This window comes from Paenibacillus pseudetheri (genome assembly GCF_924513355.1).
Classification (GTDB): domain Bacteria; phylum Bacillota; class Bacilli; order Paenibacillales; family Paenibacillaceae; genus Paenibacillus_AQ; species Paenibacillus_AQ pseudetheri.
The window spans coordinates 1-57,671 of record NZ_CAKMAB010000021.1 but is presented as its reverse complement, the minus strand read 5'-3'; the positions used below and the strand labels follow the sequence as shown (position 1 = coordinate 57,671).

67 protein-coding genes, 1 pseudogene and 1 riboswitch (1 of these 69 running past the window's edge) are annotated in these 57,671 nt (G+C 40.2%); of the genes and pseudogenes, 58 read left to right on the top strand and 10 right to left on the bottom strand.

Annotation, left to right across the window (positions count from 1 at the left end; translation table 11 throughout):
* From L1028_RS18530 to L1028_RS18510, 5 genes are all read left to right on the top strand, one after another.
* Window positions 1-791 carry the 3' portion of a cation diffusion facilitator family transporter gene (locus L1028_RS18530; protein ID WP_234536941.1) on the top strand. Its footprint begins 79 nt before the window's first position, so the window shows 791 of its 870 coding nt (coding positions 80-870); its start codon lies off the left edge, out of view; it ends in the stop codon at window positions 789-791.
* A 139-nt stretch (window positions 792-930) separates the two neighbouring features.
* Complete coding sequence (locus L1028_RS18525; protein WP_234536939.1) at window positions 931-1,341, top strand: bacteriohemerythrin; 411 nt, start codon at window positions 931-933, stop codon at window positions 1,339-1,341.
* Window positions 1,342-1,534: 193 nt separating this feature from the next.
* The gene (locus L1028_RS18520) at window positions 1,535-2,728 is read left to right on the top strand and encodes a metallophosphoesterase (RefSeq protein WP_234536922.1); all 1,194 of its coding nucleotides are present in this window, start codon (window positions 1,535-1,537) and stop codon (window positions 2,726-2,728) included.
* 147 nt (window positions 2,729-2,875) lie between these two features.
* On the top strand, window positions 2,876-3,322 hold the full coding sequence (locus L1028_RS18515; protein ID WP_234536920.1) for a MarR family winged helix-turn-helix transcriptional regulator: 447 nt from the start codon (window positions 2,876-2,878) through the stop codon (window positions 3,320-3,322).
* A 52-nt stretch (window positions 3,323-3,374) separates the two neighbouring features.
* Entirely contained in the window at window positions 3,375-4,187 is an 813-nt protein-coding gene (locus L1028_RS18510; RefSeq protein WP_234536917.1) for an SDR family oxidoreductase, read from the top strand.
* Window positions 4,188-4,209: 22 nt separating this feature from the next.
* Here the strand turns inward: L1028_RS18510 and L1028_RS18505 are convergent, their stop codons facing one another.
* Window positions 4,210-4,683: a ferritin-like domain-containing protein gene (locus L1028_RS18505; protein ID WP_234536914.1), complete on the bottom strand. Its 474-nt coding sequence runs from the start codon at window positions 4,681-4,683 to the stop codon at window positions 4,210-4,212.
* 144 nt (window positions 4,684-4,827) lie between these two features.
* Here L1028_RS18505 and L1028_RS18500 point away from each other — a divergent pair, with 144 nt between their 5' ends.
* From L1028_RS18500 to L1028_RS18485, 4 genes are all read left to right on the top strand, one after another.
* Complete coding sequence (locus L1028_RS18500) at window positions 4,828-5,505, top strand: response regulator transcription factor (RefSeq protein WP_234537200.1); 678 nt, start codon at window positions 4,828-4,830, stop codon at window positions 5,503-5,505.
* A 17-nt stretch (window positions 5,506-5,522) separates the two neighbouring features.
* Window positions 5,523-6,878, top strand: coding sequence for a sensor histidine kinase (locus tag L1028_RS18495; protein WP_234536911.1), 1,356 nt, complete (start codon window positions 5,523-5,525; stop codon window positions 6,876-6,878).
* A gap of 90 nt (window positions 6,879-6,968) precedes the next feature.
* Window positions 6,969-8,066, top strand: coding sequence for an ABC transporter permease (locus L1028_RS18490; protein ID WP_234536908.1), 1,098 nt, complete (start codon window positions 6,969-6,971; stop codon window positions 8,064-8,066).
* Entirely contained in the window at window positions 8,063-8,755 is a 693-nt protein-coding gene (locus L1028_RS18485; protein WP_234536906.1) for an ABC transporter ATP-binding protein, read from the top strand. The genes L1028_RS18490 and L1028_RS18485 overlap by 4 nt, the downstream gene beginning before the upstream one ends.
* 65 nt (window positions 8,756-8,820) lie before the next feature.
* Here L1028_RS18485 and L1028_RS18480 read toward each other — a convergent pair whose 3' ends face one another.
* From L1028_RS18480 to L1028_RS18470, 3 genes are all read right to left on the bottom strand, one after another.
* Window positions 8,821-9,012 (bottom strand): hypothetical protein, encoded by a 192-nt coding sequence (locus L1028_RS18480; RefSeq protein ID WP_234536903.1) that lies wholly within the window; start codon window positions 9,010-9,012, stop codon window positions 8,821-8,823.
* A 229-nt stretch (window positions 9,013-9,241) separates the two neighbouring features.
* The gene (locus L1028_RS18475; RefSeq protein WP_234536900.1) at window positions 9,242-10,132 is read right to left on the bottom strand and encodes a LysR family transcriptional regulator; all 891 of its coding nucleotides are present in this window, start codon (window positions 10,130-10,132) and stop codon (window positions 9,242-9,244) included.
* Between the two features lie 102 nt (window positions 10,133-10,234).
* Window positions 10,235-11,071 (bottom strand): helix-turn-helix domain-containing protein, encoded by an 837-nt coding sequence (locus L1028_RS18470; RefSeq protein ID WP_341482564.1) that lies wholly within the window; start codon window positions 11,069-11,071, stop codon window positions 10,235-10,237.
* Between the two features lie 155 nt (window positions 11,072-11,226).
* On the opposite strand from L1028_RS18470, the gene L1028_RS18465 reads away from it, so the two are divergent.
* From L1028_RS18465 to L1028_RS18355, 23 genes are all read left to right on the top strand, one after another.
* Window positions 11,227-12,390, top strand: a complete 1,164-nt coding sequence (locus L1028_RS18465) for a Gfo/Idh/MocA family protein (RefSeq protein ID WP_234536896.1) — start codon at window positions 11,227-11,229, stop codon at window positions 12,388-12,390.
* 24 nt (window positions 12,391-12,414) lie between these two features.
* Complete coding sequence (locus L1028_RS18460) at window positions 12,415-13,173, top strand: sugar phosphate isomerase/epimerase family protein (protein WP_234536893.1); 759 nt, start codon at window positions 12,415-12,417, stop codon at window positions 13,171-13,173.
* 33 nt (window positions 13,174-13,206) lie between these two features.
* Window positions 13,207-14,295, top strand: coding sequence for a Gfo/Idh/MocA family protein (locus L1028_RS18455; RefSeq protein WP_234536890.1), 1,089 nt, complete (start codon window positions 13,207-13,209; stop codon window positions 14,293-14,295).
* Between the two features lie 30 nt (window positions 14,296-14,325).
* Window positions 14,326-15,327, top strand: coding sequence for a Gfo/Idh/MocA family protein (locus tag L1028_RS18450; protein WP_234536885.1), 1,002 nt, complete (start codon window positions 14,326-14,328; stop codon window positions 15,325-15,327).
* Window positions 15,328-15,534: 207 nt separating this feature from the next.
* Entirely contained in the window at window positions 15,535-15,741 is a 207-nt protein-coding gene (locus tag L1028_RS18445; protein ID WP_234536880.1) for a hypothetical protein, read from the top strand.
* A gap of 247 nt (window positions 15,742-15,988) precedes the next feature.
* Window positions 15,989-17,485 (top strand): malate:quinone oxidoreductase, encoded by a 1,497-nt coding sequence (locus tag L1028_RS18440; RefSeq protein WP_234536876.1) that lies wholly within the window; start codon window positions 15,989-15,991, stop codon window positions 17,483-17,485.
* A gap of 63 nt (window positions 17,486-17,548) precedes the next feature.
* Entirely contained in the window at window positions 17,549-17,773 is a 225-nt protein-coding gene (locus tag L1028_RS18435) for a hypothetical protein (RefSeq protein ID WP_234536873.1), read from the top strand.
* A 204-nt stretch (window positions 17,774-17,977) separates the two neighbouring features.
* Window positions 17,978-18,394, top strand: coding sequence for a GntR family transcriptional regulator (locus L1028_RS18430; protein WP_234536869.1), 417 nt, complete (start codon window positions 17,978-17,980; stop codon window positions 18,392-18,394).
* The gene (locus tag L1028_RS18425; RefSeq protein ID WP_234536847.1) at window positions 18,381-18,872 is read left to right on the top strand and encodes a hypothetical protein; all 492 of its coding nucleotides are present in this window, start codon (window positions 18,381-18,383) and stop codon (window positions 18,870-18,872) included. Before L1028_RS18430 ends, L1028_RS18425 begins: the two co-directional genes overlap by 14 nt.
* 206 nt (window positions 18,873-19,078) lie before the next feature.
* Complete coding sequence (locus L1028_RS18420) at window positions 19,079-19,561, top strand: DUF2975 domain-containing protein (RefSeq protein WP_234536845.1); 483 nt, start codon at window positions 19,079-19,081, stop codon at window positions 19,559-19,561.
* Between the two features lie 10 nt (window positions 19,562-19,571).
* Window positions 19,572-19,793, top strand: coding sequence for a helix-turn-helix domain-containing protein (locus L1028_RS18415; RefSeq protein ID WP_234536824.1), 222 nt, complete (start codon window positions 19,572-19,574; stop codon window positions 19,791-19,793).
* 21 nt (window positions 19,794-19,814) lie between these two features.
* Window positions 19,815-20,591, top strand: coding sequence for a DUF817 domain-containing protein (locus tag L1028_RS18410; protein ID WP_234536821.1), 777 nt, complete (start codon window positions 19,815-19,817; stop codon window positions 20,589-20,591).
* A 161-nt stretch (window positions 20,592-20,752) separates the two neighbouring features.
* Window positions 20,753-21,409 carry a CatB-related O-acetyltransferase gene (locus tag L1028_RS18405; protein ID WP_234536818.1) on the top strand — a complete coding sequence of 219 codons (657 nt, stop codon included), beginning with the start codon at window positions 20,753-20,755 and terminating at the stop codon, window positions 21,407-21,409.
* 155 nt (window positions 21,410-21,564) lie between these two features.
* Window positions 21,565-21,801 (top strand): DUF3977 family protein, encoded by a 237-nt coding sequence (locus tag L1028_RS18400; protein WP_234536815.1) that lies wholly within the window; start codon window positions 21,565-21,567, stop codon window positions 21,799-21,801.
* Window positions 21,802-21,815: 14 nt separating this feature from the next.
* Entirely contained in the window at window positions 21,816-22,700 is an 885-nt protein-coding gene (locus tag L1028_RS18395) for a GNAT family N-acetyltransferase (RefSeq protein ID WP_234536812.1), read from the top strand.
* Between the two features lie 233 nt (window positions 22,701-22,933).
* On the top strand, window positions 22,934-23,623 hold the full coding sequence (locus L1028_RS18390; RefSeq protein ID WP_234536788.1) for a hypothetical protein: 690 nt from the start codon (window positions 22,934-22,936) through the stop codon (window positions 23,621-23,623).
* Window positions 23,624-23,661: 38 nt separating this feature from the next.
* Window positions 23,662-24,315, top strand: a complete 654-nt coding sequence (locus tag L1028_RS18385; RefSeq protein ID WP_234536785.1) for a uridine kinase family protein — start codon at window positions 23,662-23,664, stop codon at window positions 24,313-24,315.
* Between the two features lie 18 nt (window positions 24,316-24,333).
* The gene (locus L1028_RS31520; protein ID WP_341482566.1) at window positions 24,334-24,498 is read left to right on the top strand and encodes a CDP-alcohol phosphatidyltransferase family protein; all 165 of its coding nucleotides are present in this window, start codon (window positions 24,334-24,336) and stop codon (window positions 24,496-24,498) included.
* A 391-nt stretch (window positions 24,499-24,889) separates the two neighbouring features.
* A complete protein-coding gene (locus L1028_RS18375; protein WP_234536782.1) occupies window positions 24,890-25,894 on the top strand; it encodes a phosphotransferase enzyme family protein in 1,005 nt (334 codons plus the stop codon).
* A gap of 10 nt (window positions 25,895-25,904) precedes the next feature.
* Window positions 25,905-26,432 carry a GNAT family N-acetyltransferase gene (locus L1028_RS18370; RefSeq protein ID WP_234536762.1) on the top strand — a complete coding sequence of 176 codons (528 nt, stop codon included), beginning with the start codon at window positions 25,905-25,907 and terminating at the stop codon, window positions 26,430-26,432.
* 135 nt (window positions 26,433-26,567) lie between these two features.
* Window positions 26,568-26,966, top strand: a complete 399-nt coding sequence (locus tag L1028_RS18365; RefSeq protein WP_234536759.1) for an RrF2 family transcriptional regulator — start codon at window positions 26,568-26,570, stop codon at window positions 26,964-26,966.
* 74 nt (window positions 26,967-27,040) lie between these two features.
* Window positions 27,041-27,670 carry a class I SAM-dependent methyltransferase gene (locus L1028_RS18360; protein ID WP_234536756.1) on the top strand — a complete coding sequence of 210 codons (630 nt, stop codon included), beginning with the start codon at window positions 27,041-27,043 and terminating at the stop codon, window positions 27,668-27,670.
* Between the two features lie 55 nt (window positions 27,671-27,725).
* Window positions 27,726-28,532 (top strand): class I SAM-dependent methyltransferase, encoded by an 807-nt coding sequence (locus L1028_RS18355; RefSeq protein WP_234537190.1) that lies wholly within the window; start codon window positions 27,726-27,728, stop codon window positions 28,530-28,532.
* Window positions 28,533-28,588: 56 nt separating this feature from the next.
* Here the strand turns inward: L1028_RS18355 and L1028_RS18350 are convergent, their stop codons facing one another.
* Window positions 28,589-29,497 (bottom strand): aldo/keto reductase, encoded by a 909-nt coding sequence (locus tag L1028_RS18350; RefSeq protein ID WP_234536753.1) that lies wholly within the window; start codon window positions 29,495-29,497, stop codon window positions 28,589-28,591.
* A 163-nt stretch (window positions 29,498-29,660) separates the two neighbouring features.
* Between L1028_RS18350 and msrA the strand changes: the two genes are divergently transcribed.
* From msrA to L1028_RS18330, 4 genes are all read left to right on the top strand, one after another.
* Window positions 29,661-30,173, top strand: coding sequence for a peptide-methionine (S)-S-oxide reductase MsrA (gene msrA, locus L1028_RS18345; protein WP_234536750.1), 513 nt, complete (start codon window positions 29,661-29,663; stop codon window positions 30,171-30,173).
* 175 nt (window positions 30,174-30,348) lie between these two features.
* A complete protein-coding gene (locus L1028_RS18340; RefSeq protein WP_234536731.1) occupies window positions 30,349-31,539 on the top strand; it encodes a cell wall-binding repeat-containing protein in 1,191 nt (396 codons plus the stop codon).
* Between the two features lie 96 nt (window positions 31,540-31,635).
* A complete protein-coding gene (locus L1028_RS18335; protein WP_234536729.1) occupies window positions 31,636-32,343 on the top strand; it encodes a response regulator transcription factor in 708 nt (235 codons plus the stop codon).
* A complete protein-coding gene (locus L1028_RS18330) occupies window positions 32,340-33,746 on the top strand; it encodes a sensor histidine kinase (protein ID WP_234536727.1) in 1,407 nt (468 codons plus the stop codon). The genes L1028_RS18335 and L1028_RS18330 overlap by 4 nt, the downstream gene beginning before the upstream one ends.
* Before the next feature lie 60 nt (window positions 33,747-33,806).
* Here L1028_RS18330 and L1028_RS18325 read toward each other — a convergent pair whose 3' ends face one another.
* Window positions 33,807-34,355 (bottom strand): PadR family transcriptional regulator, encoded by a 549-nt coding sequence (locus tag L1028_RS18325; RefSeq protein WP_234536724.1) that lies wholly within the window; start codon window positions 34,353-34,355, stop codon window positions 33,807-33,809.
* 151 nt (window positions 34,356-34,506) lie between these two features.
* On the opposite strand from L1028_RS18325, the gene L1028_RS18320 reads away from it, so the two are divergent.
* On the top strand, window positions 34,507-35,955 hold the full coding sequence (locus tag L1028_RS18320) for an MDR family MFS transporter (protein WP_234536721.1): 1,449 nt from the start codon (window positions 34,507-34,509) through the stop codon (window positions 35,953-35,955).
* A 66-nt stretch (window positions 35,956-36,021) separates the two neighbouring features.
* On the opposite strand, the gene L1028_RS18315 is transcribed toward L1028_RS18320, so the two are convergent.
* Complete coding sequence (locus L1028_RS18315; protein WP_234536716.1) at window positions 36,022-36,516, bottom strand: DUF6803 family protein; 495 nt, start codon at window positions 36,514-36,516, stop codon at window positions 36,022-36,024.
* 128 nt (window positions 36,517-36,644) lie between these two features.
* Here L1028_RS18315 and L1028_RS18310 point away from each other — a divergent pair, with 128 nt between their 5' ends.
* Window positions 36,645-37,325 (top strand): HAD family hydrolase, encoded by a 681-nt coding sequence (locus L1028_RS18310; RefSeq protein WP_234536712.1) that lies wholly within the window; start codon window positions 36,645-36,647, stop codon window positions 37,323-37,325.
* A 20-nt stretch (window positions 37,326-37,345) separates the two neighbouring features.
* Entirely contained in the window at window positions 37,346-37,918 is a 573-nt protein-coding gene (locus L1028_RS18305; protein WP_234536710.1) for a GNAT family N-acetyltransferase, read from the top strand.
* Window positions 37,919-37,997: 79 nt separating this feature from the next.
* On the opposite strand, the gene L1028_RS18300 is transcribed toward L1028_RS18305, so the two are convergent.
* A complete protein-coding gene (locus L1028_RS18300; protein ID WP_234536707.1) occupies window positions 37,998-39,050 on the bottom strand; it encodes a 2,3-butanediol dehydrogenase in 1,053 nt (350 codons plus the stop codon).
* A gap of 326 nt (window positions 39,051-39,376) precedes the next feature.
* Here L1028_RS18300 and L1028_RS18295 point away from each other — a divergent pair, with 326 nt between their 5' ends.
* From L1028_RS18295 to L1028_RS18275, 5 genes are all read left to right on the top strand, one after another.
* The gene (locus tag L1028_RS18295) at window positions 39,377-40,402 is read left to right on the top strand and encodes a LacI family DNA-binding transcriptional regulator (protein ID WP_234536704.1); all 1,026 of its coding nucleotides are present in this window, start codon (window positions 39,377-39,379) and stop codon (window positions 40,400-40,402) included.
* A 70-nt stretch (window positions 40,403-40,472) separates the two neighbouring features.
* Window positions 40,473-41,411, top strand: coding sequence for a cysteine synthase A (gene cysK, locus L1028_RS18290; protein WP_234536701.1), 939 nt, complete (start codon window positions 40,473-40,475; stop codon window positions 41,409-41,411).
* Between the two features lie 164 nt (window positions 41,412-41,575).
* The gene (locus L1028_RS31325; RefSeq protein WP_341482563.1) at window positions 41,576-41,938 is read left to right on the top strand and encodes an acylphosphatase; all 363 of its coding nucleotides are present in this window, start codon (window positions 41,576-41,578) and stop codon (window positions 41,936-41,938) included.
* A 67-nt stretch (window positions 41,939-42,005) separates the two neighbouring features.
* Entirely contained in the window at window positions 42,006-42,518 is a 513-nt protein-coding gene (locus L1028_RS18280; protein ID WP_234536695.1) for a hypothetical protein, read from the top strand.
* A 129-nt stretch (window positions 42,519-42,647) separates the two neighbouring features.
* Window positions 42,648-44,198, top strand: a complete 1,551-nt coding sequence (locus L1028_RS18275; RefSeq protein ID WP_234536691.1) for a TPM domain-containing protein — start codon at window positions 42,648-42,650, stop codon at window positions 44,196-44,198.
* Between the two features lie 101 nt (window positions 44,199-44,299).
* Here L1028_RS18275 and L1028_RS18270 read toward each other — a convergent pair whose 3' ends face one another.
* Both L1028_RS18270 and L1028_RS18265 read right to left on the bottom strand, forming a co-directional pair.
* Window positions 44,300-44,746, bottom strand: a complete 447-nt coding sequence (locus L1028_RS18270) for a hypothetical protein (protein ID WP_234536686.1) — start codon at window positions 44,744-44,746, stop codon at window positions 44,300-44,302.
* Window positions 44,727-44,948: a helix-turn-helix transcriptional regulator gene (locus L1028_RS18265; protein ID WP_234536683.1), complete on the bottom strand. Its 222-nt coding sequence runs from the start codon at window positions 44,946-44,948 to the stop codon at window positions 44,727-44,729. The genes L1028_RS18270 and L1028_RS18265 overlap by 20 nt, the downstream gene beginning before the upstream one ends.
* A 186-nt stretch (window positions 44,949-45,134) precedes the next feature.
* Here L1028_RS18265 and L1028_RS18260 point away from each other — a divergent pair, with 186 nt between their 5' ends.
* The 14 genes and pseudogenes from L1028_RS18260 to L1028_RS18190 all read left to right on the top strand — a co-directional run.
* Complete coding sequence (locus L1028_RS18260) at window positions 45,135-46,079, top strand: ABC transporter ATP-binding protein (RefSeq protein ID WP_234536680.1); 945 nt, start codon at window positions 45,135-45,137, stop codon at window positions 46,077-46,079.
* Entirely contained in the window at window positions 46,072-46,752 is a 681-nt protein-coding gene (locus L1028_RS18255) for an ABC transporter permease subunit (RefSeq protein ID WP_234536677.1), read from the top strand. Before L1028_RS18260 ends, L1028_RS18255 begins: the two co-directional genes overlap by 8 nt.
* A gap of 9 nt (window positions 46,753-46,761) precedes the next feature.
* On the top strand, window positions 46,762-47,460 hold the full coding sequence (locus L1028_RS18250) for a hypothetical protein (RefSeq protein WP_234536673.1): 699 nt from the start codon (window positions 46,762-46,764) through the stop codon (window positions 47,458-47,460).
* A gap of 174 nt (window positions 47,461-47,634) precedes the next feature.
* Window positions 47,635-48,750 (top strand): phosphodiester glycosidase family protein, encoded by a 1,116-nt coding sequence (locus L1028_RS18245; protein WP_234536670.1) that lies wholly within the window; start codon window positions 47,635-47,637, stop codon window positions 48,748-48,750.
* A 122-nt stretch (window positions 48,751-48,872) separates the two neighbouring features.
* The gene (locus L1028_RS18240; RefSeq protein ID WP_234536667.1) at window positions 48,873-49,805 is read left to right on the top strand and encodes a LysR family transcriptional regulator; all 933 of its coding nucleotides are present in this window, start codon (window positions 48,873-48,875) and stop codon (window positions 49,803-49,805) included.
* Window positions 49,806-49,821: 16 nt separating this feature from the next.
* Window positions 49,822-50,931: a 5-methyltetrahydropteroyltriglutamate--homocysteine S-methyltransferase gene (locus L1028_RS18235; RefSeq protein ID WP_234536664.1), complete on the top strand. Its 1,110-nt coding sequence runs from the start codon at window positions 49,822-49,824 to the stop codon at window positions 50,929-50,931.
* 168 nt (window positions 50,932-51,099) lie between these two features.
* Window positions 51,100-51,819 (top strand): YebC/PmpR family DNA-binding transcriptional regulator, encoded by a 720-nt coding sequence (locus tag L1028_RS18230; protein ID WP_076285805.1) that lies wholly within the window; start codon window positions 51,100-51,102, stop codon window positions 51,817-51,819.
* 7 nt (window positions 51,820-51,826) lie between these two features.
* Window positions 51,827-51,888, top strand: a riboswitch (Fluoride riboswitch).
* A 67-nt stretch (window positions 51,889-51,955) separates the two neighbouring features.
* Window positions 51,956-53,266, top strand: coding sequence for a voltage-gated chloride channel family protein (locus L1028_RS18225; RefSeq protein ID WP_234536661.1), 1,311 nt, complete (start codon window positions 51,956-51,958; stop codon window positions 53,264-53,266).
* Between the two features lie 389 nt (window positions 53,267-53,655).
* Window positions 53,656-54,872 (top strand): annotated as a pseudogene (locus L1028_RS18220) (ABC-F family ATP-binding cassette domain-containing protein); the annotation flags it as partial.
* 32 nt (window positions 54,873-54,904) lie between these two features.
* Window positions 54,905-55,357 (top strand): hypothetical protein, encoded by a 453-nt coding sequence (locus tag L1028_RS18210; protein WP_234536633.1) that lies wholly within the window; start codon window positions 54,905-54,907, stop codon window positions 55,355-55,357.
* A gap of 144 nt (window positions 55,358-55,501) precedes the next feature.
* Window positions 55,502-55,885, top strand: coding sequence for a YhfM domain-containing protein (locus L1028_RS18205; RefSeq protein WP_234536630.1), 384 nt, complete (start codon window positions 55,502-55,504; stop codon window positions 55,883-55,885).
* Window positions 55,886-56,245: 360 nt separating this feature from the next.
* A complete protein-coding gene (locus tag L1028_RS18200; protein WP_234536628.1) occupies window positions 56,246-56,500 on the top strand; it encodes a hypothetical protein in 255 nt (84 codons plus the stop codon).
* Between the two features lie 335 nt (window positions 56,501-56,835).
* Window positions 56,836-57,324: a GNAT family N-acetyltransferase gene (locus L1028_RS18195; RefSeq protein ID WP_234536625.1), complete on the top strand. Its 489-nt coding sequence runs from the start codon at window positions 56,836-56,838 to the stop codon at window positions 57,322-57,324.
* 151 nt (window positions 57,325-57,475) lie between these two features.
* Window positions 57,476-57,671: transposase (locus L1028_RS18190; RefSeq protein WP_480248029.1), on the top strand; the 196-nt coding region annotated here is incomplete at its 3' end.

Here is a 57,671-nt window from a genome sequence, read left to right as displayed (position 1 = left end):
TCAAACTGTTTATTGGTACGGTCGCGGGATCTCAAGCGCTACTTGCAGATGGCCTGAACAACAGTACTGATATTATCGCTTCTATCGCCGTACTAATCGGTCTTAAGATCTCCAGGAGACCGCCGGATTCCAATCATAGCTACGGGCATTTCAGAGCAGAGACCGTGGCATCCTTAATAGCTTCATTTATTATGATTGTGGTAGGGCTTCAAGTGCTGTACCAGGGCGTGAACAAATTTATTCAACCAGAACTGGAAAGTCCAGATCTTATAGCAGCCTGGACGGCAGTTTTTTGTGCTGTGATAATGATGGGCGTGTATATGTATAACATTAGACTGGCCCGCTCTATTAATAGTAACGCTATGCGAGCAGTAGCACTAGATAATCGATCAGATGCTTTAGTTAGCATAGGTGCTTTTGTCGGAATTGTGGCTTCTGGATTTGGAATTCCATGGCTTGATCCGCTTACAGCGATTATTGTCGGCCTGATTATCTGCAAGACGGCATGGGATATCTTTAGTAAAGCTACACATGACTTAACGGACGGTTTTGATGCGGAAGAGCTTGAACTCATGAAAGAAACCGTCGCTGAAATTGACGGTGTGCAATCCATTAAAGATATCAAAGCTCGCATCCACGGGAATAACGTGCTGGTAGATACAACTGTATTAGTAGATTCCGAGCTTAGTGTGGTGCAGAGCCATGATATTACGGAAGAAATCGAAGAACAACTGAAAGACCGGCATCAAGTTTCAAATGTACTTGTCCACATAGAACCTGTAATGAAGTAGGAAAAGATATAGATGTAGCTTTCCTTGGGTGAATATGGGATTTTCCCTGTGATGTTGTTAATAGATCTTTTGTGCGGAGAGGTGGAGAATTAGTTGTATTTATCGATATGTTAATTTCAGGAAATGGAATGGTGATTTCGTGATTGAATGGAAAGATTCTTATGATATCGGTGTAGAGAAAATAGACTGTCAGCACAGACAGCTGCTAGCGAAATTGAACGAATTTTTTGAGGCTTGCAGTAAGCAGCAAGGGAAAGAGAAGATCGAAGAAACGCTGAAATTCTTGAAGGAATATACTATCGAGCATTTTAGCAATGAAGAGCAATTGATGGAAGAGATCGATTTTCCTGAATTGGCGGAACATCGTAAGACGCATGCTGATTTTGTAAAAGCCGTTCTTGATTTAGAAGAAACGATTAAAACCAAGGGAGTCTCCGTTCTCTCGACGATTAAGCTTAACCGTACGTTAACCGATTGGCTTCTGAATCACATTAATAAATGCGATAAGCTAATTGGCGAATGTATGGCCACGCGTGATAGAGCAGTATAACTGAATACCTCCAACGAAGATGCCGACGGGCATTTTCTTTTTTTTTATTTGTATGGGGAATGTGATAAAGAATTGTAATATGTTATTTGATCCGTTTTCCGAAGACAGCACCGTAATTTATACTGGGTTAACGGTTTGTGTTATGATTTGAGATAAGACGTATAGAGTTAGTATGGTAAAGGGGAGTGGAACGTTGAAAACATTACGAATGTTAGCGTCAGGGTTTGCTATGCTGCTTATTCTGGGCCTTGTTAATTTTTACATTGGGTATCACGGTTGGCTGCTTGTCCATGAATGGTTCTCAGGTGCTTCCGCTGTTCTGTTCTGGACATTATTCCTGCTTGTTGCCTTTGCGTATGTCGTTGGAATGATACCGTGGCCTACAATAGTGAAGCCGTTAGCCAGATTCTTTAAAGTGATTGGGTCGTATTATCTAGCTTGTATGGAATTCGCTATTATTATGTTGCCATTAGCTGATCTGTTGTATGTATTGCTGGGATGGATGGGTGTCGATCGAACGCACTACATCTCAGAAGCGGGTGGTACATTGCTAATATTACTGGTTGTTTTTCTAGTCTGGGGTTCGATCAACGCTTGGAGTACAGTAGTCCGTACACATCCTATTCCCATTGATAAATCCATCGGAACTAGTACGCCACTTACCATCGCGGTTGCATCCGATCTGCATTTAGGAAATATCGTCGGCAATCGGCATCTCAAGAAAATGGTTGCACAAATGAACGCTATGAAGCCTGATGTGATTTTGCTGGCTGGGGATGTACTTGACGATAGTATTGAGCCTTTTATTCGCAATAGTATGAGTGAACAGCTGAAGCAGCTAAAAGCACGCCATGGTGTCTACGCGGTACTGGGCAATCACGAATATTACGGTGGTTCGATTAAAGAATATACCGATTTAATGAGTAGCATAGGCATTAAAGTTCTACAGGATGAGGTTGAAGAAGTGGCGGGAACGTATATTGTAGGTCGAAAAGATAAGACTGCCGAGACGATGGAAGCCGGTGGTAGATTGAGCGTAAACTCCTTATTGAATGGCCTCGATCTGACGCGTCCTGTGATCATGATGGATCATCAGCCTACCGGATTTGATGTCGCTGCCCAGGAAGGAGTAGATATTCTGCTCTCAGGTCATACGCACCGTGGACAGATTGCTCCTAATCACTGGATCACCAAGCGGTTGTTCGAACTGGACTGGGGCTACCTCCGCAAGGATAAATTGCATGTCGTTGTTTCCTCTGGTTATGGGACCTGGGGACCTCCAATCCGTTTAGCCAGCCGTTCGGAGATCATTAAGCTTGAAGTGGTGTTAGAAGGGACTAAACAATACAGTGAAGAAGCCGTGTCTACAAAGACGGTGTTAATCTAAAAGAAGTCTTTAATGATATGAGGCTGCCCGAATCCGTAGAATTTTTCTGCGAGTTGAGGCAGTTTCTTTTTTTTGACAATTAGTAAAGCTTGTAGTATGGTTTAAAATAGTTAAGTACTTAACTAAAATGGAGTTGAAAAATCTAAGATGGATCATTTACAACCGTTCGTATTGAATCAGCCTTTACATACTCAGGCATTTTTCACTTTAGTTGATACTACTGCAAGCTTAGTTTCTGTCTCTGATAAATATTGGCTGTCTAAAGGATTAAATGGCGCAAGAGTTCGTATCTTGGTAGAAATAACTAAACAGGGCGGAACGATTTTACCTTCTACACTGGCTCACAATATCGGTGTTACCAAAGCTAATATTAGTCTGTTGCTGATACCCCTAGAGAAAGATGGTTGGATTACCCGCTCGAACCATACTAAGGATGGTAGAAAAAGCATTATTTCGATCACGGGTGAAGGACAGCGATTACTTCTAGAACATCTTCCCGGAAATCGTCAAGCGGTCGCTGAACGTATGCAGGGCCTGGATGAACAAGAGCTTCAGCAACTCATCGTTTTATTAGAAAAGCTTAGCAATGGCTAGCTATAAATAATGTTGCGGTCTCGAAAACAAGGAACAGAAAGGTTGGAGTGGTATGTCAATTATGGTTACTGGGGCTACTGGTCAATTAGGAAGTCTGATTATAGACAATCTTCTTCAGTTTGTGCCGGCAGGTGAAATTATCGCATGTGTTCGTGATCCGGAGAAAGCAAAAGATCTTTTGGAAAAAGGGGTTGAGATTCGCTTTGGCGATTATGATCAGCCTGATACCCTAATTCAAGCTTTTTCAGGTGTAGCAGAGCTATTATTCATCTCTAGTTCACATCCCGATGATAACGTCAGATTAAATCAACATTCCGAGGTTGTTCATGCAGCATTAAAGGCAGGGGTGAAGCATTTACTGTATACAAGCTTTGCATTTCCACCTAAAGGACAAATTCCAGCTAATCATGTTCACTTACTTACAGAGCAGATGATTCTTAAATCAGGTATAGACTATACCTTTCTACGCAACGCTTTGTATATGGATTTTGTAGATGTATTAGGTCTGAAAGAGGCGATCCAAAGCGGTGAGTTAATCACCTATCCTGGGAACTGGTTATTTAATTCGGTGACACGAAAGGATCTCGCTTTAGCTACGGCGGTCGTGCTTACAACTACAGGTCATCTTAATCAGATTTATGAATTATCCGCACCACACGCTTGGGATTTCAGCGAACTTGCGGAGGTATTATCTGAGCTATCGGGAACAAGAATTGTTCATCGGCAGGATTCAAGCATTCAGCACTGGATTTATTCTTTTCTCGCGAAGATAGATACAGCCTCTACTTCAAAAGATTTGGAGAGACTAATGGGACGGCCTGTTACCTCTCTGAAGAAAAGCATAATCACTTTCCTTCAGATTTAAATAATGATCCTGACTAATTCTACTATATAGTGGTTCGATCTAAAGTAAGTAAATAATTGTATTTACTGGCATGTTTTAATTCATCTAATATAATCCCATATACAGTATCGCGATATATTCCAACAGGCAGACCAAACCATATTTTGCGATACTTTTCGACTGCAGCAAGTTCACCTTGGAGTGCTTTTTCTAATCCTTCTTCATAGGAACTGATCCGTTGATATTGCTCGCTGCTAATCCCAGTGATATCTTGCCCTGTAATTTCTTTGAACATCCCCCGGAACATGAAGTTGTGACCCCGTTCGTCATCTCGTATTGAGGTGATAATGGAAGCTTGCTCGGAGGTTGGGGCTAGTTTGATAATTTCATCATAGAAAAGCTCATCATTTCTTTCACCTTGCACAGCTTCTTTAATTAAATTTAATGCTTGTGGAAGAGAGGTTTCCCATATAGGTTTGAAATCAGATCTGTTCTGAGATAAAGGTGTCCAATACATAGTTCTTATTACCTCCTGTTTCGTTCGTTATTATTAGAGTAGTATATGTACGAATGCCCAAAATGGTCTCTTTCGGTTCTTTAGTTGTTCTAACCCTTTAAAGTTGATACTATGGGTTCATCCGTTATTCAGGGAGTGTAAATGATGAAAAAAATTTTAGTAGCAGATGACGATAATAATATTCGTACATTATTAAAGCATGTATTGACCAGAGAAGGTTATCAAGTCATGGAGGCCAGTGATGGCCGGGACGCGATACATAAACTGAAAGAAAGCATTGCGGATTTAGCCGTTGTGGATGTGATGATGCCACATGTGGATGGATTAGAGCTATGCCAGCATATAAGAGAAACGTATGATATACCGATCATTTTGTTAACAGCCCGGCAACAGCTAAGTGATAAAGAACAAGGCTATTTGCGCGGAACAGATGATTATGTAACGAAACCTTTTGAGCCGGAAGAATTGTTGTTTCGGATCAAAGCTTTATTTCGGCGTTATTCCATCGCTTCGGATGATCGGATTCGTTTAAATTCACTCGTTATCGATCGTAAAAATTATGAGATCACTGATGGTGATGAAGTACTGCTGTTACCGGTAAAGGAATTTGAACTTCTTTCGCAACTGGCACAATATCCAGGTAGATTATATTCACGCAGTGAGTTAATTGAACTATTATGGGGAATGGATTATGAAGGCGATGAACGAACGGTGGATGTACATATCAAGCGATTGCGTCAGCGATTTATGGATTATCAGAATGACTTTGTGATTCGGACGGTACGGGGAATCGGATATAAACTGGAGATGGTGAACTCGTGAAGTCCTTATATGTAAGGATGTGTATTCTTTTTTGTTCGGCCATTGTTGTGAGCAGCCTTCTTGGCTTTTTGGTGTCTAATATTTATTATCAAGCTCAGATTAAATCGAAGAACGATACCAAGCTTACGGGGATGGCCATAGAAATTCAGCAGTTTGCAGAATCTCACCCAGATTCTATGGAGGATTATCTGCGAAGTGTAGCTATACTAGGTTATAAGATCTATTTAACCGATGCAGAAGGTCAATCCCGATTCTATGGCAAACCCTTTCGGAAAGAGGACTTGGATCAGCAACAGCTAGAGAAGGTCCTGAATGGGCAAGTGTATCATGGCGTAGCGGAGTTTCCTGATAGTGCATTTATAACAGGATTTTTTGATAACCAATTAAGTAATACGATTGGTGTGCCTATTGAAGTCAATAATGAGACTTTTGCGTTATTCATGCGTCCGGATGCAGAGGTTCAGTTTGGTGAACTGCGCGTGTTTTTTGCTGTTATCATCGGATTTACCGTGTTGTTCAGTCTTGGATTCGTCATGATCAGCGTACTGCATGTGGTTAAACCCATTACACGTTTGACAACGGCGACTAAGCGGATTTCAAAAGGTAGGTATGATATTAAACTAAATACTTGGCGCCAAGATGAGATTGGCCAGTTAGCCTCACACTTTATGATTATGAGTCGTGAGCTGGAACGGACCAATCGTGCGCGTCAAGAGTTTGTTGCAAATGTATCGCATGAAATCGAGTCGCCATTAACTTCTATTCAAGGATTTGCCCAAACCCTTAAAGATCCTACATTACCAGAGGATGAACGGATACAGTACCTCAATATTATTGACCAAGAAAGTCATCGACTGTCGATGCTTAGTAAGCAGCTACTAACCTTATCTTCCCTTGACTATGATCCGAATTCCTTGCAGAAGAAATCCATAGATTTGCGAGCACAGCTACGGCAGGTCGTGCAAATCATGGAGTGGAGATTAACGGAGAAGCAACTGGCTGTAAGGCTGAATCTTGCTGATATCAGCGTACATGGCGATTCCAATCTATTGTATCAGGTGTGGATGAACCTCATTACTAATGCTATCAAATACACACCTGCTGAGGGATCTATTATGATTTCCGCCAAGCTTGATGAGGGGAACTGTGTAGTAACCTTTTCGGATACTGGGGAAGGTATTCCTCCTGAGGAATTACCACTCATCTTTGATCGTTTTTATAAAGTCGACCGCGCACGTACACGAGAAACACATAGCAGCGGTCTTGGACTAGCGATTACTCAAAAAATTGTAGAGACACATAACGGAACCATAGAAGTATCCAGTGCTATTGGCAAAGGTACCACCTTTACCGTAACTCTTCCGCTTTTGTAACTCGTTATTCATACTCCGTTCATTTTCATCTTCTAAACTGTGACTATACAGATTAGAAGGAGTGGTAATATGTTTCTAGCCTTAAGGGAAATGCGACATTCTAAAGCCAGATACCTGTTAATAATGGTGATCATGTTATTGGTTTCCTTTCTTGTACTTTTCGTAACGGGACTGGCCAGGGGGTTAGCGTATGCTAACATCTCAGCAATAGAGAATATGCCGGCAAACTATTACGTGGTGCAGAAGGATGCGGATCAGACGTTTAGACGTTCTCAGTTAACGGATACAGAGCTTAATAGTGTACGAGCAGTAATAGGAGACAATAATGCCTCCTCACTCGCTCTACAAATGAGTACAGTGACTACGAAAGATGCGGATACCAAAGCAGACGTAACTTTTTTTGCAGTAGATATGGACGGTTTGCTTGCTCCAAAAGTGGTTGAAGGTGACAAGATTACGAATGACACGCAGGGAAGTGTCATCGTTGATCGTGACTTGGAGCAATCGGGCATTAAGATTGGTAGTACGATCCAAGATCAGGCAACTGGAATGGAATTTAAGGTAACAGGTTATGTTGAAAATAGCTCATACAGTCATACCCCAGTAGTCTATATTAACAATAAAGATTGGCAGGGAATGAGACAGGGCGTTAATCAAGGTAGCAAGGCTACATCAGGAGTGCCTTTTAATGTAATTGCGCTTAATGCAAACGCTGGGCAAGTGGATAAGATCTCTGCGAATACGAAAAATGTGGAAGTTATTACGCAAAAAGAAGCGATCTCTAATATTCCGGGTTATTCGTCAGAACAAGGTTCACTGCTTATGATGATTGCCTTCTTGTTCGTAATCGCTGGGTTTGTTCTGGCTGTATTCTTCTATGTCATTACAATTCAGAAAACAAGCCAGTTTGGCATACTGAAAGCCATGGGTACAAAAATGTCTTACTTGGCTTGGAGCGTAGTAGGGCAGGTTATGATATTGGCCATTGCAAGTCTTAGCATTAGCTTGTTACTAACCTTTGGAATGAATCAGGTATTACCAGACACTATGCCATTCCAACTGGAACCTTCTACGATTCTATTAACCAGCGGTTTGTTCGTTGGGATGTCTCTTTTAGGATCACTTATTTCTGTCGCTAAAGTGGCTAAAGTAGATGCATTAGAAGCAATTGGGAGGGCTGGAGCATGAGTGCGAAATTATTGATGAAGCAAGTGACCAAGACCTACGGAGACGGCGATACAACGGTATCTGTTCTGAATAATTTGAATCTTATAGTTAATGAAGGAGAATTTGTGGCTGTCCTTGGACCTTCGGGAACAGGGAAGAGTACCTTTCTTTCAGCAGCTGGTGCGCTTCTTACGCCAACTAGTGGTGAGATTTTCATAGACGGAGAATCTCTTACAGATAAAAGTAAAAGTGAGCTGACCGAGCTACGATTAGAGAAGATAGGCTTTATGTTCCAAAGTGCACAGCTATTGCCCTACTTGAAGGTAGAAGAGCAGCTTCTCTATGTTGCTAAACAAGGAAAGATGAGTTCTAAAGAAGCGAAGGAACGGGCAACTGATTTGATGAAACGTCTGGATATCTGGAAACGTCGGAATCATTATCCTGAGCAGCTATCTGGCGGGGAGAAGCAACGTGTAGCCATCGCAAGAGCGTGGATGAATAAACCCGCAATTTTGTTTGCGGATGAACCAACAGCAAGTTTGGATTTTAAACGAGGTAGAGAAGTCGTGCAAATGATTGCTGACGAAGTAAAGAATGAGGGTAAAGCTGCCGTAATGGTCACTCATGATGAACGAATGCTCGAATGGTGTGATCGAGTGCTGCATCTGGAAGATGGACATTTGGTTGAACATGAGTTAAGCAAAATTTAGTGAAAAAACGATTCATGCTATTTATGGCATGAATCGTTTTTTGGTGTGTGAACAGTAGTTTGTTCTTATTTGTCAGCTATGGTGACTTGGCCTAAGTCATACGTGTCAAACCAGCCTTTAATAGTGTTGAAATTACTGCTGAATGACAGTGCCAGTTCTAGTAGAATTCGGGCATGAACTGCGTTCAGATTATCTCCGGCAATTATGCCGTCACTTGAAGCATAGTTGGAACCGGAACCCGTACGCGTGGTGGACACGAAGATAATTCCGTTTTCCCTAATAGCTTTCGTACAGCTTCTCCCATAGCTTTAGTTACGCCGCCAGCCCCTGTACCTGAAGTTACAATACCTCTTGCACCATCTTGGACAAAACCTGTAATTGCCCCGGAACCCGCATCTTGGTAGGCAGAAGTAATTTCTATCTAAAAATTCCATTGAAAATATTGAATATACAAAAATAGCTGCCGAGACTTTCTCGGCAGCCTGACTACTTGTCTTTTCTAGAGACAAGTAGTTTTTGTATAAAGACATTGGTGGCCATGGAGGAGGAGCTTTCTTTATGGCGGATGATAGAGAATTGTCTTTCTAGATGATGATGTCTGATGGGTAGCTCGCAGATTTCGCCACTTGCTAATTCTTTACGCACAATCCATCTGGAGAGCATAGCGATTCCCAAACCGGAGGCGACTGCTTCCTTAACTCCCTGACTACTGTTGAAGACATAGGACCTTTTAACAGAAATCTCTTCTTCTTGAATGTAATGCTCACTAAAAGCACGCGTTCCAGAGCCAAGCTCTCGCAGCACCCAAACTTGATTTTGCAGCATACTTTGCTCCACAGAGACTATTTTTGATAAAGGGTGGTTGGCAGGGGAGACGATAATCATCTCGTCCTTCATATAAGGCGTGACGATCAGATCATTCTCATGGGCTTGTCCTTCGATAAAACCAATATCCAATTCATTGGATCTTACACCACCAATAATTTCTTCAGTATTACCGATCGTCACCTGAAGCTTGACTTGTGGGTATTGATTTGCAAATTCCGCAAGTCTTGAGGGTAATATATACTCTCCAATCGTAAAGCTCGCACCAATATGTATACTGCCTGTGACTTCATCCTGAAGCATCTGTATTTCCTGATTAGCTTCTTCAAAGTGGGCCAATATTTGTTTGGCATGTTTATAAAGAATTGTACCCGCTTCGGTTAATCTTACTTGCTTAGACGATCGATGTAGAAGCTTTGCGCCTAGTTCATTCTCAAGATTCCGGATATGTAGACTGACACCGGGTTGAGATAGATTCAGCAATTCTCCTGCTTTAGAGAAATGGCTTTGCTCAGCTACAGTAACGAACACTCGTAATGTATCCACAATCATAGTAATCCCTCTCTAAAAGTCCCGAATGTAATTAAAGTTCCTTTTGATTGGTCGTTCTTTCCATTATAGTTCATCCCATTCAGAGGTACATCTCTAATTAAATTACTTCGTACTATTCCGATAAGCTGATGGGGAAAGACCCATGGTCTTTTTGAAATATTTAGAGAAATGAGCCAATTCCATGCCTACTTGCTCCGCAATATCTGAAATACTGAAATCCGTGTAAGAAAGCTGTCTTTTAGCGTGCTCCATGCGTTTCAGTTGAACATAGTGCATAGGAGTCACCCCCATGAATCTTTTGAAATAAGGAATGAAATAGTTCGGGTGCAGGTGGACAAGTTCTGCTAATTCATCAATCTCTATGGGCTTATTCAGACATTTATCGATGTAATGGAGCACATGAGCTAGCTTGCCTTGGTCACCGGTGTGTATGAATTGAGTCATAAAGTCTGCGTGACTATTGCCGCTCGATTCAAGACAAGTGGCAATGAGATTAAGCAGACAAGCCTGAGTTCGAAGGATAGATAAGACATCGTCCTTTTGAAATTGTTCGATCATTTCCACGAAGATTGCCCTTATTGAATCTGGATTAGGCGAATCGCAGATGTATAATTTTTTTTCCGCATGGAATAAGGGCCACTCCCCAATGTCAGCATCAAAGTGACAGTAATAACGGATATATGGATCATTAACAGAAGTTTCAGTAGTTTGTGTGCTCCCCGCAGGCATGATCATTAGCTGACCTGGCTTCGGATAATAATTAATTCCGTTTATAATCACTTTCCCCTTACCCCCGTCTATATAATACAGCCGATTAAAAGCGGGGGTTTCCAGTGTTCGGTTCCATCCGGGAGTTCTATTACTAAGTTGGGCATGGGTCACAGTAACCTTAAGATTCTGTAGGAGACGCCCTGACAAATTACCTGGGTTGTTCATCATCTAACTCCTTTAACGCAAGTATATTCTCATTATAACGGTTTTATTTAACTAAAACATCTTACTTAAATACAAATAAACCTTAATTTCAATCATGTTCATGTCCATAAATTAAGTATATCCTCTAAGCATAACCACTAATAAGGAAGTGACCAGAGATGAGTATAGTTCGTTATGGGATTATCGGCATTGGGAATATGGGAAGCGCACATGCGCAAAGTCTGCTGAGTGAGATTAAGGGAGCTGAGCTTACAGCTGTATGTGATATAAGAGAAGAACGTTTGAAATGGGCTGAAGAGCAATTACCTGAGAACGTTAGGAAATATTCTACGCCAAAGGAATTATTCGAGTCACGTAACATGGATGCTGTATTAATCTGTACTCCGCATTATGATCACCCTGCACTTGCAATTGAAGCTTTTCAACATGGTTATCATGTACTAGTGGAGAAGCCTGCAGGTGTTTATACGAAAGCTGTTCAACAGATGAATGATGCTGCAGCACAGTCTGACCGCAAATTTGGAATCATGTACAATCAGCGTACTAATCCTTTATATCAGAAGCTGAGAGATCTTATTCAGTCTGGTGAATTAGGTGAGATTCGCCGGACGAATTGGATTATTACCGACTGGTATAGATCGCAGAATTATTACAACTCTGGTGGCTGGCGGGCTACATGGGCGGGTGAAGGTGGTGGGGTATTGCTTAATCAAGATCCTCATCAACTAGATTTATGGCAGTGGACGACAGGGATGATGCCGAAACGGATAAGGGCATTTTGCCACTTTGGAAAATATCGCAATATTGAGGTCGAAGATGATGTAACCGCTTATGTGGAGTATGAGAATGGAGCTACGGGTCTGTTTATTACTACAACTGGAGAGGCGCCGGGGACCAATCGTTTTGAAATTAATGGTGACAACGGAAAAATCGTAGTGGAAGATGGGAAGCTAACTTTTTGGCGTTTACGTACACCCGAACCTCAGTTCAACGCAGAGTTCACGGGAGGATTCGGTAGTCCAGAGTGTTGGAAATGTGAGATACCCGTACAAGATGGTGGAGAGGAGCAGCATAAAGGAATCCTAAGGAACTTTACGAATGCCATTTTGCATGATGAGGCATTACTTGCTCCCGGGGAGGAAGGGATTAAGGGACTAACCCTTTCAAATGCAATGTATTTATCGGCTTGGACGGACAATTGGGTGGAGCTTCCGCTGGATTCGGATTTATTCTACGAAAAGCTGATGGAAAGAGTAAAAAACTCGACTTTCCAAAAGGAAGCTTCAGAAACTATAACATTGAATGTTAAAGGAACTCATTAAATCGAAAGAGAGAGGTTAAATCCTATGAAACGTTCGACGATTGCGGCTCAAATGTACACGTTACGTGATTTTACTCAAACCGCGGAGGATTTAAGATCAACTTTTCAAAAGGTATCTGCAATGGGTTATGAAGCCATTCAGATTTCATCCATCGGACCGATTGATCCGAAGCTTGTTAAAGAATATGCAGATGAAGCAGGACTGGCAATATGTGCGACCCATGTGTCCTGGGATCGGTTAGTGAATGATCTGGAAGCTCTAGCCGCTGAGCATAGGTTGTGGAAGTGCAAATACATTGGACTTGGAAGTTTACCAGAAGAATTTCGTACGGGGCTTGAAAGCTACCGGAAATTTGCGAAATTGATATCTGAAATTGCAATAAAACTAAAAGAACAACATGATCTGCAATTTGTTTATCATAATCATGATTTTGAATTTGAACGTTTTGACGGTATTACTGGAATGGAAGTGCTCCTCAATGAGACTGATCCTACAGTTGGTTTCATACTTGATTTATTTTGGGTTCAGGCAGGTGGCGCGAGTCCGGTGGAATGGATACGAAAAGTTGAAGGCAGAATGCAGGTGGTGCATTTAAAGGATATGGCGATTATAGACAGACAGCAAGTCTTTGCTGAGATTGGTGAAGGAAACATGAACTACGGTGAGATCATTACTGTTTGCCGTGAAACAGGCGTTGAATGGTATGTAGTGGAGCAGGATGTTTGCCGTCGTAATCCTTTTGAGAGCTTGGAGATTAGTCTGCGCTATCTGCTTAACCTATAATAGAATCGATTAGAAGCCATTAGGAGGATTCTTATGGATAGAAAAGATGGAATGAACTATGCCCCTACGTATGAAGCTAAACCAGTAGTGAAGCCAGGTGAATTCATAATCGCAGCTATCGCACTAGATCACGGTCATATTTACGGGATGTGTAATGGACTCGTTGAGGCAGGGGCAGAGCTGAAATGGGTATATGACCCGGATGAGGAGAAGGTTAGAGCTTTCATAGCCAAATATCCGGGAGCAAGGGCTGCTGAGTCTATGAATGAGGTTTTGGAGGACCCTGAGGTTCGCTTAATTGCGGCTGCTGCTGTTCCTTCGGAAAGAGGACCTTTAGGAAATAAGGTAATGGCTCACGGGAAGGATTATTTTACGGATAAAACACCTTTTACAACACTTGAACAGCTGGAATCCGCTAGAGCTATGGTCGCAGCAACCAATCAGAAGTACATGGCTTACTTTAGTGAACGCCTTCATGTTGAAAGCGCAATCTATGCGGGACGGTTGATCCGTCAGGGGGCTATTGGCCGTGTTCTTCAAGTCATTGGCTTAGGACCGCATCGTTTAAATGCTTCTAGTCGTCCGGAATGGTTCTTCGAGCGGGAGAAATATGGTGGAATCCTGTGCGATATCGGCAGCCATCAAATAGAACAATTTTTGTATTATACAGATTGTCAGGATGCTTCAGTTGTTCACAGTAAGGTAGCTAATTATAATCATTCGTCTTACCCTGAATTGGAGGACTTCGGTGATGCGAACCTTGTTGGAGACAATGGGGCAACCCAATACTTCCGAGTAGATTGGTTTACGCCAGACGGGCTCGGAACCTGGGGAGATGGACGTACAATGATCATGGGAACTGAAGGGTACATTGAACTGCGCAAATACAGCGATATCGGGCGTTCAAATACACCGGATCATGTGTACTGGGTGAACGGGGAAGGGGAGCATTACGAGCATGTAGCTGGAAAAGTTGGATTTCCGTTCTTTGGTGAACTTATCCTCGATTGTCTGAACCGGACGGAGCTGGCTATGACTCAAGCACATGTCTTCAAAGCTGCTGAACTATGTTTGAGGGCTCAAGCCCAAGCGATGAATCTAACCCCTAATCAACTTAAATAGTGAATGGAATACTTAATGGAGGTGGTAAAAATGAACAAACTTGGAGTAGCGATTATTGGCTGCGGGGCGATATCTCCTCTCCATGCTAAAGCAATATCAGTTATAAAAGATGTAAACCTACTTACAGTTGTAGATATTGATGCTGATAAAGCTACGCGAGCGGGAATAGAATACGCCTGCCATGCCACTGACGATTATATGGAAATACTAAATGATAATCGTATTAATGTTGTACATCTCTGTACACCTCATTATCTTCATGCAGAAATGGCTGTAGAGCTATTACGTGCAGGGAAACATGTGTTAACAGAAAAGCCAATCGCCGCCGACCTTTCTTCAGCAAAGCGTATGCTAGAAGAGGCGCAAGAGAGCACCGGCCAGCTTGGTGTGGTATTCCAGAACCGTTATAATGATGCTTCCATTTATATGAAGAAGACGATTGATTCTGGTGCATTAGGGAAACTACTTTGTATGAAGGGGATTGTAACCTGGCACCGAAACGAAAGTTATTACAAAGATAGTAACTGGAGAGGACGATGGTCCACGGAAGGTGGAGGTGTTCTAATTAATCAGACCATTCATACCTTGGATTTACTTCAGTGGTATGGGGGTGAGATTAAATCCGTGAAAGGCAGTATTACCACGGATGTGCTTGATGGCGTCATTGAAGTAGAAGATACTGCCCATGCTTGTATCGACTTCGAGAATAATGTTCGCGGGCTGTTTTATGGTACGAATACCTATCTTGAGAACTCTCCGGTGGAGTTGGAGTTAGTCTTTGAAGAGGGGACACTTAACCTTCGTAGAGACTACTTGTATCTTTGGAAAGATGGGAAGGAAAGCTTGGTTTGCGAGCCTATATTCAGGGCTACAGAAGGTAAATCATATTGGGGGACAGGGCATAAGAGACTGATTGAGGACTTCTATGACCATATTTTTAGTGGACGAAAGTTTTGGCTGGACGGTACTGAGGGGATAAAAGCGCTGAAGCTGGTGAAGGATATTTACAGTTCATCACAGAGAGCTAAATAAATCGTTAGTATAGCAAAAGCTGTTCCAAGAGTAGATTTATCTACAAATGAGACAGCTTTTTCGTGTTTAGGGACTTTCCATATTGGGTTAAACACTAAGAAGAAGACTGTGACTTACAGAGGGAGATGGATTTGATCAATTCCCTTTAGTGGAATAATCTAAAGATTGTATAGGTTAAAAAAAGCAAAATATTTGGTAATTTACATTGTGCAGACCATTGTGTTCTTTTTTGTCATATTATATGTATTGATGTTTCTTTCTGGTGGATTATTCACCACCTTTTATATGCTCATTGCTTGTTTCGTTAGCGTATTCGCTGCCTTGCTCATGTTAATGCGTAAAAGCTTCTTATGCGCCATAGTTGATCTTGCTGCTCCGGGCAGCATGTTCATTTATTTTATTAATAATGCTTAAATGTTATTAATCCTTGTAAGAAGCGGGTTTATGGCTGTCACTTAAGTTCCTTAACCTGGAGGACTTATTTCTCTCTTTTTTGCAAGCTTTTAAATAACTTATTTTTTTCATATAATAGTAGATAATTAAATTTATAAATAATTGTAATACACTCGGATAAGGGTATAATTGAGACAGAAAAGGTGTGACGCCTAAGAAGGAGCGCCCACATCCTTTCTGCAAAATTCAGGGGATAAGGATGGTAATAATGGGCAAAAGTGCAACTGAAACAGACGTCATTTTAATTGGTGCTGGAATCATGAGTGCGACTTTAGGAACACTTTTAAAAGAATTAGTGCCGGATTGGAAGATTAAAGTGTTTGAAAAGCTCGAAAATGCAGGTGAGGAAAGCTCTAATGAATGGAATAATGCAGGAACTGGACATGCGGCGCTCTGCGAGCTTAACTACACTGTCGAAAAATCCGACGGAACTGTAGATATTAGTAAAGCCATCCAAATTAATGAACAGTTTCAGCTTTCAATGCAATTTTGGTCTTATTTGGTAAATCGTAAGCTGATACATAATCCGCAGGACTTTATCATGCCATTGCCCCATATGAGTTTGGTACTAGGGGAGAGCAATGTAGCTTATTTGAAGAGAAGATTTGAAGCGCTGTCAAAAAATCCTTTGTTTCAAGGAATGGAATTTTCCGATGACTCTAGCAAACTAATGGAATGGATACCGCTTATTATACAAAATCGTCCATCGAATGAACCTATAGCAGCAACAAAAATCGACACTGGCACAGATGTTAACTTTGGTGCTTTAACGCGCATATTATTTGATCACTTGAAGAGTAAGAATGTAGATCTCCATTATAAACATAGTGTGGATGGAATCAAACGTACTAGCAATGGGTCATGGGACTTGAGAGTGAAGAACGACAGCGGTACCATTGAACAACATACTGCAAAATTTGTCTTTGTCGGTGGCGGGGGTGGAAGCCTGCATATACTTCAAAAGTCTGGAATTCCTGAAGGGAAACATATTGGAGGATTCCCGATTAGCGGAATATTTATGGTGTGTAATAAACCAGATGTTATAGCGCAGCATCATGCAAAAGTATACGGTAAAGCTAAGGTTGGAGCGCCTCCAATGTCTGTTCCGCATCTTGACACCAGATTTATTGACAACAAAAAATCGTTGCTATTTGGACCGTTTGCTGGCTTCTCACCAAAATTTTTAAAAACCGGTTCAATGTTTGATTTGATCACTTCCGTAAAACCGGATAATCTCCTAACGATGTTGTCGGCAGGTGCAAAGAACATGTCTTTGACCAAATACCTGATCGAGCAAGTGTTGTTATCCAAAGAAAAGCGCATGGAGGAATTACGAGAGTTTGTTCCGAATGCCAAAACCGAAGATTGGGATATAGTCGTAGCAGGCCAACGTGTGCAGGTAATCAAAGATACAGAAGACGGCAAAGGTATCCTTCAATTTGGTACAGAGGTAATTAGCGCCGCAGATGGTTCGATTGCAGCATTACTAGGTGCTTCTCCAGGTGCTTCTACGGCTGTTCACGTGATGCTTGAAGTACTTAACAAATGTTTCCCTCAACATATAAAAGAGTGGGAACCGAAGATTAAAGAAATGATTCCTTCTTATGGCCTGTCACTATTAGAGAATCCAGAGCTTCTAAACGAAATTCGTACTTCAATTGCGGCTACGTTGGATTTAGGTGAAAGAGAACGAGTTCAAGGATAATGTATAGCGTGAAATTAATAAATACTTATATTTTACGCAAAGGCTGCCGAGGGGCAGCTTTTTTTGTGGAAGAAAATTATACATTTTACCAAACATGTGGATACTTCCAAGAAAAGTGTACGGATTCAGATTGTAAGGACCGAGTCAACTATTGATCAGGATCTTGAACATTACGTTCCCATTGCAGATTGTACAATAGAAATCACCCTATCAGCTTCTAAAATATCATCTACTGCACTTTGTGCAATCAAACTACAGAATTATGCGATTAAAGGGCATTATTCCTAGGATTGATTGTACAGAATACAACAGAACTCCAATTCAGCTCGATTTAAATAACTTCTGTTGCACAAAATACAATGATCCCAAAAAAATCCCTAGAAGCCTGTGCCCAAAACCAAACGATTGACACAAAAGTGTATTACTCGTATAGTACATGTATAAGATGTATGAACCACTTAGTACACACACTTAGCATATGGAGTTGGTTGTATGACAGAAGAACAGAAACCAGGCGTCAGCTTTAATATTCGTGAACCAGTATATATTCAGGTTGTTCGTCGCTTCAAGGAACAGATAGCTACAGGGCAGATTGGAGCGGGAGACAAAATCCCTTCACGGCGTGAACTGGCAGCAGTCATGAAGATTAATCCGAACACCGCGCAGAAGGCGTATAAGGAAATGGAGGAACAAGGCTTGATTGTAACAGAAGGAAATTCCCCGAGTCGAATTACACAGGATCAGCAAATACTTAGCTCGATTCGCTCTGAATTAATAGAAAGTGCAGTGGATGCATTTATTGTTTCCATTCAGAACATCCAAATTCCGGTTGAAGAACTGGTAGATATCGTGAAGACGAAATATACATCAGAGCGGAAGTCAGCTCCAGAGAGCGGTGACGCGAAATGATCCAAGTGAACCAGATCAATGGATTTTAACGGTTAGTAAAGATAATCATAAAAAGGCATATCAAGTAGATGTTGCAACAGGACAAATCTCGGCGCTCGCGTTCCAAGGGCATGAAATGTTATTGAATAATATTATGAATGCCTATGGACAGAAAATTTATTTCCTGCAAAAAACTGTATCGAGTAAGGAAAATATAGGATTCACTGTTATTTCTTACGATCTCGTGACTAAAGAATATGAGACTACTCTGAAGATTACAAATATAGATTTAAGTGAAAATATTACCTATGATTTTAAACAAGACTATCTCTATATTGTGGGTTATAAGAATTTCAAAGGTAATCGTCTATATGTATTCAATTTGACAAGCGGTAACCTTGAATACGAAGGAAAAGCAGTATCAACAGAGGCTGCAAACCAGGCTGAAGATGAAGCTAACATGGATTTGAATTTTATCGATCTCGGTCATCAGTTTTAGAATTATTTTTAGAATAGAAAAATAGAGATAAAGAGATATGAAAAGGTACCAAGGCCGAGCTAATGACTTCTAATAGTCAATTAGCTCGGACTTTTCGTCAAAAATGCAAAACAGATAATAATCACTGCTTTTCGATTGAAATATATTGTAAAACGATAAATTATGTGATAAGTTCAATTCACAATAAATCTGTGAGGTGTGTTTTTATGGAAAGAGGATCAACGCTGTTTTTAAGGGGAGCGGTTATTCTTATTGGAATCCCGGTGCTTGCTTTGTGCATATTTGTGGTGCCGGGGATAGCTAGTTTCGCTGCAGAACTGTATCCAGATTATAGTTTATTGAAATATCTCATTGCCATTGATTTGTATGCCTCGGCGATACCTTTTTACTTTGCACTATATCAAGCGTTTAAACTGTTAGGCTATATTGACAAGAACAATGCTTTTTCGGAAATGTCTGTACAGGTTTTAAAGAAAATAAAATATTGTGCAATCACCATCAGTGGCTTGTATGTAGTTGGTATGCCACTCTTTTACCTCATGGCGGAGAAAGATGATGCTCCAGGGATTATTGTCATCGGCTTGATTATCATTTTTGCCTCCATGGTGATTGCCGTTTTTGCTGCAGTTCTACAAAAGCTTTTAAAAGAAGCTATTGATATAAAATCAGAAAATGACTTAACTGTCTGAGGTGAAAACAATGGCGATTATAATTAATATCGACGTGATGCTGGCTAAAAGAAAAATGAGTGTTACTGAGCTTTCGGAGAGAGTTGGAATAACAATGGCTAACCTTTCTATATTGAAAAATGGAAAAGCAAAAGCGGTGCGATTATCAACTTTAGAGGCAATTTGTAAGGCTTTGGAATGTCAGCCTGGTGATCTATTAGAATACAAAAGTGACGAGAAAATTGTGGATTAAATGAAAAATCGACCTAAATCATTGGAACCAATAATACAACTACTGCATTTTGGCTATCATCAGGCGATGAGCTGCATATTTCCTGTTGCGATTTTTGGGACATTAGCTCTTTCTAGTGCAATAGAGCTGCCTTTCATCTATCGATATGATGCCATTCTTATTATACTGCTTACAGTGCAGTACCTTATGTACCGTACTGGATTAGAGACACTAGATGAAATTAAAGTCATTTGTGTATTTCACGTTATTGGTTTGTTGCTGGAAATTTATAAGATAAGGATGGGTTCATGGGCTTATCCTGAGCCTGGCATTACGAAATTCCTTGGTGTGCCGCTCTATAGCGGATTTATGTATGCGAGTGTCGCAAGCTTTATGTGTCAGATATGGCGTAGACTGAAGATGGACATGACCGGTTGGCCAGGGCTTATTCCTGCGGGATTATTAGGTGGAGCCATCTATTTAAACTTTTTCACACATCATTTCATTCCTGATTTTCGTTGGTGGCTGACAGCCCTTGTGGTCGTTGTCTTTTGGAGAACACGGATCATATATCGGGTACGGACTGTAACCTATCGTATGCCCTTGACGTTAGCTTTTTTTATAGTGGGATTTTTTATCTGGTTAGCCGAAAATATAGCAACATTTTTTAATGCATGGAAATATCCCGATCAGAACCATACTTGGCAACTAGTTAGCTTCAGTAAGATCAGTTCGTGGTTCCTTCTGGTAATCATTAGTGTCATTATTGTTGCCCAGCTGAAACATGTTAAAGCTAACCGTATAACAAAAGATTCATAATCGAATTTGACGAACTAATCATTCTTTTGTTACAATGTCCCCATTCATTAGGAAAAGGATGAGGACGATGGTTCGTCGTTTGAAACGGTTTAAGAATGTCGCTACTGTATCAAGCTTCTAAGTATAAATGATTTAAATTACTTAGAAGCGAGGAAAAGAAAATGAAAAAACATCAATTTAACCATTGGTCAGAAACGAAGTTTTTAAAGGATATTGTCACCAACCCAATGATTGAGGTAGGGGATTACTCGTACTACTCTGGTTATTACGATAGTCATCATTTTGAAGACGGGTGCGTCAGATATCTTTGGGGAGACGAAACGTCAAGAAAGTTATTTAACCCGATCGAAGATTTTGGTTGGCATTTAGATAAATTGATTATAGGAAATTATGTTTGTATTGCAAGTGGTGTAATTATTTTAATGGGTGGAAATCACAATCATCATCCTGATTGGATTACCGTGTATCCTTTTGTAGATCAGATTGAAAGCTCTTACGAACCCAAAGGGGATACGATCATAGAAAGTGATGCCTGGATAGGGATGAATGCAATGATTATGCCAGGTGTGAAAATAGGTGAGGGTGCTATTGTTGCGGCAGGATCGGTTGTTGTAAAAGATGTTCCGCCATATACAATAGTAGGCGGCAACCCTGCTAAAAAGATCAGAAAACGATTCGCAGATCATGAAATCGAAAAGTTAAAGGAAATGCGTTGGTTCGATTGGAAACGTGAGAAAATTGAACAAGCCACGCCTATCTTTTCAAGTTCATCGATTGATCAGTTATATGAGTTTTATCAGAGGGAAATAAAATCATAACACAATCAGAACAGGCTGCCGGCATTATTTGGCAGCCTGTTCTTTTATCCGAGAAGGTAGTTTAACGATAATTGTTCTTTACCAGATTAATCCTAATTAGTATGATAGTATGAATGGGCTCATCTAATCTCTTGGGAGGAAAGTGTGCTAGATATATGAAATATATTGAATTTGGTCTAGGAAATACATGGCTTATTAGAACCGAAACAGAGTTAGAGGATGGAAGTGAATTTGAAGAAAAGGGAATTGTGAAACCGGTAAGGTTCCGTTCGCTATATATCAGGATTTGGATTGGCAAAACTGTAGTGATCCTAGACTTAAAGCAAGGTTTTAAAAAAAGCAAGAAAAGTTATAACGCGTTTAAGATTATTTTTGGTATAACAAGTCTCTAGAATGGAGGAGCAAGATGCCCCCTTTTTTAATACACAAATATATTCCGCTAAGAGATAAGGCGCAAATTGAACGATTGTTACTTCACAATAATGATCTATTGAAGATTTTTTGTCAGGATGAAGAGACCAATAAAAATAATATTTTGGTTGCCCTCAATAAGGATACACTCTTAGGCTTTCTTTCATTTAATGGGTTCGGAAGAAAACCACAAGCGACCCTATTTGTTAGTAATGAGTATGACGCAGTGGATATCGGCTCAAAGCTAATAGAAGAATATGAAAAAATGCTTATACATAATGAAACAGTAGAGCATACAGTATTTAATGTTCTTTCTGGCGATGTTGAATTAATCACCGTCTTGGAAAGAAATAATTATCGCAAATACTTTACCTCATATATTATGGAACGAATAGGCGACCCCTTTCCTCCAGCGGATATCCTTGTTAGAAATTATGAGGAGAATGATTACTTAGAATGGGACAGAGTTTGCGAATTAGCATTTTATCATATGCGTCAGCGTATAGGCATGTATCCTTCGTTTTTTTATACACCTGTGGAATGGGAACGGGAACAGTTTGCGAAAAATAAAGATAATATGTTTGTAATGACAGTTGATGGCACTATAGTAGCTATAGGAAAAATAGCAGGAAATAAAATAAGTATTGTTGCTATTTCGATAGAACATCAATCACGAGGTTATGGAAGATCTTTTGTGAAATTTCTTGTTAATGAAATCATTAGCAGAGGTGAAGAAAAGGTCATACTTGAAGTAGTGAAAGGGAATTTTGCGAAAGCCTTATATGAAAGCCTTGGATTTAAAGAAACGGAAATTCACCATAACTATATCAAGTATTTTAGACCAGATACGAGACTTATTGCTCCACCTGAGAATTATTAAAAAACTTAATAATATAATGACAAGCGAGGTTTAAAGGGATAATTAAGTGATCTTGACCGACATTTTGGGCATAACAATAAATATGGTACGATAGCCAATCAAAATGATTGGGTTCGTGCCTTTTTAGCTTTGGATATTTTCTCTAATGCCAAGATTATTTGCATCATTGGGCATAAAAAGACTAGATTTGGAGACTTGCTCATTAAGAAATGTTGTTGCTTAGGAGGGATGAAATGACCGGAATTAAAGGATGGCTATATATTTTATTTTTGCTGTTTTCTTTAATATTTGTGGGAATCACACATCAGGGGACTATGGTTGGGGATTACCTCTTTAGAACCATTGGAATCCCACCTTGGAGCGAAGCTGCTACAAACCATGGTTTACATTACTCAGTAATATTCGGGATTGTTATGTTAATTGTCAGTGGGAATTTAACTATAATGTACTTTAAGCAGCATTATAAAAAATATGTAGGCAGAAGCGTTATTCTTTTTTGCATTATTTTTATTTATTTGTATCCAATTCTCACTGAGCAATTGTATTATCTTGTGAATGTGAACAAAGAAGGAGTTAAAGTAGTTGATTTTCTGGAAAAAGATTCGGACTGTATGTACGGTACTCAAGAGGATATAGTGAAGATTCAATGTACAATCAGGCTTATCAATTATGGCGGACAAAATGAAACCATAAAGATTCGTCCAATCTTTCGTGAGTATGGTAATTCTCAAGGGATCTGGTCATTTATAGAGGTTCAGCCTCAGGAGATTACCTTGCTACCAAGGTCTAACATTAAGTATAACATTCAATTTGAAAGTAAGCCTGATGCTAAGATTGTTGAATTTGGTGCAAGTGGTAATACCAATTACTTTGGTGTGGAGTTCGTCAAGGATGGTCAAAAAAAGGAAGTATTTAGGAGATGAACGGATAAAACATATACAACGACAAGATGGAGGAAACTATGGATAAGGTATTACATGAAATAGCCAATTTGATTAGTGCTGAGGATAAAAGAGTGACCATTGGGATTTCGGGTCATGGTGCATCTGGAAAGACAACCTTTGCCGATAATCTTTTAAAGCTTCTGGGACATGAGGATGTGAATTATATTAATACTGACCCTTATATAATCGGTTCACATCTTAGAAAGTACACTATTATCGACTATGAATATAAGAATGAACATCATCATGATAAAATGACAGCTTGTCATCCTGCTGCCCATAATATATTAGCTTTAGAGAGAGACATTCGAATGATGAGAGAGGGTTTAGATTTTTATACAATAGAAACGAATTATTTAAAGAGTACTTTGATATCTTCACATAACAGAGTGAACATTGTAGAAGGCATGAGCGTTGCTTTTACAGACCCGAATTTGTTTGATCTGAAAGTTTACTTATATACGGATGGAGAGACTGAATTGATGCGAAGGAGTCTTCGTGATGTCTCTGAAAGAGGAACAGATATTAATTATTTAAGAAAATCTCATGATGAACGTAGAATTCAGTATGATTTATTTATGCATCCTTTCCATCGAAACTTTGATATCGTTTTAAAAAATTCCAATGAAGATTATATTCTTGAAGGAGGGAATTATGAATCTTGCAAATAGAATAACTATCGCCAGAATATTATCTTTATTGTACTTTTTACAAAATATCCTGATTGGCCAGAGGGGATTTATTATGCTGCCATTGTTTTTTTACTCGCATCAGCCACTGACAAACTAGATGGGTATATTGCTAGGAAGTATAACCAGGTTACATTAAAATGGTGTCTCAAGTTGTTGCAATAACAGTTGTTATGTTTGACAACCATCCATTTACTTTCATAGCATATGTTCCTGTCGATCAAATCTTAATCTATATCGCATTAATCATAACTGTCTATTCTGGCTTTAACTGCATAAGAAATAACTACCATTCTTTAAAATTAGAATAATTTATTTCCATTGTCAAAAGGAAACAAAGGCTCAATATAAAGGCTGTTGACTGATCGGTAGCCAGCTTTTTTGGGCTAATGGTCAGTTTAGCTATAATTGTTTATTACCCTCAATATCTTTTCTGAGTTGCTATAATTGTTAAATGTGATACTTCGCAATAGCGGGTAACGGTAGTTTACTTCTGAAGGGCTGCCAGATGGTAGCCCTTCACTTCATTCAAGAACGTTAAAAAAGGGGATTCACAATGAACAACGGCTTTCGAATTGATAGTGAGATAAATCGGAGTCTTACGCTGAAGCTAACCAAACAATTAGCACTTAACGTTGTGCAGGAATATGAGGTGGACTGGAGTTCCATCCATTTTATCCAAGTATCTGAGCATGTTACTTTCCGAATAGAGAGCAGCGAGGGAGAAAAATTCTTGCTCCGCATTCACCCGATGAGCAAGTCACGTGAGGAAATCGAATCCGAATTGAAGTGGTTGGCGTTTCTTAGAAATAAGAGTTTTGTCGTACCTGAAGCCATACTGAACCGAGTAGGGGCTTCTGTCACTGATTCTTCTTCAGGTGGCGGGCAAAAATATTATGTTTCTTTGCTGAGATGGATCGAGGGTGAGCGATTGGATAAAAGGGCGCTTACGGCTGAGAGCGTCCAGAAAATGGGGGCACTGCTAGCGAAACTTCACGAGGCCAGCGACGATTTTTGTCCATCCAAAGACTTTACACGCCCTATTTGGGGCGGAGAGAGCTTTCAACGGGATTGGGAGCATTTGCAGGTACATTACCAGCATTTCATTTCAGATGAAGCTTTTGGGTTGTACACCATGGCCGCAGCTAAAGTGGCAGATCATCTCAAAAGGTTGGAACCGACTGGAAGTAATTATGGGATGATTCATGCTGACTTACACAATAGAAATGTCGTTTTTCACGAAGATGAACCGTTTGCTATCGATTTCGGTAGATGTGGTTTCGGTTATCATCTCTATGACATGGCTCAGTCGATCATGGGGTTACTTCCTCTTCAGAGAGAGGCTTTCATAGAGGGGTATCAACAGGTCAGAACAATGGACGAGAATTCGATTCCGATATTAGAGAGTTTCTTCATCATGTCGATCATCGAGGCATACAGCTTCCATGCCGATATTGCGCTTGAGATCGAAGGTCTAATCGAAGAGCAGCCCTATGCACAGGCGATATTGAAAGCCTATCTGGATGGGGAGCCGTTTATGTTTCAACCAAATATAATCTAATTACATAAGGGTGATTCATATTATTAATATCACAAGACTTACCACAATCGAAGAAGCTGAATTACTAGATCAAAAATTTGCTGAACAATTTAAATGGTATCAACGTGGAGATTATTATCTTAATTGCCTTGAAGAGAACCAAACTAATAAACGAGTAACATTAATAGTATATTATAATGATTCCGTAGCAGGGTGCTGTCATTTACTTTTTGAATCAAAGTATCCTTTTTTTAGAGATGATAATATACCAGAAATTAACGACTTGAATATCTTCCCAGAGTATAGAAGAAAGCAGATTGCGAGTAAATTATTGGATGAATTAGAACTGATTGCGGCTAAGACTTCTAGATTTATAGGGCTAGGGGTAGGGCTCTACAAAGATTATGGTAATGCACAAAGAATGTATACTTCTCGTGGATATGTCTTGGACGGTAGAGGGATGACTTATAATAATGTTCCAGTCATACCCGGGAAGTCAGTAATCGTTGATGACGATTTATTACTTTATTTAGTCAAAGACTTACAAAATAATTTGTAAGTCTTGAAGTGCACTCCATAGAATAAATATTTGAGAACTTCTAAGTAAATCCGATGAAATTCTACGGAGTGATGATTGTCTTTTTGGGCGATTAGAGTTATTATAGATTTTCAAAGTCGTTAATGGAGGTGCTGAATGAAATATTCCCAAGCGACAGACTATGCGCTTCATGCAATGCTTTATCTGGTGACGGCGGCGTCCGATAAGCCCGTAGGTGTTCAATTACTTGCTGAGAAGCTGGGGGTTTCGCAAACCTATCTGTCGAAAATGATGACCAAGCTAGTGAAGGCTGGATTGATTCAATCTGCACCTGGCGCAAACGGTGGGTATCGTCTTAGACGGAAGTCGGAAGATATCTCCTTTCTGGATATTATCCATGCGATCGAAGGGACTGCTTCTTTGTTCGAATGTAGCCTGGATCACGGTAGCGAGTGTCTGATTCAACAGGTTGTGATTGACGCTGAGAGACAGATGGAGCAGTACTTGAAGAACAAGAAAATTGCAGATTTGGCGAAAACAATGAAGACGGAGTGAAGATCCGTTCTTTTTTTGGAACTATTAAAGATAATATAAATCCGTAATGACTTTAATATAAAGGAGAATGAGGTATGACGGAATTCTGGGAATCAAGCTTTATTGAAAAACAAATGATGTGGGGATTTGAGCCTACAGACTCCGCTATCGTGACTAAGGACTTTTTCCTTGAAAAGAATGTTAAGGACATATTAGTACCAGGTATTGGGTATGGCAGAAATGCAAAGGTTTTTATTGAGAGTGGAATAAATGTAACAGGGATTGATATTTCCCAAACAGCGATTGATTTGGCGAGGCAAAACGGACTTGATATAAGCATTTTTCATGGTTCAGTATCTGACATGCCTTTTGATAATAAACGCTATGACGGTATATTTTGCCATGCCCTTATTCATCTATTGAATCATCAGGAGAGAGAAAAGTTTATTCAAGATTGCTACAATCAGTTAAAACCAAATGGATATATGATTTTTACAACGGTTTCAAAAAAAGCCCCAATGTTTGGAAAGGGCGAACCATTAGACAAAGATTATTTTGAGACGAAGGATGGTGTGAAAATGTTCTTTTATGATTCTGACACCATCACACAAGATTTCGAACCATATGGACTGGTTGAGTTTTCAGAAATAGATGAGCCTAATAAGAACATGATGAATAAACCTTCAATCAATTTTATAATGGTAAAATGTAAGAAAGAACTATAGAAAAATTTCGACATATCGAAGATAATATATTTCAAAAGAGGCAGGTGTTATGTTGATGAGCAATATTATTGATTATTACTCTAGCTTTGACGAGTGGGGCAGGCTGGACAGAGAACCCTTAGAGTTCATTATTAATCTCCATTATATCAAGAAATATATGCCCTCAGCTGGGAAGGTGCTGGATAATGGTGCAGGACCGGGTAAATACACGATGGAACTGGCTAAGCTCGGATATACAGTAACCCTTTCAGATATAACACCTAAATTAGTTGAAGTAGCAATTGAAAAGGCAGCTGCACTAGAATTAACTGAGCAATTTGACGGGTTTCATAACTTGAATGCTATAGATTTAGAAGGAATACCTAATGAGAATTATGATGTTTCATTGATGCTTGGTCCTTTGTATCATTTGCAGAAGGAAGAGGAACGAATTTTCGCAGTAAAAGAGTTGCATCGCGTGACCAAGCAGGATGGCATAGTATTTGTGGCTTTTCAAAGTCGAATGAGAATGACCATTAATTCCTTACAATCCCCGCAGCAGTGGAAGCCGAACGATAATATGAACACCATCCATGAGTTCTATGAGAGTGGAATCTTTAATCATAGTGACAAGGGCCGATTTACAGGTGCTTATTATTTTAACATTGATGAGATTCAGCCTTTCATGGAGAGGAATGGATTTGAGTCGATAGATTTAATTGGTTCATCAAGCATTGCAGCTATGTTATCTGCAGAGCAGCAGCAGTATTGGGCTCACCAAGAGGGGAATGAAGGCTTGATTAACTTCCTTATCTCCAAAGCTAATGATCCCTTTATCTTGGGGATTTCATCACATTTGTTATACATCGGTAAAAGAAAATAACAAAGAGCGTCAGTTACTTAACTGGCGCTCTGAACTTTATTAATGAGGAACTACCTCTACAGATGCAGTGTGTAGCGGTTCGCTTTACTCAATTCACGGATCATTTCGATTTCCTCCGAAGCTAGTGAGGCTGACTTAGCAGCCGTTACATTATCCTTCAATTGCTCCATGTTACTCGCACCTGGGATAATAACTGCTACTGACGGATGACCAAGCGGATAGTGAAGTGCCGTTTGTGATAGGGGACGAGAGTGACTCGTTTCCTGCACAAGCTGATCATGCAATTTCAGAAGTTCCTCACTACTGTAATTCAAGTACTTCTTCTCTGCCTTGCTGCGGCCATTCTCCGAAAGGATGCCACCCGCCAAAGGACCCCGGGCAATTAGACTGATCCCATGCTCGGCCAGCAGAGGGAGAATTTCTTCCTCAGGGCGTCGATCTAGAATGCTGTATTGGCTCATTACACTGATTATGTTTGATTTTTTTACATACTCTCTAATGACATTAGGTCGAATAGAGGAGATCCCATAATATCGGATTAGACCCTCTTGCTTAAGTTCTTCAAAGGCTTCAATAGTCTCATCCATCGGATCATCAATCGTTCCGCCATGCAGCTGATACAGATCGATATAATCCGTTTGGAGACGTCTAAGACTGTCTTTGACTGCGGATTTAATATAGGATTTCGATGGATCCCAGCTCCAGCCTTCTTGATCTGGAATTCTGCGGTTACCCACTTTTGTGCTCAATATCACCTCACCGCGGCGGTGGCGAATCGCCTTAGCAATGATCTCTTCATTACGGCCCTCATCATACAGATCAGCTGTATCTAAAAAGTTAATGCCTTGATCGAGCGCTTCATGGACGATGGAAATGGCCTTTGCTTCATCCGTACCTAAGGACATGCACCCGAGTCCTACTTCGCTTACATACAAATCGGACTGGCCCAAGCGATTTTTATTCATAGGTTGTTCCTTTCTAATTCCGTTGTTTGTTATATTATAACGTCTTAAAGCATTGAATTCGAATATTAATGGTTGATTTCCTTTGACTTTATAACCTATAAGCATTATCGTCATAGCATATGTTATTTACTAGATGATGATGGATAGGGAGAGACTTGAACATATGGAACAAGCAATGTTTGCAGGTGGTTGTTTTTGGTGCATGGTTACTCCGTTTGAGGAGTTACCAGGTATCCAAGGGATTGTATCGGGATATGCTGGAGGATTAACCGAGAACCCAACTTACGAAGAAGTCAAAACAGGAACAACAGGACATTACGAGGTGGTACAAATTACGTTTGATCCAGCGCTTTTTTCATACGAGAAGCTGCTTGAATTATATTGGCCTCAGATTGATCCCACGGATGATGGTGGACAATTTCAGGATAGAGGAACACAATACCGGACAGCCATCTTTTACTATAACGAAGAACAACGTTTAGCAGCCCTTGCCTCGAAGGAGCAGGTGGCTGAGAGTGGCAGATTCTCAGGACCCGTCGTGACGGAAATCCTTCCAGCGCCAACCTTTTATCGAGCGGAAGAATATCATCAGGACTATCATCATAAGAATCCCAAGCATTATAAAGAGGATCGAGAGCAATCCGGACGGGACACCTTTATCGCTAAACACTGGTAATCGCTGAAACGGAATTTCTAAAGTGATATGAGCATCCTAAGTCGTTCGTGGCTTACGGATGCTCTTTTTGCATCAATATACAAATTTTATTTATTTTAAATTCTACATACTTTCTACACATTTATAGACTAAACTACTCTAAATCAAGCGAGAAAATCAAAATGGAGGGTTTAGAATGAAAAAAATCATACCCATAGTTGCTGTTACATTGCTTCTAAGTGCAGTGTTAGCTGGCTGTCAATCGAGCAATAATGCCCCATCTGGATCAGAGAAGCAAGCTTCTATATCGTCAGTGGATCAACCTTGGATCGCAACAAAAAACACAACTCGTATAAACACTTCTGACCCTACTGAGGCAGCAGTTATCGTTTCACAAACCCTATGGTCCGCACAGACGAAGAACAACAGGCCTTCAAGTGTAGTATTAACGGATGTGAGCAATTGGCAGATTGCCGCGGTTAGTGCGGATTTGATCCATCATCCGAATAATGGCCCCATTCTTTTTACAACGAAAGAGGGTGTCCCTGAGGCAACGTTAGCAGAACTTAAGCGATTGAATCCTTTAGGCGCAGAAGGTAATAATGGTGTACAAGTAGTGCTCGTCGGACCCATGGCTTCCAATGTCGAAGAACAATTAAAGACACTGGATCTGAAAGTAGACCGAATTGAAGGGGATGAGCCGGCAGCTGTAGCACAAGCCATTGATACTTATTATGCAAAAGCTTCCGGTGAACTTCCAAAGGCAGTCATTGTAGGTTCTATGGATAGTCCTGAGTATACACTGCCTGCAGTGAATTGGATCGCCCATATGCCGGAGCCGCTTCTCTATGTAACAAAAGATAAAATTCCAGACCCTACGGTTGATGCTCTGAAAGAACGTGGAGGTTCGGCTACGATTTATATCTTAGGGCCTGAAGATGCTGTATCAATAGCTGTAGAAAAGCAATTACAAGAATACGGAACAGTAACTCGTATAGCTGGAAAAGACGCTTATGAGAATGCCATTGCTTTTGCTGCTTTTAAGGATGCTAGCAACGGATTCGGCTGGGGTATAACAACACCTGGACATAACTTGTCTTTGTTGACTACCGATTCAACGATGCTGGCGATCGCCGCTGCACCTTTTTCGCATTTAGGGAAACACGCACCGCTTATCTTTACGGAAAAAGACGGGTTGCCAGATTCCGAGATGGAATACATGATGACCCTTCAACCTAAATTTCAAGATTCACCAGCAGAAGGCCCCTATAATCATGCTTGGTTAACCGGGGACATCAACACAATAAAAGAAAGTGCCCAAAGCGAAATCGATGATATGCTGGAAATCTCACCGGCTGCAGGAGGCAATCCACATTCCGGTCACTAAGGGTACGACAGGCTGGCATCATTAACAATGATGTCGGCTTGTTCTGTGTTTATTTTGTATAATAAGAAGAACTAGGCCACGAAGAGGGTGAACAATTTGAATAAGCTTCAGGTACTGATCGTTGACGATGAATGGAACATGCGGAATTTAATTCGGATTTATTTAACAAAAGAAGGCATAACGACTAGAGAAGCGTCAACGGGGCATGAGGCACTCACTTTGCTGAAACAACAGAACTTTGATCTAATCCTGCTGGATGTGATGATGCCAGATATGGATGGCTGGCAGGTTTGTAAAGCCGTTAGAGAGGTAAGCTCTGTCCCCGTTCTAATGCTGACAGCTCGCTCGGAAACTAAGGATAAGGTACGTGGTCTCGGTATAGGGGCGGATGACTATCTCACCAAACCGTTCGAGCCGGAGGAATTAGTGGCAAGAATTTATTCTTTGGTACGGCGTTCAATACTTACATCGACCCAACCACCTGTCAAAAAGGTTCTGACCTACCCAGACCTAGCGATTTACCCAGACGCTCGTGAGGTACATATTCTAGATACAGCAGTTGAGTTTACACTCAAGGAATTAGATCTGCTAACGGCCTTGGCGCAAAATGCGCACCGTGTCTTTACGAGAGAAGAACTAGTGGAGCGTTTATGGGGCAATGATTATGAGGGTGAGAACCGTGTCATCGACACGCATATTAAGAATATTCGCGAGAAATTACATAAGGCGGGCCTGTCTTATAATCCTGTTCAAACGGTATGGGGGTTAGGCTATAAATTCGAGATCCCAGGTAATCATCTATGAAGAATAATATTATCGGATTGAAGCTCGGGTCAGTCATTATGTCTGTTTTTTTAGTTGTTTTGCTTATTCTTGGGATAACGATAGACCGAATGTTTACCAGTTTTTATTACAACGAGATGCAAAAAGAAACCGAGGAGCTAACCTCGCATTTTATCGGAATGGCTGAATCACCGGATAGTTCAAACGAGCAGATGATGAGTACTTTTGCAGAGTTTTCGGACGTGAGTATATTTAATATTTCAAAAGACGGTAGTGTCATTCTCCATTCGGGTGTTCATGACAGCGCAGATCGTTCATTCATAAATGCTTCGGATATTAGTCGGATATTTGCCGGAAAAAGTGTGAATTTTGAGTATACAGATCCTACTGGACACAGATATTTCATCACTGGAAAACCAATTTCAAAGGGTCAAACCATCCAGTCTGCACTATATGTAATGTCCTCTACAGAGAACATGAAGCAATCCTTGGCTTCTATCCGTAACCTACTGTTGCTCGCAGGAATTGGGGCCTTTATATTGGCACTAGGGATCACGGGAATAATTAGTTTGTTGTTATCCAGGCCGCTGATCAAGATGCAGAAGGCGACAAGAAAAATCGCTGCCGGTGAATTGGAAACTAGACTTTCCATACGAAGTAACGATGAAATCGGATTTTTGGCAGGAGCTATTAATGACCTTGCTGTAGATCTGCAAAGATACAGGGATACACGTCAGGAATTTCTAGCCAACATTTCTCATGAGCTGCGAACACCCATCACCTATTTAAAGGGTTACACCAAGGTCGTAAAGGATAGACTTTATGAGACTGAAGGGGAACGAGATCTGTATTTGGATATTATCCACGAGGAAGCGCATCGGCTTGAGCATCTGGTAGAAGATTTATTTGAACTGGCAAAGATGGAAGAAGGTAAAATCACACTTACGCTAGACTGGATAGATCTTAAGCACATGACAGAACAAGCTGTACGTAGGGTGGAATTGAAAGCTAAAGAAAAGGGACTTCCGCTGAAGATTACGTATCATGGAGATTCGTATAGGGTTCGTGGAGATGAAAAGCGTATGGAACAGATTATGATGAATCTTCTGGAGAATGCGATCCGTTATACGGATGAAGGTGAGATTACTGTCCACGTAGATGAGGAAGTCGACGGGGATTCCGTTTTATTTATTGTGGAAGATACCGGAATAGGTATTCCTGAGGAAGAACTACCCTATGTCTTTGAACGATTCTACAGAGTTGAGAAATCACGATCCAGGCAATATGGGGGTACAGGTCTTGGGCTATCCATTGTTAAAAAGCTTGTAGAATTACACGGTGGGAATATTCGAATTGCAAGTCAGCCTGGAATTGGAACCCGTTGCGAGGTACAGCTGCCTAGATTACCGAAAACCGAAAAGTAAGAGCTAAAAGAGACTTAACGTGTATACGCGAAGTCTCTTTTTACTTGATATCAACTAACGCTATTTTGCTGGCTCAAGCTCTTCAAGTGCCCACTCGCAAAATTGTATAGAGCTCTCCATATCGAGCACTCGTTTCCGAATGAGTAAATAGCGTCCAAAAGTCGTTGCTTTTAATTCACGAGTCTCACCTCGTTCATCACGTAAGACTTCGTTAGCTTTCAGCAAGACCTTGTATCGTTCTAGCTCACTTTTACAAAATTCCGCTCGTTTTTGTAGAAGATCCTTTGCTTCCTCGGGTTTGGAGAGCCATAGACTATACAGCTTAAAATGTAGCTCGTCCCGTAGAACTGGAGGCTCTGCTGGAGTCTCCACCCATCTCCGCAATTGCTCAAGTCCTGCTTCCGTAATGGAATATTCCTTTTTATTCGGCTTATCCGACTGCTCAATGAGCTGATATGAAATGTAACCTTGCTGCTCCATGCTCATTAGAAGAGGGTAGATTTGACTATGTCCTGCTCGCCATAACGGTTTGATATTCTGTGTTAATTCATATCCAGACAACGAGTTAGCACTAAGTAAAGCAAGAAGTCCATAAGACAGTGTATTCATTACTCTGAAGCCCTCCAGTTATTATAAATCCGTTTTCATTGTGATTTTTGGGGATATGTCATCATTGACATATTATCCATACGATTATAACATTATTTAAGTTAAATTATATATGTAAAAGTAGACATATAAAAAGATAAGGAGGGGTAGCGTGGACGTTAAACAAGAAAGTAAAATTCATTTTTGGCCTATAATGATTGCCATATTCTTCGGTAACTTCGTCTCTGTCTTAAGTACAACGACCATCAACATAGCTGTTCCTCTTTTAATGAATCATTTCCATTCGAACCTGAACACTATGCAGTGGATGGTTACAGGTTTTATGCTAGCAACGGGAGTAACTGCACCACTTGCCGGATATCTTGGTGGTAGATTCAGCTATAAGCGACTGTATCTATTCGCTCTGATGGGATTCACCATGTTCTCTTTACTCTGTGCAATAGCTTGGAATCCAACCTCTCTGATTGTATTCAGAATGCTTCAAGGTTCTTGCAGCGGGCTGATTATGGCTTGTACGATGACGATTATATTCCAAGTGATTCCAGCTGAACGCAGACCTTTCGCCGTAAGCCTGTGGTCACTGTCCGCTATGGTTGCCCCAGCCATTGGTCCGACGTTTAGCGGATGGTTACTTCAGTATGCCAGCTGGCACTGGTTATTTTTAATTAACATTCCCATTGGGATCATTGCTATTATTCTTACCGTAACGTTAATTCCATACTATCGAATGAATGTTCCGAAATCATTTGATATTCCTGGATTCCTAACTGTTGTACTTGGCAGCTTATCTTTATTAACCGCATTTAGCCAAGGCAATAGCTGGGGGTGGGGCTCATGGAAGACCCTATCCTTAATACTTGTGGGGATCGTACTTTTAGTATTCTTCGTCTTGCACGAGCTGAGGGCGGAAGTACCTCTGCTGAATCTGCGTGTTTTCCGTAACCGCCGCTTTACTGCCATGCTTAGTATCTATAGTTTGGTGACGATAGCAATGTATGCTGGAACCTACTTAACTCCATTGTTCTTACAAACGGTAGAAGGAGCAACAACGCTTAAAACGGGGCTTATCTTATTGCCATCTTCGATTCTTCTAGCTTTACTTAGTCCAATCGTGGGTAAGATGTATCCAAAGTTTGGACCCGTGAAGTTAATTTCTGCTGGTATTTTATTTATTTTCATTGGGTTATTCATGATGAGTCGGCTGCATACAAATGTTTCTTACAGCTTCATTATGTGGGCAATGGTTGTTCGGAATTTAGGAATTGGATTAGCTAACGTTCCGAGTAGCACAGCATCTATGGAGGAAATTCCAGTCGAATGGTCAGGTCATGCCACATCGATCAACAACTGGGTTCGGAATGTGTTAAGCTCGCTGGGGATTGCGGTGTTCACTTCTATTTTGTCCACAAGATCCATACTGCACTCTAAAGAATTGATCAGTTCAGGTGCAGGTAATGCAGATTCGATTAGATTATTATCGTTCACTATGGGTGTGAATGATGTATTCGTAGTCGGCTCTATCATCGTGTTGTTTGGATTACCACTTATGTTCTTATTGCGCAAGAAGCGTAGTGTGATTCCTGTTCAAAGTGCGGGATAACCTTCGCATCACATTAGAAAAGCAGACCAAGGGCTTAGCCTTGATCTGCTTTTTTTATATGTTAAGTTAGTGCATCATGTCGCCCATACCACCCATGCTGCCCACAATTTCCGGATTGATCATCCCGAATATCATCGCGATATGCGCTACAACCAAGAATCCGCTGATGAGTATAAAATGAAGCTTCATTTTCTGTTCAGCTGTTCGTTTACGAGCGATCAGGCCAAGATCTAACAAAGCCAGCGGTAATAAGAAGAGCACTCCACTCAAATAGAAGCCTACGGCTACCACGTCAACCCATGTATGCCACTCACCATTCATTGTTAAAGGGATGAATGCGGTAGGAAACAAGTAGAGAAATACCCCTGTGAAGTACAATCCGGCTAGAATGCTACAGATTTTGTTGAAGGTCCTTAACGAGCCTTTTAGGTTCTTAGTGAACAAAATAATAAACTCTGTAACGGTGATCGTCTCAGCAAAAATCACGGGGATCGCCATGAATAAAATCAAGTTCCAAGGCTGATTATCCGCTAGCAAAGACATATAATGGGTCATGTTCATAAAATACTCCTCCAATATATAAAAATAACTTTCGTACTGATCGTATTCGAGAAGTATGTGGAAAGTATGTAGAAACGAATGTATTATAAATACATCCATTAATAACAATTGAGGGGAGCAAGACAGCAGTGGGAAGAGGACTACAAAGTATTTTATTTGATTTGGATGGTACATTAACGGACCCAAAAGAAGGCATAACAAAAAGCGTAGAATACGCATTGAACAAATTTGATATTCAGATCGAGCATTTGGATGAGCTTCTTCCTTACATAGGCCCACCTCTTTATGATTCATTTATTGAGCTGCATCAGTTCTCAGAGGAACAAGCGCAACAAGCAGTTGTATTCTACCGTGAGCGTTACAGCACCGTTGGAATGCTGGAGAATATGGTGATTGATGGTATACCGCAATTGCTGGAAGACCTCAAGAATAAAGGATTTTCATTGTATGTAGCTACCTCCAAGCCTACTGTTTTTGCTGAACAAATTCTTGAGCATTATAAACTAGATCATTATTTTGAGCATATCGGTGGTAGTAATCTGGATGGCACCCGTTCTAAAAAGAAAGACGTGATACAGTACGTACTCGATCAGAATGCTATTCTTCCGGAGGAAGCTGTGATGATTGGGGACCGCGAACATGATATTATCGGAGCTATAGGTTGTGGAGTAGAATCTATCGGTGTGACGTTTGGTTACGGACCTAAAGAAGAATTGGAGAATGCTGGGGCAGATCATATCGCTTATCGAGTAGAAGAAATTGCGGATATCATCCAACATATATCATTAAGAGAGCGGTGTGCGAAATGATCCAACCTCGTAATTCAATCTTGGAGGGCAATACAGTCAAGCTGGTTCCAATGGATGAAAGCCATGTAGAAGGGCTAGCGAGAGTATTAAGAAATCCAAACATCTGGGAATTTACTTGGCGAAAAATAACGTCGGACGAGCAGGTGCAGGATTTAATCACAACCGCATTCGCAAATCAAAACAATGAATCGCAAATTCCCTTCGTCATCATTGAAAAAGCTACTGGACAAATCGTCGGTACCACTCGAATCATGCATCCGGATTTGGTTCATCTCCATGCTGAAATCGGATGTACGTGGATCTCACCTGAATATTGGAGAACGAGTGTGAACACCGAGGCTAAGTCATTACTGCTTCACTATTGTTTTGAAGAGCTAAAGCTGATTCGTGTAGAGTTTACAGTGGTGAAGACTAACTTGAGGTCACAAAGAGCGGTAGAACGATTAGGGGCTGTAAAAGAAGGGATTCTACGCCAGCATAGAATCAGATCTGATGGTTCGATTCATGATAATGTTGTCTTTAGTATTTTGGATAAAGAATGGCCATCGGTAAAAGAAAATCTGCACTATTTATTAAATGAGAAGTACTCATAATTGTATAAAAGAAGTCAAGAGTCCCTCTCTTATGGAGAAGGGCTCTTGCTCTATAGATCAGCAACTTGGCTGCTTATGGTTATTGTTTAGGACTTACAAGAATTTTCACTTGATTTTTTTCCTTCAAAAGCGCCTCGAACCCGTGTTCAATCACTTCGTTCAATTTAATTCTCTTAGTCACCAGTTTGTCCGCAGGGAAGTAACCTTGTTCCATGAGACTAATTACTGCCGGGAATACATCACGGTAACCGATGATGCCCGTCAAGTTGCGTTCCATCAACACGATGTTGTTTGGAGTAATCGTAGCATCTTTTTCAAAAATACTAACGATCATGATTTGACCACTCAATTTAGTGGAATTAATGGCTTGTGTTAGAACGGGAGGGACACCTGTGACTTCAAAAGCAACATCCACGCCGCCATCGGTACGTTTTTGAATTTCTTCGACCACATCATATTGCTTAGGATCGATTACAATACCACCAAGTTCTTCAGCTTTGCTCTTACGTTCTTCGGAAAGTTCTACTACGTAAATTTCAGCTGCGCCAGATGCTTTCAATGCTTCAATCACAAGCAAACCGATAGGGCCAGCGCCGAATACTACAGCTTTATCTCCGACCTTCAATTGACTGGAACGAACGGCATGCAGAGCAACTGCAGAAGGTTCTACTAGAGCGCCTTGCTCATAGGACAAGCTGTCAGGAATTTTATGGACCATATGTTGGTCTGCTGCAACGTATTCTGAGAATCCACCGCCGCCTCCAGCCAAACCTAGGAAGCCCATTTTTTCACAAAGATTGTATTTGCCTTGTCGACAAGCTACACATTCACCACATGCAAAAACGGGTTCAACGACAACTCGATCACCAACATTAAACTTGCTAACGCCTTGACCTACTTCAACGATTTGTCCAGAGAATTCATGTCCCATTACGACTGGCGCTTTTTCACCAGTAAGGGGATGATCTGTACCTTGGGGAATGAAAATAGGACCGGCTACATATTCGTGAAGATCGCTGCCACAAATCCCGCACCATTCTATTTTGATTTTCACTTTTCCTTCAAGTGCTGCTGGTTCTTCGATCGTTTCTAACCGTAGATCTTTGACGTTATGCCATCTTAATGCTTGCATATCATTCATCTCCTAGATTAATTAATTGATAATAAATAGTGTTTTTCTCCTGTAAAAGAGGAAACGTTTCCGAAAACAAATATGTCACATAATTTTCATATTGTCAAATTTAAATACTAAAATATTAATATTGAAAATTAGTGAAAAATTTCACCTTAACTTAGTAATATCAGGCATATATAGACTGTGTTGTACTTGCTGTAAATGCTTTTATAAGCACATGTATGTTATAATAAATACATTGGAAAAACGGCTTGAATGAGACGGATAGATATAATAATAGCTGTGATTACGGAAACGATTCCGAAAATGAGGAGACTATCAACTTGGCTAATAAAAACAAAGTAACCATAGAAGATGTAGCGAAACGAGCGGGAGTAGGTATTGCTACTGTTTCAAGAGCAATTAATAATTCGGAGGGAATTAGTTCCAAGACTAAGGCATTAGTACTGCAAGTGATTGAGGAGATGGGTTTTACACCTAATACCTCTGCACAAAGTCTGAAGATTCGCCAAACGAAGCAAATTGCTCTGGCCGTTCCCGACATTCGAAATGCCATTATTCCAGATATCGCCTGGTCCGTGGAGCAAGCAGCTAAACAGGACGGCTATCGAGTCATTCAGATTAATACTTCCGGAAATCCGCGGACAGAGCTCGAAACGATTCGTGAGATCAAGAAATTACATGTTGATGGACTCATTATCATGCCTCTTGCGTATCCGAAGACTATGGTAGAGCTAATCAATAAATCGAGTGTTCCTGTCTCCATCATTAACTACGGGAAACGCATTACAGAGAATGTGAAAGCGGATATCGTAAGCCTGTCACGTTTTGAGGGCCAGCTAATCATGGAACATCTAAACAGTATTGGTCGAACTAGAATTGCTTACGCAGGAGCTCAGAAGGAACTCATTGAGGATCGTTATCTTGCCTATCAGCAGGCATTAAGTCAAGTGGATATTTCTTTAGTTTATTTTGGAGAGGATTTCTCCCTGCAAACGGGAGTACAAGCCGCAGATTATTTCTATAGCCTGACTCATATGCCAGATGCAATATATGCTGTGAATGACATGGTCGCTATAGGGATCGTAAACCGGTTTAAAGAGTTAGGCGTTCGTGTTCCTGAGGATGTGGCAGTGGTAGGGGTGGATAATAACGCATGGACAACCATTACAAGTCCGCAGATTAGTTCGGTCTCTATCATGGGAAATGAAGTAGCCCGATTAGCTACTCAGCTTCTTTTGCAACGCATTCAGGATAATATTACGGGCGACTACCAAAGGGTGCAGCTTGATCCGCGTTTAATTGTGCGAGAGTCTAGTGTTTCAATAAAACGTAGTACAACAGGTTGAAAATCCTCTAAATCCTGTTAGACTTAATACTAAGTAAGTTGATGGGGTAATAAGAAATGAGGAGTATATTATGGCTAATATATATAAAAGCGTAACAGATTTGATTGGTAATACACCGTTATTGGAAATTTCGAAATATAGTAAATCTCAGAACGTTGAAGCAAAGATCCTTGCCAAGCTAGAGTCTTTTAATCCTGGAGGTAGCGTCAAGGATCGTATAGGCTATGCGATGATCAAAGATGCTGAGGATAAAGGCTTAATTCATAAAGATTCTGTAATTATTGAGCCAACAAGTGGCAACACCGGCATTGGCCTTGCAATGGCTGCGACCAGCCTTGGGTACCCGTTGATTATTGTTCTTCCGGATACATTCAGTATTGAACGCCGTAAGGTGATGGCTGCACTTGGTGCTAAGCTTGTATTAACACCTGGAGCTGAAGGGATGAGCGGTGCATTGAAAAAGGCGGAGGAATTGGCAGCGGAAATTCCACATGCATTCATTCCACAACAGTTCAGTAACCCTGCTAACCTTGAAATTCACAGAACGACAACTGCAGAGGAAATTTGGCGGGATACTGATGGAAATGTAGATATTTTTATTGCGGGCGTTGGTTCTGGAGGTACCATATCAGGGGTTGGGGAAGCTTTGAAGGCTAAGAACCCTTCGGTACATATCGTCGCTATCGAACCGTTTGATTCACCAGTATTATCTGGTGGCCGGCCTAGTGCGCATGGAATTCAGGGGATTGGGGCTAACTTCATTCCAGAGATTTACAATCAAGAGGTTGTTGATGAGATTTTTCAGGTGAAGAATAAAGACGCATTTAATGTAGCGCGTGAAATTGCCAAGACCGAGGGATTACTTGTAGGGATCTCGTCTGGCGCCGCGGTATATACAGCTACAGAAATTGCTAAACGTCCAGAAAATAAAGGGAAGACGATTGTAGTGATTTTGCCGGATACTGGGGAACGTTATTTAACAACTACTCTGTTTGATTTTAATGAATAGCTTGAACCAACCTATGACTTGAAGTTGATACAAATTTGGAGGCTCAGCGGAATGCTGAGTCTTTTTGTGTATTTAGTAATTGAAGAGTGATCAATTTAGCCCCTTATTTTACCAATGGCTATGGTACAATATAGCATAAATCGTAGTAGTTCTAAAAAGGGAGTATGAGAAGTATGAATGTGTTCAAAAAAGTTAGAAATAATTATGTGATTTGGCATGCAAATCGTATTCAGTTACAGGAATTTCCTTCAAGCCCTGTCGTTAGAAAACAAATAGTTTTCTCAGGTAGAGTTCAAAAGGTGGGATTTCGCTTGGAAATATATACGATAGCCGAAAGAATGAGATTAACGGGTACGGTTACAAATTTAAAAGACGGAAGTGTAGAGGTAGAAGTGCAAGGGGAAGAACAGCAAATCTCATTTCTAGTCCATTGCATGAAATCATTGAAACGGGCATCTGTAAAGAAAGTAACTATGAGTGATCTGCCTATTCATGAGAGTGAGAAAGATTTTACGATAGTGAAATAAGTACATATGGATTAGTGGAATTCTGAAGTAGATGATATGGAGCTAAATTTGGAAGTTAGCAGGGGGAATGAAAGCACTAATGGGTACTAAAACCTCTCAGTTCATTATTCTAATCATCTTAATAATAGCTTGCTTTATATATGGTATTGAAGTATTTGATCAATTCGATGGAAAGTTGTTCAGCCACGCGGCTGTTCCCTTAGGCTCTTCTTTGATTTTTCTTTTTTTGTTGATTGGTGTGGGAATAATGCTTGGATTTTTAATCGAAGGGACATCCATGTTCAGTACAATCATTTTAATGTGGCCTTTAATACATATTGGCATCGTAATCTTCTCTTTTTTTGCTGGGCATTTACTTTGGGAATTACTCTTTGTAATAGCTCTTTATTCGTTTATAGATTTACCAATCAACTTAATAGGTGAAGGGATATCATTAGGATTTCAGATAAATCGATTATTATTCCGTAGAGATCAAAATAAATTATCAGAATTCTTTATAGCCATACTCATTAACTTGGTGATTATCATTATTATAATTATTGCTATATCTAAACATCAGCATGCTGATCTCTTTATGTAAGACTTTTCAGTTATTGACTGTTGATTTTTAATTAACTGTAAATTTTATAGATTAGAAATAAATGGAACTATTGCTTAAGCCATGCGTAACCGATAAATAAAAGAGATTATGATAGATCAGGAGGTACATATGAACTACAGAACTTTAAAAAAAATGCTTCTTACCACACTTGCCACCCTGATGTTAAGTGTTTTGCTTCTTCCGGTTTTGACTTCAGCCAAAACGGCTGTACCTAAGCATACTGGATCATTTTATGTGAATGATTTCGCAAATGTGATCGACGAGAAAGCTGAAAATTACATGGTGAACTACGGGATTCGATTACATCAGGATACGGGCGCTCAAGTCGTAGTGGTGACAGTCGATTCTACAAATGGAGTTTCGATGGAAGAGTATGCAACTTCGCTATTCAATAGCTGGGGTGTAGGCTCTGCGGATAAGAATAACGGGCTTTTGCTACTGCTTTCTATAAAAGATGATGACTACTGGGCGGTACAAGGTAAGGGTATTGAGGACACGTTGCCTAACAGTAAGATTAAAGAGATTCTCTCACAATATCTTGAGCCGGATTTTGCAGCTAAAACTTATAGTGACGGTGCGCGTAAAACTTATGGCGCTTTTATTCAAGCCATGGGTGGGACTTGGGTGGAAAATGTCGGCACTAAAAACTATGTATCCGATAATGCCGGTGTACTCAAAAAAGTAACAAAGGACTATTTGAACGAATCTAGCAACAGATATAAAACTACAACTGGCAGCGGAATTTATGTGGTTACTGTTAAGAATGCAGGAGATAAAACACTTCAGGAGTATACCTACATGAAGTTTGCCTCCGTTGCTGCTGGCCCTAAGGATGTTATGCTCGTGCTAGACATAGGTAGAGACAACTATCATGTTCTTCAAGGGAAGGACATCGACAAGGTTCTCACCAATGATGCAATCAGCAGCATTTTGGACACCGTACTTGAACCTCAATTTGTGAAAAAAGATTACGGAACGGGAACTACAGCGACTTCCAATGCTTTGTACAGTTTCTTGTTGGCAAGAGCGGATCATTCAGTTGGAGCGACGGGAAGCACAGGAATTACGGGGAATAGTGGAGGCACTACAGCCACCAATTCTTCCTCAACATCCACTTCAGCAAAGGAGACTAGTGTTAGTATAGGCAAGGGTCTTCTAATTTACTTATTGATATTTGCTCCGCTCATATTGTTCGGATATGGTCTTTCGCGACGCAATAAATATATTGAAATGTATGGCTTGCCATTTAATCCATATAGTCCAAGAAATATTCGACGGTATGGGAATTGGTACGGTCAAGCGGATTACGGTTATGGTAGACGTTGGCACAGACGTTATAATAATCACCATAATAATCACCACCATCATCATAGAAACACACCATCCAATAACTCACAGTCAAGCTTCTGGGGAAACAGTGGTGGAGGCGGATCTACTGGAGGTGGAGGTGCAGGACGTTACTCTTCAAGCAATGAGAACCGTGGTGGCGGAGGTTCCAGCAGTGGCGGAGGTGCAGGAAGACATTCTTCAAGCTCTTCCAGCAGCAGTTACTCTGACAATGATAGAGGCTCATCAGGTGGAGGGGGTTCTTCCGGCGGTGGCGGTTCATCTGGTGGCGGAGGTAGCGCTAGCAGTGGTGGTGGAGCAGGAAGACACTAATAAATCATGCAGTTAATAAGAGGTGCAAAGGAGCTGTCTCACAAGTAGGAATTCTACTACTGAGACAGCTATTTAAATGGAAAAGAACTTATGAACCCCACTCAGTTTCTAGTATAAAACCATCTGAATAATGAAGATACGACTAACAAGACCACAAGAACACTTGCCAATGTGAAAAAGATAACCTGATTGAAGAAAGATGAGATAATACTTCCAAATGAAAGCAACAAAATCATGAAATTTATAGTGGAGTTGTAACTTTTTAATTTGATACTTTGATTTCTTTCATCTTCTTCATAGATCACCATTTCTTCAAGCGCATTCTCGTCTTTAAGCAGCTTTCTAAGCTGTATTATGTTCATCACACAGACGCCTTCAATACCAAAGAAAAATCCTGTGATATACGTATCAATAGAAGCAAAATCTGCCGTGGTATTGAGCAATTTAATGATATAGATACCTATTACAGCAAGTCCACCAATAACAGCTATAACTATTTTGGTACGCAGGCGTTTTTGAATCCTAGCTTTATATTTTTGATTCATCATTTTCCTCCACCTCAGAGAAATCAAATACTTCCTCAATCATTAATCCAAAATACTTAGCTATCTTATAAGCAAGGATTAAAGAAGCTATGTACTTTTCATTCTCGATTGAAATAATGGTTAATCGAGTAACACGAACCGCTTTTGCTAATTCCTCTTGAGATATTTTTCGCTCTTTTCGCAATTCTCTTATTCTTGTTTTCATGTCACGCTCCCATGTAATAATTAATATCGAAGATTGCTTTCATGATGAAAACTAAAAACAACAAAGTCGTACCTTCTTATTATATCAATAAAAAAGTTTATCACAATCAAAAATAAGTATAGTTAACTATACAATAAATGTATAGTCTGCTATACTTATTTTAGGTTTCTTAAGGAGGATTGTGCGATGCGGAAAATTGAACTGAACGATGTGAAAAAGTCATTCGGGAGTGTAAATGCTATCAATGGATTAAACCTTTCCATTCAGGCGGGAGATGTTTACGCCCTATTGGGACATAATGGAGCTGGGAAAACAACTACTCTTCGTTTCTTATTAGGACTTTTAGAGCCTGATGAAGGAGAAGTATCTGTATTTGGTTGTAATCCTAATCTAGAGGGTGACACTGTTCGTAAAATGTGTGGTGTTTTATCAGAAGACGTAGGGTTATATGAGCCTTTGAGTGTATATGATAACTTGAGTTATTTTGCTCAAATATATGGTATGAAACGTAGTGATTACGACAAACGAATAGACGAGCTGTTGAGTGATTTTGAAATACTAGATAAGAAGCATTTACCTGTTAAGGGCTTTTCTACAGGGATGAAGAAGAAGGTTGCTTTAACTAGAGCCTTACTTCACAAACCCAAAATCCTTCTATTAGATGAACCCACGAATGGACTAGATCCAGTAAGCATCGAACATTTAAGAGTAATGCTGTATGATTTAGCGCAGAAGCACGGAACCACCATTATTTTGACCACACACAATTTAGAAGAAGTAAAAAAGATCTGTAATAAGATCACAATAATGCGACTTGGGAAAAACGTATATACTAACACTATGGCAGCATTGAAAAAACAAGCCAGTAGTAAAGTCCGTATTAGCTGCAACCAAGAATTGTCCGCTGATTTGGAACGTCTTCATAAGACATTGTCTAGTCTTGAAGTGAATATTGAATACAAGGTTCAAAAAAACACGATTATCGTTGATCTAACAGAAAATATTGCGATTTCGAATTTAATTAAAGTGTTAGCCTCATTAGAGATAGATGTGAAGAATATTGAAACTAAGGAATTTGACCTCGAAAAGCTGTATATGCAGGTAGAAAATGGTGAGAAACCAAATGAATGAAATAGAAATCGTCTTTAGGATGCAGATAAAAGAGTATTTCAAGGATAAAGGCGCCCTGATCTTTCATTTATGTGCTGTAGTTCTCATAGGGATCGTTGCTCCTTTATTTCGAATGAACGATACTGTTTTATTGAATGGGTCAATCTTATTTCCACTTACTCTGTTAAAGCAATGGACAGCCAACAGCTTTGCGGGTGAGAAAGAAATGAAAACGATAGAAACATTATTATCCTCACCAATTAAGAGTAGAAGCCTATTTTATGGAAAATGTATGTATTGCATCGTTAGCAGTGGAGTTTGTTATTTATCCATATTCATTCTGATGCTATTAGTGAAGAGTTTCACAGATGAGCATTTTCAAATAAATATTTGGGAATGGGTAGGTATGTTGATTCTATTTATTCAGATTTTATTGACCGTCACTTTAATAGGAGTAAATAGATCCATTACTTCTGATGATATCCAGACGGCAAATCGTAAGCTAACCGTAATTTTTTATCCGATTTACATTTATATTGTTATTCTTTTTACTTTATTTACTCAGCATTTGATGGTGGCTACTTATTTACTATCTGCAGTTTTTTTAGTCATTTTAGTGGGGTTTAACTCTTATTTTATCTTTAGAAAAGTTAAGATAATGGATCGTTCGTATTTTTATGGAGTGAAAAGGTAGGTGTCTCTTATGAAATCACAAATATTTAGTGTTCTTCATCATGAATGGAAATATTTCGTAGCTTTAAAGCGATTTCGGTTTAACATGCTTTTCTTAATCGTTGCACCAGCCATCTTTACGATGCTAGCCTATATTTATTTTGGCAAATTGAACTTTTATTATCCAATCATCATTATGGCTCTAGGTGTGCCTCGAATAACAGTAAATATGATCTCATATTCGATTGGAGGAGAAAAAGTATATAAGACCTTTGAATCTTTATTGTCAACGCCAATACGAACAGAGTCAATGTTCATTGGGAAAAGTATGATTGCAATCCTGATTTCACTAGTTATGCTGGTAATATCGTCATTGTTTACTTGGCTGACAGCAAACTTCATCCAATATGTTCTCATGCAAGAAACCAGCCTCATTTGGTTGTCAACAGCACAAAGTATATTAATCTTTGATAATCTTCTGATTTGCATATTCATGATCTTTATAACTGGAATATTATCCATGGTAATGCAAAAGCCACGACAAGGATTACATATTGCTTCAGCACTAAGCTTCTTGACGATGGTACCTTCTTTACTGGTTACATTTGGTGTAAAGCATCCATTAGAATGGTCAGCAGGGATTATGATTATTTTGCTGGGAATAAATCTATACTTTATTTGTTATGTGTTGCAGCGAATAAAGAGATCACAAATAATGGCGAAATTATAATGGAGAACTAACAATCGCCGTATGATGAGAATCGTACGGCGATATTTTTGTGTATGCTCAGAAACTTACGTTCAACAAGTAATTCTCCTAACAGAAACTTTTCATAAAATTTATCGTCTATGATAAGGTTAGATAATTTTTTCATATTTCGTAATAATCAGGGAGGAAAAAGAAGTGAGCACTTCATCATTACCTCAACGTTCCACTGTACGCAAAAAGAAACCAACAAAAAAACGTAAGAAACGGGGCTTTTTTCGTACATTATCCAAAGTATTTTTATTCTGCTTTATTTTGTTGATTGCTGGAGGCGGCTGGTTTTACTTTGCACCTTCGGCTAAAAATCTGCGCTATTCAATCGCTGATACACTGATTACAACACAGCACCGCTACATGGCTAAATATATTATTGGCGAGGACGGATTAAAGGAGAGAGTGACTGAATATAGCTCCCTATTTGAAGAGATGGGGGTCGAAAAGGACACACATACCATCACTCCTGAACCAGAAGTAAAAGAGAAACCACTAGTCGAGATAGAAAATGTATCAGGAACTGGATATTCCGGATATGTCATGATCGTTAATGATCCTACTAAAGTCCGTTTGGGAATTCCAGATAAGGTAGGGTCAGGTGAGAAAGTAACTAGCATGGTGAAGCGCACAGGTGCTATCGCTGGAGTTAACGGTGGTGGATTCGCTGACCCCAACTGGAAAGGTAACGGCTTTAAACCTATCGGTATTGTGATCTCACAAGGTAAGTTATATTACAACGGTCTCGGTGGCAAGGAATCCACGCAAATCGTAGGTCTTGATAAACAAGGGAAGATGGTTGCTGGAAATTATACTTTAGACGAGATTAGTAAAATGGGTGTTCAGGAGGCAGTAACTTTTAGCCCTCGTTTAATCGTCAATGGAAAAGGATTGATTAAGAACGCGGCTGAAGGTTGGGGAATTGCACCAAGAACAGCGATGGGCCAGCGAGCTGACGGAGCGATTATATTTGTTGTTATTGATGGAAGACAACCTACTTATAGTATTGGGGCAAATTTATACGATGTGCAGCAAATCCTTCTTAAGCATGGAGCAGTGATTGCTGCCAATTTGGATGGAGGTTCTTCTACCGTGCTGGTAAAAGACAACGAGATAATGAACAAGCCATCCTCTCAATATGGGGAACGATATTTACCTACGGCTTTTCTTGTATTTGAGAACCCTGAGCAAGTCGATATGCCGAATATTTGGAAGGGACTTGACCCCTCCAAAATTGATGCTGCTAAGAAGCGTACACGCTAAAGCACTCTTAATACGTAATTAAGATAAGGATTATCTTGGATTGCCATATGAAAATATGCTACGATATCACCTAGCAAGAAACAGAATGTAGAACTAGCAGGTCTGGAACAGGGGGAATAGGAGTGACATTGCAACAGCTCCGCTATGCTATCGAAATTGCAAATAGTGGCTCCATGAATGAGGCGGCAAAGAAGCTTTTTGTCTCTCAACCGAGCCTGTCCAATGCCATTAAAGAATTAGAAAGTGAACTAGGGATTACGATCTTTGAGCGAACCAACCGTGGAATCAGTATTTCCGCTGAGGGGATGGAATTCCTGGGTTATGCCCGCCAAATCATTGAACAGACAGAACTTATGGAGAATCGGTATACCGGGAAAAAGCGCAGTCCGATTTATTTTTCCATCTCCACGCAGCACTACGCCTTTGTCGTTGACGCATTTGTTAATCTCATGAAGCGCAATGATGTCTCAGAATATAATTTTAGCTTGAGAGAGACGCAAACCTACGAGATTATCGAAGATGTACGTACCTTGCGCAGTGATCTGGGAATTCTTTATATTAACGAGAGTAACTATAAGCATATGAATAAACTGTTTAGTGATGGCAATCTGAAATTCACACCGCTCTTTAATACCGATCCACATCTTTATGTTCGAACCGGACATCCGCTTGCTCATAAGGAAATCATTACACAGAATGATATTGTGCCATTCCCCTATATCACTTTTGAACAGGGTGAGAATAATTCACTACACTTCTCGGAGGAAATGTTAAGTTTTTCACAAATTGAGAAGAATATTAAGGTGAATGACCGAGCGACTCTGACCAATTTATTAATGGGTACGGATTGCTACACGGTGGGCACAGGGATTCTGGCATCTGATCTTAATGGAGATGGACTGAAGACGATTCCTTTTGAGAGCAATGAAGTATTTACGGTTGGCTGGATAGCGCATAAAGATCGCAGACCGAGTGTAATGGCATCTAAGTATATCGAGATTTTGAATGACCTGGTTTCAGGAAGTTATTTTGATCTAAATCATTTTTTACTATAGCAGTAGGAGGATCGGTATGATTAGACCCGTAATTGGCACCCAGAGAAATGCTCCACCTTTTCGCTACGATATCGTTGGCAGCTTCTTACGAACGGATGAGATTAAAGCAGCCCGCCTCCAATATGACAATGGTGAAATCACAGGCAGTCAGCTTCATGAAATAGAGAATATTGAAATCTTCAAGCTACTGGACCTGCAAAATGAAGTGGGTTTATTGGCGGTCACAGATGGGGAATTTCGCCGTTCCTGGTGGCATCTCGATTTCTTTGTAGGGATTAAAGGAACAGAAAAGATTAACTTAAATCAAGGAAGAGCGGAAGCGGCTCAGCGCGCGGAATCTTTTCGAATCGTGGACCGAATTGCCTTTGAAGATCATCCAATGATCGACCAATTTATCGCTCTGAAACAAATGGCCGGAGACCGAATTCCGAAAATGACGATCCCTTCACCCGCTTTATTTCACTTTGTGGAGGATTTTAACGGGAATGAAGTTTACCCGGATCAGGAAACCCTATTCCAAGATATTATTGCTGTTTACAGAACTGCAATCCAAGCGTTCTATGATGCAGGCTGCCGTTACCTCCAGTTAGACGATACAACTTGGGGAACGCTGTGTAGTGGTAGACATCGAGCGCATTTACGAAGTAGAGGTACAGATCCAGATCAATTGGCTAAGGATTACGTTAGGCTGATTAATGAGAGCATTGCCAGTCATCCAGATGATATGACGATCGCGCTTCACGTATGCCGAGGTAATTTCCGCTCCACTTGGTTCGCTGCTGGTGGTTATGAGCCTGTGGCCGAAGAGCTTTTTTCGAATACTAAAGTGGATGCTTTTTTCTTGGAGTATGATAATGAGCGGGCGGGCGATTTTGAGCCCTTACGTTTTATTAAAGATCAATTTGTGGTATTGGGACTAGTAACTACGAAACATGGTGGTCTTGAGAGCAAAGAACAGCTCAAAGCGCGTATTGAAGAAGCGGCACAATATGTAGATATTGAGAAGCTTTGCTTAAGTCCTCAATGTGGGTTTGCTTCCACCGAGGAAGGAAATATCCTAACCGAAGAAGAGCAGTGGGATAAAATACGTCTCGTAATTGAAACCGCCCAAGAGGTTTGGGTATAAATAAAATAAGTTTTTAGAAGGCTCCGTATTGATTCAGGGGCCTTTTTCATGACTGTATTGTGACAGCTTAGAGGATTAACCTACCAGCGCACTTTACTAGAGCTATTAATCAAGGGTATAATAAGTAACAATTGTTTTTAATTCATGTTGAAAGAGAGCGGGAACAATATGGGTCGTAAGTGGAATAATATTAAGGAAAAGAAAGCCTCCAAAGACGCCAACACAAGTCGCGTCTATGCAAAGTTTGGTGTTGAGATTTATGTAGCAGCCAAGAAAGGTGAACCCGATCCAGAAGCAAACCGGGCCTTGAAGGTTGTATTAGAACGTGCAAAAACTTACAATGTACCAAAAGCCATTATTGACCGCGCGATGGATAAAGCCAAAGGCAGCGGTGATGAGAATTATGAAGAGCTTCGTTACGAAGGATTTGGACCTAACGGTTCGATGATCATTGTCGATGCACTTACGAATAACGTTAATCGTACAGCACCTTTGATCCGTTCTACATTCAGTAAGAATGGCGGGAATATGGGTGTCAGCGGATCTGTAGCCTACATGTTTGACTCCACAGCTGTTATCGGTGTAGAAGGTAAAACTGCCGATGAAGTGATTGAGATGATGTTCGATGCAGAACTTGATGTACGTGATGTTTTAGAAGAGGATGAAGCGGTTATCGTGTACGCTGAACCTGATCAGTTCCATGCTGTGCAAGAAGTATTCAAGAATGCAGGAGTCACCGAATTTACTGTTGCTGAGCTTAACATGCTGCCACAGAACTATGTAACACTTCCTGAAGATGCACAAGCTCAATTCGAGAAATTGATTGATGCCTTAGAAGATTTAGAAGATGTTCAACAAGTGTATCATAACGTAGATTCTGAGGACTAAGAATAACATATAACAAGGCGATGGAGTTCGCCACAACCGTCTCTTCAGACTAATGACTCCTACCAGAGTGAGCTTCACTGGTAGGAGTCTGTTTTGTGTCTGAGACTGATTTATACTGACTTTGGGAGCTGTCGCAATGAATCAATGGTCAGCACGATGGTATGAATTCGCTAAGAAAAGAAGTCATTTTGCACTATGGAGTACCTTTATCAAATGGATTGTACTCGGAAGTGTGGTTGGATTCTTATCGGGGACTGCCTCTGCTTTCTTTCTAAAAAGCTTAGACTACGTAACAGATGTACGTTTAGAGCATCCATGGCTGCTTTATTTGCTGCCCCTTGGAGGTGTACTAGTTAGTTTCTTATATATGCGTTACGGAAAAAACAGCGCTAAAGGAAATAACCTTATTATTGAACAAATTCAGGATGGTAACGAGACCATTCCTTTACGGATGGCACCCCTAGTATTGTTCGGGACACTGGTAACTCACTTGTTTGGCGGATCTGCCGGACGGGAGGGAACAGCTGTTCAAATGGGAGGAAGCCTCGCAGAGTGGTTTGGGAAATTAATCAAAATCAGCCCGTTGGATCGCAAAATACTGTTAATGTGCGGGATTAGCGGAGGCTTTGGTTCTATTTTCGGAACACCGCTGGCTGGAACCTTATTTGGTCTAGAGGTAGTAACCATTGGACTTATTAGCCAACAAGCATTACTTCCATGTTTTGTGGCTAGCTTTGTTGGTGATCTGGTCACCACTCGATTGTGGGGCGTTCATCATACTCACTATGTAGTGAATGAATTTCCAGCATTAAGTTTAATGATTATTCTAAAAGTGGTATTGGCCTCTGTAATTTTTGGTCTCGTGAGTATGCTTTTCAGTGAACTGGCTCATTTTCTAAAAAGAACCTTCACCGCCATGATAAGCAATCCAATGATAAAAGGTGCAGTAGGTGGTTTGATTATCATTGCCTTGGTTTTCCTTGTAGGGTCACGCGACTATCTGGGGCTCGGTATCCCTTTAATCAAGGATTCATTTGAGGGTGATGTCTCACCGTTCGCTTTTTTGTGGAAGCTGATCTTTACCGCCTTTACCTTAGGAACAGGATTTCAGGGTGGTGAAGTTACTCCGCTATTTGCGATTGGAGCCACATTAGGCAATGCTTTGGCTGGAATTTTACATGTATATGGACCGTTTCTGGCTGCTCTCGGATTCATTGCTGTCTTCTGTGGAGCTACTAGTACGCCCATCGCTTGCTTTTTAATGGGGATAGAGCTATTTGGTTCAGAGGGTGCTGTATACATGTTCATCGCTTGTGTGGTGAGTTATTTATTCTCCGGACATAGTAGTATTTATACTTCACAGCTTATTGGTGTATCGAAGAGCCAGTTCATTTCAATTCCTCAAGGGACTAGGATAAGTAGTGTAAAACGACCTCGCAAAAAATAACAACATTTACCGCACTTGGTTGACAAGAATGTAGAAACTGTAAAGTTATATACCAGAGGCTGCTCCGAACAAACGGATACAAACGATGAAACATTGTCCGGAGCTTAATCAAAAGCGTATTGCTTTTATATCATCGAATGATAGCGAGTCCGATTTAGCGTGAAATGTCATGCTTATTTGGTTATGCTATCTTTCGATGTTAATGATTAAGAGGCTGTAGACAATTTTCGTCTACAGCCTTTTGTGTTATATTGCTCAGTTTCTACACTGACATTTATATGTTTGTGCCGTTCATTCGTGTACTGACAAGCAGAAGGCTTGCACCTAAGGGGGCAGTGTCTTCTGCTTTTTTTGCGTTCTTCACTAATTTCAGAAAAGAGGAATAGGAAATGAGGTTACTTGAGGTTTCAAATTTATCACATGCTTTTGGCGATAAGGTTCTATACAAGAATGTTTCTATGGAATTGTACAAGGGTGAGCATGTAGGCGTGGTTGGACAGAAAACGGGGAAGAGTACGTTCATTAGCATCTTGACGGGCGAAGTGATTCCGGATGATGGAATGATAAAGTGGCACCCCAATATTACAATCGGTCATCTCGATCAATATGCTGTCATGGATGGAAACCGTACGGTTCATAATTATTTAAGACAAGCTTTCTCAGAATTATATGAACTGGAACGAAAAATGAATGAGCTTTATGAGGAGTGCACTGTAACTGGCAATGAGATGTTATTGCAAAAGGCAGCAGATTATCAGGAACGATTAGAAGCGCTAGACTATTATTCGATGGAGAGCTACATCAGTAAGATGGAAACGGGTCTTGGGATTAACGCGATTGGAATCGACCGCGGGGGGCAGCGGACGAAAGTCATTCTGGCCAAGCTTTTACTTGAACAACCTGATGTGTTATTACTCGATGAACCAACCAATTATCTGGATAAGGAACATGTTAACTGGCTCGCTGAATATCTGATTGCATTCAATCAAGCGTTCATTGTGGTGTCTCACAATTATGCCTTTCTCGATAAAATATCCACTAGTATTTGCGACATTGAGGGAGAAACGATTAAAAAATACCATGGGAAATACTCAGATTTTGTGCAGAAGGAACATTTACGAGAGAGCCATATCCGGCAATATCATGCACAGCAGAAAAAATTGAAACTACTGAGCAATTCATTCGAAAAAACGGTGCAGGTGTTAATTCGAAAATTGCCCGTGGTCGCCAGAAACAGCTGGATAGGATGGAACGAATCGCTGCTCCGACATTTATCTCAAAAGCGTCTATTCGCTTTAAGGAGCTTCTGTGCATGTCTCAAGTAGCGCTTAAAGTGGATCATTTAGTGGTTGGTTATGATAAACCCTTGTTGCCTAAATTGAAGTTCTCCATTCGCAGTGGACAAAAGCTCGTGATTACGGGGTTCAACGGAATCGGGAAATCAACTTTACTAAAGACGTTGGTTGGAGAGATCCAAGGGATTACCGGTAGGTTTCAGTTCGCAGAACAAGTTAAAGTGGGTTATTTCGAGCAAGATTTAACTTGGGAAGATGAGACGATGACACCTATTCAGGTGATTTCAGCTTATGATCCCAATATCTCAGTGAGTTAAGATCCCTCTATGGAGGACCTGCATTAATGGCTTCCTTAAACACAGATACTTCTAATCAAAATGAGATTAACGTTGAAACGCAATATGAAAGCTATGGCACATTATCGGAATTATCAAATTATTCAGACCTCGTAGTTATTGCATCACCAACAGATGATTTTGAAAATAGAAAACATATAACAACTTTTTACGATACAGGCGATCTACAAGATTATTACACTTTAAATAATCTTAGTATTAAAAAAGTATTAGCAGGAGATTCGTCAAACATAGGAGGAAATTTAGAAGTCATTGAATCAAATGGTTTAGTTGAATCTGGAGCACAAAAAATAAAGATGATAAATGATGGATATAAAGAAACTCAAAAAGGATTAGAATATATATTATTTTTAAAGAAGGATTCACAAGGACAGTATCAAATAGTAAATAGAAACGAAGGAACCTTTACTCTAAGATGTGGTGAATTCTGCAACTACTAATAAACTAGGAACTTTTATAACACGAGATAATAATGTTAGGGATAATTTACTTAATGAAATTGCCAACACATACTCAAATGAGTTATAAATTTATTATGGAGACTGAATGATGAGTCTCCATCTTTCTTCAGTAAGGAGGTAGTTATGAAAAAAATTAGCATCATTTCAATTTCACTGATAATTTTATTGATTTTAGTTTTTGTATTAGTCAAACCGATTCAAGAGATTGTTAGCGTTAGTCTTGTGTCCGAAACAACGGAAATCACTTACACTGACAGTGAAAGCATTCGCATCTTCGAAGACGCTATAAGAACTGTTAAAAAAGTACGCGGGGCTGTAGATGTGGGTCCACCATCCTATCGAATGACTGTTACTTACGCTGATTCTGAAATTGTCGATTTCAGCCTTTATATGGATCTTAAGGCCAAAAATGGATTTCTGATTAAAAATAGTAATAGCGAAAAGATGCTGGATTTAAAAGATAAGAATGCGGTAGAGCTAGCTGATCTTTTAAGTAAAGAAAAGTGAGAATAATATTTGAGACATTCTAAAAAGGTCTTAAATGGTTATAGTTTTAGAAACTCAATCTATAAAATTATTTTTCTGTTGTAAATTTGCAGTTTTTTGATGAAAAACTGTAAATGTGGTAAATATATTATGTTATGATTAATCAAATTTTCTCTTGTCGTTAGTGATTCGACAGAGTTGGAGTTGTACTGGGACACACCCAGTTCATAAACATTAGGGCTTATTTTGCCATGGAGACGATAGACACCTGTTTGCTGTCTATCGTCTCCATGGCTTTTTTGTACCTATTGGAGGAGATAAAGTGGATATGGTTGATATAGTCGAGCAGCTGAGTAAGTACTTGCTGTGTTGCATTCAGAGATGCCCTCGTTACATGAATATGTTGAAGTTCATGTCAATGTATCGGGTAGGGTAGATATTGTCGCGACGGCGCTTGTAGCCTTCACGATTATCATATTCCCAAAGAAAAAATCAAGCTTGTCCATATGCGTGTCGATGGAGATTCAGAAGGTACGACTAATAGACAATTTTTTGATTGGCCGCAGACTGATGTATATCTTCAATACTTATGCGAAAAACTTGATCTTCTCTAAATTGTTATATGGAATGAATTAAGTTTAGAAGAGAGAATTCGGGACCGTAAAATGTTTCCGGACTCCAGCTGCCGTGTCTGCACTTCGTATATGAAAAGAGATGTTCATGCGAAGTGGGTTCATCAATTCGATAATTGTTCATGCTTTATTCGGCACATGCGACGAACAAAAGGAATCGCACCGGTCCTCTAGCTGATAGAGTCCAAGTGGAGACTATTCTTATATTCGCTGGTACTGCGGTGATTATGTGTGCCTTGTATGCAATAATTAAACTTATTGCCTTAGTAAAGGACTACGATTAACATGAAGTTATTCCAAATAAAGATAATATCAGTATCAGAAACGGAAGGTGTCAAGTTGACCAATCAAAGACTCGAGTATCCACCATTACACACAGAAAGAATCAATCTTCGAATTTTAAATCTAGTGGATGCAGAAGCAGTACATAGACATTTCTCAGATGAAGAAGTTACTAGATATATGGATATCGATCCCTGTAAAGACCTAAAAGAGGCAGAAGAAATCATTCAGTTCCATATCGATGATTTGGGCTGCAGATGGGGCATGTTCGATAAAGGGACGGATGAACTCATCGGTACATGCGGGTATCACTATTTAAGAAGAGAGGATGAAGAGTTTACTGCTGAGATAGGATTTGATTTATCCAAAGCTTACTGGGGACAAGGGCTTATGTACGGAGGTTCTTCAATGGGGCTAACTACTATCGACGCTACTGTTGAACCTGAGAATGCTAGGTCGATAACTCTAATGGAGCGGTTAGGTTTTGAAAGAGACACGGAACTTCGTGAACAATTCGTATATTTTGAGCTTAAACGCAATGGTTAGATAACAAAGTAGATCTTCAATACAATTGAAGATCTACTTCAGGCTGTCGAGAAAGTCTCGACAGCCTTCTTTATGCCCTAATTATTTAAGACGACACCGCGTTAATGTTGTATAATATAGGTAACTATTTATAGAACGGATGGTGTGTTGAATGTTACGTTCCAATCGAGAAAGACAACAATCCTACGAATTTGTTTCCATAGAAGACTTGGTCCCCGAAGACCACTTGCTTCGTAAGGTGGACAAATATATCGATTTTTCTTTTATCGATGAAATCGTTCGACCGCTTTACTGCGCCGATAACGGACGCCCTGCTATAGATCCAGTTATTTTATTTAAAATGATTT

What these genes read in the sequence shown, in the direction of transcription:
- L1028_RS18515 (WP_234536920.1), top strand. Translation starts at nt 2,876, where the DNA reads ATGGATCATTTACAACCGTTCGTATTGAATCAGCCTTTACATACTCAG.
- L1028_RS18510 (WP_234536917.1), top strand. Translation starts at nt 3,375, where the DNA reads ATGTCAATTATGGTTACTGGGGCTACTGGTCAATTAGGAAGTCTGATT.
- L1028_RS18505 (WP_234536914.1), bottom strand. Translation starts at nt 4,683, where the DNA reads ATGTATTGGACACCTTTATCTCAGAACAGATCTGATTTCAAACCTATA.
- L1028_RS18500 (WP_234537200.1), top strand. Translation starts at nt 4,828, where the DNA reads ATGAAAAAAATTTTAGTAGCAGATGACGATAATAATATTCGTACATTA.
- L1028_RS18495 (WP_234536911.1), top strand. Translation starts at nt 5,523, where the DNA reads ATGTGTATTCTTTTTTGTTCGGCCATTGTTGTGAGCAGCCTTCTTGGC.
- L1028_RS18490 (WP_234536908.1), top strand. Translation starts at nt 6,969, where the DNA reads ATGCGACATTCTAAAGCCAGATACCTGTTAATAATGGTGATCATGTTA.
- L1028_RS18485 (WP_234536906.1), top strand. Translation starts at nt 8,063, where the DNA reads ATGAGTGCGAAATTATTGATGAAGCAAGTGACCAAGACCTACGGAGAC.
- L1028_RS18475 (WP_234536900.1), bottom strand. Translation starts at nt 10,132, where the DNA reads ATGATTGTGGATACATTACGAGTGTTCGTTACTGTAGCTGAGCAAAGC.
- L1028_RS18470 (WP_341482564.1), bottom strand. Translation starts at nt 11,071, where the DNA reads ATGATGAACAACCCAGGTAATTTGTCAGGGCGTCTCCTACAGAATCTT.
- L1028_RS18465 (WP_234536896.1), top strand. Translation starts at nt 11,227, where the DNA reads ATGAGTATAGTTCGTTATGGGATTATCGGCATTGGGAATATGGGAAGC.
- L1028_RS18460 (WP_234536893.1), top strand. Translation starts at nt 12,415, where the DNA reads ATGAAACGTTCGACGATTGCGGCTCAAATGTACACGTTACGTGATTTT.
- L1028_RS18455 (WP_234536890.1), top strand. Translation starts at nt 13,207, where the DNA reads ATGGATAGAAAAGATGGAATGAACTATGCCCCTACGTATGAAGCTAAA.
- L1028_RS18450 (WP_234536885.1), top strand. Translation starts at nt 14,326, where the DNA reads ATGAACAAACTTGGAGTAGCGATTATTGGCTGCGGGGCGATATCTCCT.
- L1028_RS18440 (WP_234536876.1), top strand. Translation starts at nt 15,989, where the DNA reads ATGGGCAAAAGTGCAACTGAAACAGACGTCATTTTAATTGGTGCTGGA.
- L1028_RS18430 (WP_234536869.1), top strand. Translation starts at nt 17,978, where the DNA reads ATGACAGAAGAACAGAAACCAGGCGTCAGCTTTAATATTCGTGAACCA.
- L1028_RS18420 (WP_234536845.1), top strand. Translation starts at nt 19,079, where the DNA reads ATGGAAAGAGGATCAACGCTGTTTTTAAGGGGAGCGGTTATTCTTATT.
- L1028_RS18415 (WP_234536824.1), top strand. Translation starts at nt 19,572, where the DNA reads ATGGCGATTATAATTAATATCGACGTGATGCTGGCTAAAAGAAAAATG.
- L1028_RS18405 (WP_234536818.1), top strand. Translation starts at nt 20,753, where the DNA reads ATGAAAAAACATCAATTTAACCATTGGTCAGAAACGAAGTTTTTAAAG.
- L1028_RS18400 (WP_234536815.1), top strand. Translation starts at nt 21,565, where the DNA reads ATGAAATATATTGAATTTGGTCTAGGAAATACATGGCTTATTAGAACC.
- L1028_RS18395 (WP_234536812.1), top strand. Translation starts at nt 21,816, where the DNA reads ATGCCCCCTTTTTTAATACACAAATATATTCCGCTAAGAGATAAGGCG.
- L1028_RS18390 (WP_234536788.1), top strand. Translation starts at nt 22,934, where the DNA reads ATGACCGGAATTAAAGGATGGCTATATATTTTATTTTTGCTGTTTTCT.
- L1028_RS18385 (WP_234536785.1), top strand. Translation starts at nt 23,662, where the DNA reads ATGGATAAGGTATTACATGAAATAGCCAATTTGATTAGTGCTGAGGAT.
- L1028_RS18375 (WP_234536782.1), top strand. Translation starts at nt 24,890, where the DNA reads ATGAACAACGGCTTTCGAATTGATAGTGAGATAAATCGGAGTCTTACG.
- L1028_RS18365 (WP_234536759.1), top strand. Translation starts at nt 26,568, where the DNA reads ATGAAATATTCCCAAGCGACAGACTATGCGCTTCATGCAATGCTTTAT.
- L1028_RS18360 (WP_234536756.1), top strand. Translation starts at nt 27,041, where the DNA reads ATGACGGAATTCTGGGAATCAAGCTTTATTGAAAAACAAATGATGTGG.
- L1028_RS18355 (WP_234537190.1), top strand. Translation starts at nt 27,726, where the DNA reads ATGAGCAATATTATTGATTATTACTCTAGCTTTGACGAGTGGGGCAGG.
- L1028_RS18350 (WP_234536753.1), bottom strand. Translation starts at nt 29,497, where the DNA reads ATGAATAAAAATCGCTTGGGCCAGTCCGATTTGTATGTAAGCGAAGTA.
- msrA (WP_234536750.1), top strand. Translation starts at nt 29,661, where the DNA reads ATGGAACAAGCAATGTTTGCAGGTGGTTGTTTTTGGTGCATGGTTACT.
- L1028_RS18340 (WP_234536731.1), top strand. Translation starts at nt 30,349, where the DNA reads ATGAAAAAAATCATACCCATAGTTGCTGTTACATTGCTTCTAAGTGCA.
- L1028_RS18330 (WP_234536727.1), top strand. Translation starts at nt 32,340, where the DNA reads ATGAAGAATAATATTATCGGATTGAAGCTCGGGTCAGTCATTATGTCT.
- L1028_RS18325 (WP_234536724.1), bottom strand. Translation starts at nt 34,355, where the DNA reads ATGAATACACTGTCTTATGGACTTCTTGCTTTACTTAGTGCTAACTCG.
- L1028_RS18315 (WP_234536716.1), bottom strand. Translation starts at nt 36,516, where the DNA reads ATGAACATGACCCATTATATGTCTTTGCTAGCGGATAATCAGCCTTGG.
- L1028_RS18300 (WP_234536707.1), bottom strand. Translation starts at nt 39,050, where the DNA reads ATGCAAGCATTAAGATGGCATAACGTCAAAGATCTACGGTTAGAAACG.
- cysK (WP_234536701.1), top strand. Translation starts at nt 40,473, where the DNA reads ATGGCTAATATATATAAAAGCGTAACAGATTTGATTGGTAATACACCG.
- L1028_RS31325 (WP_341482563.1), top strand. Translation starts at nt 41,576, where the DNA reads ATGAGAAGTATGAATGTGTTCAAAAAAGTTAGAAATAATTATGTGATT.
- L1028_RS18280 (WP_234536695.1), top strand. Translation starts at nt 42,006, where the DNA reads ATGAAAGCACTAATGGGTACTAAAACCTCTCAGTTCATTATTCTAATC.
- L1028_RS18275 (WP_234536691.1), top strand. Translation starts at nt 42,648, where the DNA reads ATGAACTACAGAACTTTAAAAAAAATGCTTCTTACCACACTTGCCACC.
- L1028_RS18270 (WP_234536686.1), bottom strand. Translation starts at nt 44,746, where the DNA reads ATGATGAATCAAAAATATAAAGCTAGGATTCAAAAACGCCTGCGTACC.
- L1028_RS18265 (WP_234536683.1), bottom strand. Translation starts at nt 44,948, where the DNA reads ATGAAAACAAGAATAAGAGAATTGCGAAAAGAGCGAAAAATATCTCAA.
- L1028_RS18260 (WP_234536680.1), top strand. Translation starts at nt 45,135, where the DNA reads ATGCGGAAAATTGAACTGAACGATGTGAAAAAGTCATTCGGGAGTGTA.
- L1028_RS18255 (WP_234536677.1), top strand. Translation starts at nt 46,072, where the DNA reads ATGAATGAAATAGAAATCGTCTTTAGGATGCAGATAAAAGAGTATTTC.
- L1028_RS18250 (WP_234536673.1), top strand. Translation starts at nt 46,762, where the DNA reads ATGAAATCACAAATATTTAGTGTTCTTCATCATGAATGGAAATATTTC.
- L1028_RS18235 (WP_234536664.1), top strand. Translation starts at nt 49,822, where the DNA reads ATGATTAGACCCGTAATTGGCACCCAGAGAAATGCTCCACCTTTTCGC.
- L1028_RS18230 (WP_076285805.1), top strand. Translation starts at nt 51,100, where the DNA reads ATGGGTCGTAAGTGGAATAATATTAAGGAAAAGAAAGCCTCCAAAGAC.
- L1028_RS18225 (WP_234536661.1), top strand. Translation starts at nt 51,956, where the DNA reads ATGAATCAATGGTCAGCACGATGGTATGAATTCGCTAAGAAAAGAAGT.
- L1028_RS18210 (WP_234536633.1), top strand. Translation starts at nt 54,905, where the DNA reads ATGGCTTCCTTAAACACAGATACTTCTAATCAAAATGAGATTAACGTT.
- L1028_RS18205 (WP_234536630.1), top strand. Translation starts at nt 55,502, where the DNA reads ATGAAAAAAATTAGCATCATTTCAATTTCACTGATAATTTTATTGATT.
- L1028_RS18200 (WP_234536628.1), top strand. Translation starts at nt 56,246, where the DNA reads ATGCCCTCGTTACATGAATATGTTGAAGTTCATGTCAATGTATCGGGT.